The sequence below is a fragment of the Pseudoalteromonas sp. bablab_jr011 genome, assembly GCF_016464045.1.
Taxonomy (GTDB): Bacteria; Pseudomonadota; Gammaproteobacteria; order Enterobacterales; family Alteromonadaceae; genus Pseudoalteromonas; species Pseudoalteromonas lipolytica.
The window spans coordinates 1-57,671 of sequence record NZ_JACDWU010000135.1; the positions used below are offsets into that span (position 1 = coordinate 1).

At 40.7% G+C, this 57,671-nt stretch carries 46 protein-coding genes and 1 pseudogene (1 of these 47 running past the window's edge); 24 read left to right on the top strand and 23 right to left on the bottom strand.

The annotated features are described in order from the left end of the window. The 4 genes and pseudogenes from JIG41_RS06150 to JIG41_RS06165 all read left to right on the top strand — a co-directional run. Positions 1-105, top strand: a pseudogene (locus JIG41_RS06150) (IS30 family transposase); the annotation flags it as partial. 598 nt (positions 106-703) lie between these two features. Further along, the gene (locus JIG41_RS06155; protein WP_075593790.1) at positions 704-3,427 is read left to right on the top strand and encodes a TrlF family AAA-like ATPase; all 2,724 of its coding nucleotides are present in this window, start codon (positions 704-706) and stop codon (positions 3,425-3,427) included. An 855-nt stretch (positions 3,428-4,282) separates the two neighbouring features. Beyond that, complete coding sequence (gene arsB, locus JIG41_RS06160) at positions 4,283-5,305, top strand: ACR3 family arsenite efflux transporter (protein WP_199524432.1); 1,023 nt, start codon at positions 4,283-4,285, stop codon at positions 5,303-5,305. A gap of 378 nt (positions 5,306-5,683) precedes the next feature. Further along, on the top strand, positions 5,684-7,273 hold the full coding sequence (locus JIG41_RS06165; RefSeq protein WP_036966685.1) for a Na/Pi cotransporter family protein: 1,590 nt from the start codon (positions 5,684-5,686) through the stop codon (positions 7,271-7,273). A 148-nt stretch (positions 7,274-7,421) separates the two neighbouring features. Here JIG41_RS06165 and JIG41_RS06170 read toward each other — a convergent pair whose 3' ends face one another. Next, positions 7,422-8,111, bottom strand: a complete 690-nt coding sequence (locus JIG41_RS06170) for an alpha/beta fold hydrolase (RefSeq protein WP_036966687.1) — start codon at positions 8,109-8,111, stop codon at positions 7,422-7,424. 354 nt (positions 8,112-8,465) lie between these two features. On the opposite strand from JIG41_RS06170, the gene JIG41_RS06175 reads away from it, so the two are divergent. From JIG41_RS06175 to JIG41_RS06195, 5 genes are all read left to right on the top strand, one after another. After that, a complete protein-coding gene (locus JIG41_RS06175; RefSeq protein WP_036966690.1) occupies positions 8,466-9,332 on the top strand; it encodes a hypothetical protein in 867 nt (288 codons plus the stop codon). A gap of 10 nt (positions 9,333-9,342) precedes the next feature. Continuing rightward, positions 9,343-10,428, top strand: coding sequence for a DUF4785 domain-containing protein (locus JIG41_RS06180; RefSeq protein ID WP_199524433.1), 1,086 nt, complete (start codon positions 9,343-9,345; stop codon positions 10,426-10,428). A gap of 272 nt (positions 10,429-10,700) precedes the next feature. Then, entirely contained in the window at positions 10,701-11,447 is a 747-nt protein-coding gene (locus JIG41_RS06185; RefSeq protein WP_065978630.1) for a type II CAAX prenyl endopeptidase Rce1 family protein, read from the top strand. A gap of 231 nt (positions 11,448-11,678) precedes the next feature. Continuing rightward, on the top strand, positions 11,679-12,266 hold the full coding sequence (locus JIG41_RS06190) for an ACP phosphodiesterase (protein WP_074989023.1): 588 nt from the start codon (positions 11,679-11,681) through the stop codon (positions 12,264-12,266). A gap of 366 nt (positions 12,267-12,632) precedes the next feature. After that, positions 12,633-14,741, top strand: coding sequence for a TonB-dependent siderophore receptor (locus JIG41_RS06195; RefSeq protein ID WP_199524434.1), 2,109 nt, complete (start codon positions 12,633-12,635; stop codon positions 14,739-14,741). 147 nt (positions 14,742-14,888) lie between these two features. Here the strand turns inward: JIG41_RS06195 and JIG41_RS06200 are convergent, their stop codons facing one another. Beyond that, positions 14,889-15,197, bottom strand: a complete 309-nt coding sequence (locus JIG41_RS06200) for a hypothetical protein (protein WP_036966705.1) — start codon at positions 15,195-15,197, stop codon at positions 14,889-14,891. 313 nt (positions 15,198-15,510) lie between these two features. Here JIG41_RS06200 and JIG41_RS06205 point away from each other — a divergent pair, with 313 nt between their 5' ends. Beyond that, on the top strand, positions 15,511-16,512 hold the full coding sequence (locus tag JIG41_RS06205) for a family 43 glycosylhydrolase (RefSeq protein ID WP_074989021.1): 1,002 nt from the start codon (positions 15,511-15,513) through the stop codon (positions 16,510-16,512). Between the two features lie 55 nt (positions 16,513-16,567). Here the strand turns inward: JIG41_RS06205 and JIG41_RS06210 are convergent, their stop codons facing one another. After that, the gene (locus JIG41_RS06210; RefSeq protein WP_199524435.1) at positions 16,568-17,380 is read right to left on the bottom strand and encodes a DUF2306 domain-containing protein; all 813 of its coding nucleotides are present in this window, start codon (positions 17,378-17,380) and stop codon (positions 16,568-16,570) included. A 230-nt stretch (positions 17,381-17,610) separates the two neighbouring features. Between JIG41_RS06210 and JIG41_RS06215 the strand changes: the two genes are divergently transcribed. The 3 genes from JIG41_RS06215 (at position 17,611) to JIG41_RS06225 (ending at position 22,609) form a co-directional block, all read left to right on the top strand. Beyond that, positions 17,611-18,741, top strand: coding sequence for an AraC family transcriptional regulator (locus JIG41_RS06215; RefSeq protein ID WP_249406619.1), 1,131 nt, complete (start codon positions 17,611-17,613; stop codon positions 18,739-18,741). Positions 18,742-19,204: 463 nt separating this feature from the next. Next, positions 19,205-20,812 (top strand): diguanylate cyclase domain-containing protein, encoded by a 1,608-nt coding sequence (locus JIG41_RS06220; RefSeq protein ID WP_199524436.1) that lies wholly within the window; start codon positions 19,205-19,207, stop codon positions 20,810-20,812. Positions 20,813-20,995: 183 nt separating this feature from the next. Next, on the top strand, positions 20,996-22,609 hold the full coding sequence (locus tag JIG41_RS06225; protein ID WP_199524437.1) for an RICIN domain-containing protein: 1,614 nt from the start codon (positions 20,996-20,998) through the stop codon (positions 22,607-22,609). A 56-nt stretch (positions 22,610-22,665) separates the two neighbouring features. Here JIG41_RS06225 and JIG41_RS06230 read toward each other — a convergent pair whose 3' ends face one another. The 3 genes from JIG41_RS06230 to JIG41_RS06240 form a co-directional block, all read right to left on the bottom strand. Next, on the bottom strand, positions 22,666-23,814 hold the full coding sequence (locus JIG41_RS06230) for a hypothetical protein (protein ID WP_180311020.1): 1,149 nt from the start codon (positions 23,812-23,814) through the stop codon (positions 22,666-22,668). A gap of 126 nt (positions 23,815-23,940) precedes the next feature. Then, positions 23,941-24,711, bottom strand: coding sequence for an AraC family transcriptional regulator (locus tag JIG41_RS06235; protein ID WP_199524438.1), 771 nt, complete (start codon positions 24,709-24,711; stop codon positions 23,941-23,943). Beyond that, entirely contained in the window at positions 24,704-25,150 is a 447-nt protein-coding gene (locus JIG41_RS06240; RefSeq protein ID WP_036966718.1) for a carboxymuconolactone decarboxylase family protein, read from the bottom strand. Before JIG41_RS06240 ends, JIG41_RS06235 begins: the two co-directional genes overlap by 8 nt. Positions 25,151-25,309: 159 nt before the next feature. Between JIG41_RS06240 and JIG41_RS06245 the strand changes: the two genes are divergently transcribed. Then, positions 25,310-25,558 carry a hypothetical protein gene (locus JIG41_RS06245; protein WP_036966721.1) on the top strand — a complete coding sequence of 83 codons (249 nt, stop codon included), beginning with the start codon at positions 25,310-25,312 and terminating at the stop codon, positions 25,556-25,558. Between the two features lie 94 nt (positions 25,559-25,652). After that, positions 25,653-25,883, top strand: coding sequence for a hypothetical protein (locus JIG41_RS06250; RefSeq protein ID WP_036966724.1), 231 nt, complete (start codon positions 25,653-25,655; stop codon positions 25,881-25,883). Between the two features lie 66 nt (positions 25,884-25,949). Here JIG41_RS06250 and JIG41_RS06255 read toward each other — a convergent pair whose 3' ends face one another. Then, positions 25,950-28,220, bottom strand: a complete 2,271-nt coding sequence (locus JIG41_RS06255) for a TonB-dependent receptor (protein WP_083202732.1) — start codon at positions 28,218-28,220, stop codon at positions 25,950-25,952. A gap of 395 nt (positions 28,221-28,615) precedes the next feature. Between JIG41_RS06255 and JIG41_RS06260 the strand changes: the two genes are divergently transcribed. Both JIG41_RS06260 and corA read left to right on the top strand, forming a co-directional pair. After that, entirely contained in the window at positions 28,616-29,002 is a 387-nt protein-coding gene (locus JIG41_RS06260) for a hypothetical protein (protein ID WP_051501730.1), read from the top strand. Between the two features lie 303 nt (positions 29,003-29,305). Next, the gene (corA, locus tag JIG41_RS06265; RefSeq protein ID WP_065978620.1) at positions 29,306-30,262 is read left to right on the top strand and encodes a magnesium/cobalt transporter CorA; all 957 of its coding nucleotides are present in this window, start codon (positions 29,306-29,308) and stop codon (positions 30,260-30,262) included. Between the two features lie 67 nt (positions 30,263-30,329). On the opposite strand, the gene dps is transcribed toward corA, so the two are convergent. After that, on the bottom strand, positions 30,330-30,848 hold the full coding sequence (dps, locus tag JIG41_RS06270; protein ID WP_036966733.1) for a DNA starvation/stationary phase protection protein Dps: 519 nt from the start codon (positions 30,846-30,848) through the stop codon (positions 30,330-30,332). Positions 30,849-31,095: 247 nt separating this feature from the next. Then, entirely contained in the window at positions 31,096-31,515 is a 420-nt protein-coding gene (locus JIG41_RS06275) for an HPP family protein (RefSeq protein ID WP_036966736.1), read from the bottom strand. Positions 31,516-31,733: 218 nt separating this feature from the next. On the opposite strand from JIG41_RS06275, the gene JIG41_RS06280 reads away from it, so the two are divergent. Together JIG41_RS06280 and JIG41_RS06285 are read left to right on the top strand one after the other, a co-directional pair. Continuing rightward, positions 31,734-32,549: a LytTR family DNA-binding domain-containing protein gene (locus JIG41_RS06280; RefSeq protein WP_180311017.1), complete on the top strand. Its 816-nt coding sequence runs from the start codon at positions 31,734-31,736 to the stop codon at positions 32,547-32,549. An 84-nt stretch (positions 32,550-32,633) separates the two neighbouring features. Beyond that, positions 32,634-33,155 (top strand): cytochrome b, encoded by a 522-nt coding sequence (locus JIG41_RS06285; RefSeq protein WP_065978618.1) that lies wholly within the window; start codon positions 32,634-32,636, stop codon positions 33,153-33,155. Here JIG41_RS06285 and JIG41_RS06290 read toward each other — a convergent pair. The 4 genes from JIG41_RS06290 to JIG41_RS06305 all read right to left on the bottom strand — a co-directional run bounded on the left by JIG41_RS06290 (position 33,152) and on the right by JIG41_RS06305 (position 36,042). Further along, a complete protein-coding gene (locus JIG41_RS06290) occupies positions 33,152-34,291 on the bottom strand; it encodes a GGDEF domain-containing protein (protein WP_051501731.1) in 1,140 nt (379 codons plus the stop codon). The genes JIG41_RS06285 and JIG41_RS06290 overlap by 4 nt on opposite strands. Positions 34,292-34,367: 76 nt before the next feature. Then, entirely contained in the window at positions 34,368-34,844 is a 477-nt protein-coding gene (locus tag JIG41_RS06295) for a CC0125/CC1285 family lipoprotein (protein WP_180311016.1), read from the bottom strand. 11 nt (positions 34,845-34,855) lie between these two features. Beyond that, positions 34,856-35,551, bottom strand: a complete 696-nt coding sequence (locus tag JIG41_RS06300) for a hypothetical protein (RefSeq protein WP_036966746.1) — start codon at positions 35,549-35,551, stop codon at positions 34,856-34,858. Continuing rightward, a complete protein-coding gene (locus JIG41_RS06305; protein ID WP_036966749.1) occupies positions 35,551-36,042 on the bottom strand; it encodes an RNA polymerase sigma factor in 492 nt (163 codons plus the stop codon). Before JIG41_RS06305 ends, JIG41_RS06300 begins: the two co-directional genes overlap by 1 nt. Positions 36,043-36,216: 174 nt before the next feature. Here JIG41_RS06305 and JIG41_RS06310 point away from each other — a divergent pair, with 174 nt between their 5' ends. After that, positions 36,217-37,506: a S8 family serine peptidase gene (locus JIG41_RS06310; protein ID WP_199524439.1), complete on the top strand. Its 1,290-nt coding sequence runs from the start codon at positions 36,217-36,219 to the stop codon at positions 37,504-37,506. A gap of 3 nt (positions 37,507-37,509) precedes the next feature. On the opposite strand, the gene JIG41_RS06315 is transcribed toward JIG41_RS06310, so the two are convergent. The 7 genes from JIG41_RS06315 to JIG41_RS06345 all read right to left on the bottom strand — a co-directional run bounded on the left by JIG41_RS06315 (position 37,510) and on the right by JIG41_RS06345 (position 46,612). After that, the gene (locus JIG41_RS06315; protein WP_036966753.1) at positions 37,510-38,424 is read right to left on the bottom strand and encodes a hypothetical protein; all 915 of its coding nucleotides are present in this window, start codon (positions 38,422-38,424) and stop codon (positions 37,510-37,512) included. A 49-nt stretch (positions 38,425-38,473) separates the two neighbouring features. Then, complete coding sequence (locus JIG41_RS06320) at positions 38,474-39,235, bottom strand: hypothetical protein (protein WP_036966755.1); 762 nt, start codon at positions 39,233-39,235, stop codon at positions 38,474-38,476. Between the two features lie 236 nt (positions 39,236-39,471). After that, on the bottom strand, positions 39,472-42,048 hold the full coding sequence (locus JIG41_RS06325) for a TonB-dependent receptor (RefSeq protein ID WP_199524440.1): 2,577 nt from the start codon (positions 42,046-42,048) through the stop codon (positions 39,472-39,474). Between the two features lie 109 nt (positions 42,049-42,157). Beyond that, positions 42,158-43,756, bottom strand: a complete 1,599-nt coding sequence (locus tag JIG41_RS06330) for a glycoside hydrolase family 3 protein (protein ID WP_199524441.1) — start codon at positions 43,754-43,756, stop codon at positions 42,158-42,160. Between the two features lie 12 nt (positions 43,757-43,768). Further along, positions 43,769-44,542 carry an ATP-binding cassette domain-containing protein gene (locus tag JIG41_RS06335; protein ID WP_199524442.1) on the bottom strand — a complete coding sequence of 258 codons (774 nt, stop codon included), beginning with the start codon at positions 44,540-44,542 and terminating at the stop codon, positions 43,769-43,771. Beyond that, the gene (locus JIG41_RS06340; protein ID WP_199524443.1) at positions 44,535-45,503 is read right to left on the bottom strand and encodes an ABC transporter permease; all 969 of its coding nucleotides are present in this window, start codon (positions 45,501-45,503) and stop codon (positions 44,535-44,537) included. The genes JIG41_RS06335 and JIG41_RS06340 overlap by 8 nt, the downstream gene beginning before the upstream one ends. Positions 45,504-45,511: 8 nt before the next feature. After that, complete coding sequence (locus JIG41_RS06345) at positions 45,512-46,612, bottom strand: substrate-binding domain-containing protein (protein ID WP_199524444.1); 1,101 nt, start codon at positions 46,610-46,612, stop codon at positions 45,512-45,514. Between the two features lie 269 nt (positions 46,613-46,881). Here JIG41_RS06345 and JIG41_RS06350 point away from each other — a divergent pair, with 269 nt between their 5' ends. The 3 genes from JIG41_RS06350 to JIG41_RS06360 all read left to right on the top strand — a co-directional run bounded on the left by JIG41_RS06350 (position 46,882) and on the right by JIG41_RS06360 (position 51,410). Further along, on the top strand, positions 46,882-48,072 hold the full coding sequence (locus tag JIG41_RS06350; RefSeq protein WP_074989007.1) for an ROK family transcriptional regulator: 1,191 nt from the start codon (positions 46,882-46,884) through the stop codon (positions 48,070-48,072). A gap of 478 nt (positions 48,073-48,550) precedes the next feature. After that, positions 48,551-49,717 carry a GGDEF domain-containing protein gene (locus tag JIG41_RS06355; protein ID WP_199524445.1) on the top strand — a complete coding sequence of 389 codons (1,167 nt, stop codon included), beginning with the start codon at positions 48,551-48,553 and terminating at the stop codon, positions 49,715-49,717. A gap of 325 nt (positions 49,718-50,042) precedes the next feature. Beyond that, on the top strand, positions 50,043-51,410 hold the full coding sequence (locus tag JIG41_RS06360) for an alkaline phosphatase PhoX (protein WP_199524446.1): 1,368 nt from the start codon (positions 50,043-50,045) through the stop codon (positions 51,408-51,410). 48 nt (positions 51,411-51,458) lie between these two features. Here the strand turns inward: JIG41_RS06360 and JIG41_RS06365 are convergent, their stop codons facing one another. From JIG41_RS06365 to JIG41_RS06375, 3 genes are all read right to left on the bottom strand, one after another. Next, positions 51,459-52,367 (bottom strand): alpha/beta fold hydrolase, encoded by a 909-nt coding sequence (locus tag JIG41_RS06365; protein ID WP_199524447.1) that lies wholly within the window; start codon positions 52,365-52,367, stop codon positions 51,459-51,461. Positions 52,368-52,498: 131 nt separating this feature from the next. After that, the gene (locus tag JIG41_RS06370) at positions 52,499-54,868 is read right to left on the bottom strand and encodes a TonB-dependent receptor domain-containing protein (protein ID WP_036966763.1); all 2,370 of its coding nucleotides are present in this window, start codon (positions 54,866-54,868) and stop codon (positions 52,499-52,501) included. Positions 54,869-55,329: 461 nt separating this feature from the next. After that, a complete protein-coding gene (locus tag JIG41_RS06375; protein WP_118844496.1) occupies positions 55,330-56,154 on the bottom strand; it encodes an alpha/beta hydrolase in 825 nt (274 codons plus the stop codon). 223 nt (positions 56,155-56,377) lie between these two features. Between JIG41_RS06375 and JIG41_RS06380 the strand changes: the two genes are divergently transcribed. Then, positions 56,378-57,671, top strand: partial view of an ImpA family metalloprotease gene (locus tag JIG41_RS06380; RefSeq protein WP_199524448.1) — the 5' end (the start) only. Its footprint extends 2,267 nt past the window's final position; only the first 1,294 of its 3,561 coding nucleotides appear in the window; the start codon lies at positions 56,378-56,380; its stop codon lies off the right edge, out of view.

Genomic DNA, 57,671 nt, shown 5'->3' on the forward strand with positions numbered 1-57,671 from the left:
AAGCAGGTGGCCGATATAGAACGTGCGCTAAACGCCAGACCTAGAAAGTGCCTAGGTTACAAACAGCCTGTCGTTGTGTTTAACGAATTACGCAATGCGGCCTAATTTAGCGAGTGGTGCACTTCGGGGTTGAATTCGCGTTGTTAATATTTAAAGTAAATTTTAATAATAGAAATTCCCAATCTATAAATTTAAGTTTGGTAAAGGAAAATGAGCATTTTGAGGCTGCATTTTCCCAAACTTAAATAACTCTGATCATGATTTGATAACTGGTAATGAAGATTGTGACAGTTTTAATGAAGTCTGTGACAGGTAATTAAGATTGTGACAATCTAGCCAGTAGAACACTAAAAAGGCGAACCAAATGGTTCGCCTTTTTGTTAACTCGTTTTTACCAAAAATGAGTTAACGTAAATGCTCTAATGGCGGTTTTGAGCGATGAAAAGACGCTTGTAGAGAGTTATGGTGATCAGCTCAACTTTATGTTGCAGACATTCAGCCAGCTCATTTCAGTATGAAATTTGTTAGTTATTCTCTCGCTATATTTACATCATCTGCAAAACACTAATCAGATTAGTTTTCTGAAAAATACATATCTAATTATTTAGTTGCAAAACCAGAGTCCGATCACTTAATGTATAAAACACAATGAAGATAATATATTTATTTTTAAAATTAGTTCTATCCAATTTAAGGAAGGAAAATGATTGGCTCAATATGGAATAAATGGGATTTACACGTTCATTCGCCATTCACGCATCAGAACAATCAATATAATGGCACAACTATCGAAAATTATGTTGATGCTTTAATTACTAATGATATTGCCCTTGTTGGTGTGACTAATTACTTTTATTTTGCAGATAATGAGCTTGAAGTCATTCGTGAAGAGATAGCCAAAAAAGGCGCTGATATTACTGTTTTAGGTAATGTTGAGTTTAGATTAACCCAACCTAATAAAGACGGAGAGTGGATAAATGTTCATTGTATTTTCGCAGAACATATTACCAGTGCTCAAATAAATGAAGCCTTATCTAAATTTCAAATTGCTAATACAGGAGGTTTTCAACAAGCAATTTATTGCTGCCAAAATTCATTTACTCAAAACGGAATTAAACCTTCCGATGTTACGGTTAATTTTGAAAGTTTAATTGAACACATGAAAATAAGTTTTCGATTTGGTGTCGATTATCTCATTGCTGTATGTCCAAATGGTTATGGTGGTTTTAGACCAAAGAGAGAAGGTCGTTCTATTGCAATGGCGATAGAAATAGAGAAAAAAGGTCAGCTATTACTTGGTACTAAAGATGATCGGGAATTTTTCTTAAACTGTCTGGATAGGTATGAAGGTGCTGTACCTAAACCTGTTTTTTGCTGCTCTGATGCACATGGTTTTATAAGCGATCCCAAAAATGGCAGGTTTTCTGTTGGTGAAAACTATACGTGGGTAAAAGCAAAGCCAACGTTTGAAGGGCTAAGGCAGGCATTAATTGAACCAGAAATTAGAGTTCAACAATCAGATGATTTTATTGAAAAAACGTTTATAAAACCTAAATTCACTTCAATTCAGTTAAATGGTGAAATTTTTACTGGTCAAGCAATTAAATTCCTACCGCAAACTATTCCGTTAAACCCTAATATGGTGGCAATTATTGGGGGGCGTGGTACAGGGAAAAGCTTGTTTCTAGACTCAATGCATTCAATGTTTAATCATCAAGCAGTATTTACTAATGCTCGTAGGGTTGAGGTTAATAGTTTGAAGATTACTTTTGACCAAGGTGATGGTACTGAGCTGGTGTTTAACTCATTAGATGATACATATTCATATCTGCACGTATCTCAGGGGGATATTCAAAACTTCAGCCAAGAGCCGAGCCAATTGAGTGACGAAATAAAACGAATGCTAGGTATTCATGGAGCAACTTTCGATTCAGTGACATCAAATGCAATTACTGAAAATATAGGCAAATATAGGAGTTTTGTTCAATATTGGGAGTTATCTGATGACGTTGGCAACAGGCTCAATACTCCTACGTATCAAAACGCCATTAAAGAGAAATTTATTAAATTAATGGCAACTATAACTAACCCTCAAAATAAGCAACATATTGAACAATATCAAATTAACCTGAAGTCGATAAACGAAAAACAGTTATTTATTAATGAACTAAGAGAGGTTCAAGCAGCAATAACTAGGTCTATAAATGATATTAATAATAGTTTAGGTAGTGTTAATCTCAAGCTATTGAAACCAAACCAAATCCCCTTACTTAACACTACTGCTACAAATGACAAAATCACCTCCAATATTTTGCAATTTGAAAGTGAAATTGAACAGTTAAGTACTGGTAACTCAGCGATTGTTGTAGCTTTTCAACAACAAGGGATAAATCAGGACATATCATCGTTATTGGATAAGATTTCTGAGTACCAATTGGCTATTGATACAGCAGATTCCAAACTTCAGGAAATACAAACTAAGACAGAACAATATCATGACTATGTTAAATCAAGAGCAGAATTAGCTTCATCGTACCGTAACTACTTAATTGAAGAAAAATTGAAAGTAGATGACAAATTTCAATCGCTAAAATTAGAAAAAAAACATTGGAATGATGAGCAAAATGAATTGGTTGCTTCTATGTTGGATGAAATCAATATCAATGGCAGCATTATTTTTGATAGTAAAAAGTTTTATGAAGGGCTTGAAAGATGTCTAAACCGAGGAAAATTTAGGGCTACACAATCCAAAACAACAGCAAAACGTTTAGAAGAGATGTTTGCTATACGGCAATCCACTGCAATTGATGACTTTTTTAATTTGATAAAAGGGAATAAACAAATTGCTTGTGAAGGTGATGTGGATGAGCATGGGCAACAAGTACTAATTTCGATTGAAGATTTTTTTTGGAGATCAGAGTTTTTCAATCAAGGTGGAAGATTCGAGCTACTTAACTATTTGTTCTCACCTGAAAGCATGAAAACATTCCTTTATGTTAATGCTGAATTTGAATATAAAGGTAAAACAGTAGATAAACTGAGTGTGGGTCAAAGAGGTACATTCTATGTCTGTCTTAAATTAGCGACAGATCCATTTGGCAGCCCTTTTGTATTTGATCAACCTGAAGATGACTTGGACAATGATTTTATCATGAGCCAGTTAGTGCCATTATTCAGGAAAATTAAGAAATATCGTCAGGTCATTATAGTTACACATAATGCAAACTTAGTTGTTAATACTGATGCAGAACAGATAATTGTAGCTAACAACGAGAGCGAAGTTATCAGTTATAATTCCGGTGCATTAGAAGATGGGACGATTGCAGATGGAGTAGGCACTAAAGCGAGTATTTGTAATATACTCGAAGGGGGTAGCTATGCTTTTGAAAAACGTGAGCGTAAATATGGAATTCAAGCATTAGTTTGAATACTGCATCACCATTTTCACTCATGATTTTTTGAAGTGATTGATTATTTGAAATTTGAGTTTAATGGCCACTTTTGTGAGGTGCAGCTTTAAATTCAATTTTCTGAGATTCATATGTCACAAACTTAATTTTAGATAATTGATAATTCAAAAACCATAGTGTAAAGTCAGTCACAATCTTCATTAGTTAAATTAGTTAACTATTTTATAGAAAAATTTGATTTTTAGTCACAAACTTCATTTCTAGTCATCATGATTAAATTCAAATGCCAAAAAGCCGTTGCAGCAATGTAACGGCTTTTTTGTTGGAGAAAGTTAGCGAGTTGCGAGGGGAAAGTTACGAGGAACGAGTTTCGAGATGTGAGTTGTAGGAGGCGTTTTAACGCCGAAAAAAGAGTTATTAGATATCAGTCGTCAGAAGTCAGATTAAGAATACAAGTTAGCGAGGGAGCGAGTTAGCAAGGGGAAAACGTATATAAGCTAGTTTGTGCCTGCACATAGCTTAGGCTAAACACGATACCGTAGGCGTGAAATTTATTTCGCGAGTAAATTAGAGTAAAGTCAAAAAGCAAGACCTGACCCCATTTCTTTCCCCAGAGTAAAGCGCAACACAGCTGGCTATTCAGTATTTTGTTTTAAGTTATAAAAACGATTAAATATCAAAATACTAGGTAGACAAATGAGGATAGGTGTCTAACATCAATTTAAAGTGAAGATAGGGAAGTTCTAAAACACACTGTTTTTATGCGGTAGTGAATAAACCGACCTTCAATGAACATGAGTTAGCTTTATAAAATATGCTGCGTAAAATGCCATAACTCGAATGGCGAGCTACTGTAACTAGGGAGTGCAAGTATGGGAATCTTTGAGCGCTATTTATCTGTGTGGGTCGCGATATCTATTGCCGCTGGGGTTGCGTTAGGCATTGTTTATCCGCCTTTGTTTGAAGCGATTGCAAAGCTCGAAGTTGCGCACGTCAACGTGGTTGTTGCTGTTTTTATTTGGGTGATGATTTACCCAATGATGGTGCAGGTCGACTTTTCAACCATTAAAGAGGTCGGTAAAAACCCGCAAGGCCTAGTATTAACCTTGGTGATTAATTGGCTTATTAAGCCGTTCTCTATGGCTGCATTAGGGTGGCTGTTTTTCGAAGGATTGTTTGCCGATTTTGTTTCACCAGAAACGGCTCAAGAATATATTGCGGGTATGATTTTACTGGGGGTAGCCCCTTGTACTGCGATGGTGTTTGTGTGGTCGCAATTAACAAAGGGCGATGCTAATTACACCTTAGTGCAAGTGTCGGTAAACGATATCATCATGATTTTTGCTTTTGCTCCTATTGCTGGTTTATTGCTCGGTGTGACAGATATTCATGTACCGTGGGGCACCTTGTTTATATCTGTCGTGTTGTACGTGTTATTGCCTTTAATCGCGGGTGTACTTACACGAAAAAGTATTAATCGTTCAGGGCGAGACGAAGCGTCTATTGCTGGCTTATTGGATAAGTTAAAGCCGTTTTCTGTTATTGGCTTGTTGGCAACCGTGGTACTTTTATTTGGTTTTCAGGCGAATACAATTATTGAGCAACCATTAAATATTGTATTAATTGCCATCCCATTAATTCTTCAAACTTACGGTATTTTCATTATTGCTTACTTTATTGCGGTAAAACTTAAGCTTAAGCACAGCATTGCAGCACCCGCTTGTTTAATTGGCACCTCAAATTTCTTTGAGTTGGCGGTAGCCGTAGCAATTTCTCTTTTTGGCTTACATTCTGGTGCGGCATTAGCAACGGTGGTTGGCGTGCTTGTTGAAGTACCCGTTATGCTTTCGCTTGTAGCTATTGTGAATAAAACTAAACATTGGTTTACCGAATAATAGAGATTTAGCACCTAAACTAGACTGTAAACGTGAAATTTATTTTGAGCGGAGGAGCTTTCTATATGATTATCAGGTCCTTCTTTTTGCCAAACCCCTTTACCAATCTATAACCTACACTATGCACCGTAGGCGTGAAATTTATTTCGCGCGATGTCTACTTTATCGGGGTCAGATCATTCATCTGACTTCTAACGACTGATATCTAATATCTCCTTTTTTGTTCGGCGTTAAAACGCCTCCTACGACTCGAATCTCGTTCCTTGCAACTCGCCCCTAAAACCAGTTAGTTTGTTTTCGATCATTGCGCTATAAGGTACTCAAATCTATACTTTTTTGTATCGATGTTGATTAATAATATCAGTACTTTATAAGCGAATGGAAAATCTTACTATAGCCATGGCTGGGCTTACCGCCATTATTCTTTTTATTTTTGGTCTCGAGAACTTTTCTCGGGAGATCGAGAATATATCTGGCGAGCACTTTCGTAAGTCGTTAAGTCGCGCAACGAATATTCCCATTTTAGGGGTGTTAATTGGTGCGGTGGTGACGGCTTTTATTCAATCGAGCTCTGCAACCTCGGTGATCACTATTAGCCTGGTAAATGCCGGGGTGTTAACGTTTAAAAACAGTGTTGGTATTATCTTCGGTTCGAACGTGGGCACCACCATCACAGCTCAGCTGGTGGCTTTTAAGCTAACTGTGTTTGCCCCTGTGATCATTATTATTGGCTTTTTTCTGTCGCTGACTCGTAACCGTTTTTCAATATTTGGAAAGGCTATTTTCTATTTCGGCTTTGTGTTTTTTAGCCTTAACCTGATTTCTTCGTCACTTGCGCCGCTGCAAAATAACCCCGCATTAATTGAAATTTTAACGCAGCCGCAAAATCCGCTTATCGCGATTTTAGTGGGCTGTGTATTTACTGCTATGGTGCAGTCGAGCTCGGTAACAACGGGGTTGGCAATCGTATTTACACAACAAGGTATTTTGGGGCTTGAGAATGCCGTGCCACTTATTATGGGCGCGAACATTGGCACCACGGCTACAGCCATGATTGCGGTGTTTGGCATGGATATCGCCGCGAAAAAAGCCGCGCTTAGTCACTTTTTGTTTAATGTGGGTGGGGTGCTGTTGTTTCTGCCTTTCATTTTACTGTTTGGTAATAAGTTAAGTGAAATCAAGATGGAGCCAGCAATTGCGTTGGCGAATATTCATTTTATTTTTAATGTGGTTGCCAGCTTGGTTTTTATTCTTTTTCTTAATCCTTTTACGCGATTTGTGGATTTTCTGCTTGGCGAAGGCAAAATGGATTTTGAACGTCTTGAGTTACCTACCTACCAAGAAGATGAAGAGTTTCAGCACGTTGTTGATAAACTGGAGTCGGGGAACCAACAACTGCTTAACTTTTTGAAAGAGAATTACAACCAAGTCACGCTTAGCCTAGAAACAAACTTTAAGGGTATTCAAGACACCGCGCAAAAGCGCTTGGAATATGCCAGTTTTGTTGAAAAGGAATACATTACTTATTTCACGACTATTGTTAGTAAAATCAATGATGAAGAGCAGTCACGAGAATTAATGCTGCAAATTAATCGCTTTGATTATTTGTTTCAAATTCACGACTCCATCATCGATCTGTTTGAAAGCAAACGCATTATGAATGAGCAATTTATTGAGCTAAAAAGCGATATATTGATTTTGATCCGCGAACTTTCGAGCGATACGCTTACCCTGTTTACCCATACGAGTGAGCACCTTGAACAACCTAAAAATGATGAAATAGAAAAAGCAGCGAAGTCACTGCAATTGCACCTTAATCAAGCGCAGCGAAAGTTGTTAATGCTGCTTGCCGATACCAATAGAAAAGACGCTGGCGCGCTGACAAATTTTGTGACTTACTCGCAACGACTTAAAGATAAACTATTGAACTTACATAAAATGTATTCACATAAAAATGCCGAATTATAGTGTAAACATGACTCAAGCTGTGTTGAGTGAATTGATAAATGACATATGTTTGGGTATGTATTAATTGCTTTAGGTGTTTTGATCAGTAAGCTGACAGTGCGGGTATTCAAGCGTACGGAGCGCATATTCTGTACGCTTGAATCTGGCTTTATTGAATTAAGCTTACTTGTTTTACATAGGTGTCGGTTTGCAAACCAAAATGCCCTAAAACATAAGTGTAAGTGGCGTTTTCATTCCATAAACGGCTGCTGTGTATACCGTACACATAACATGTGCCCGTTGAGCATACGATTTGATCAGAGTAACTCTTTATAGAATACACTTTGTCGCCCAATGCCTCGCCATAAATACTGTTGAGTAAGGGGCTACCCACCGACAAACCATAGTAACCACATGTACTATTCCACACGTTGTACGGGTAAACGCCGCAGCTTAATAAGCCGCGAGCTGCACCGGCTACACCAACGAAGGTATCAACGTATGCTGCCATGCCTAATTTATAAATTTGTTGTGCGGCCAGTGTGACCCCCATTGAATGACCAATAATATCAATTTGACCTGTGCATGATTGGTTAATAGCCGTAAGAATGGCGTTGCGTACTGGTGTTTCTTCACTGCCATTGTGATCATTGCAACTAGCGCAAGATTTTGAGCCCCAATCTGGGGTGAAAATTTCACTACTAGCATACCCTTTTCGTTTTAATTCATTGATGGTGTTGTTCCAGCTAGAGGGGGATGCAGTGTTGCCATGCACCAGTACCACATTATCTCTACATGCTGCAAAAGCAGTTGTACACATACCCAAGCAGAGGGTAAATAAAGTGAGTAGGCGTTTCATTGAGTGTTCTCCTGTTTAACAATTATTTTACAACGTATGAAATTTAAACAGGGCTGGATATAGTACTTTCGTGCAGCAGCACTATTTCGTAATATGCAATGCATGATTTTTTATTTTGCTAACCGCTAACCGCTAACCGCTAATCGCTAACCGCTAATCGCTAACCGCTAATCGCTAACCGCTAATCGCTAACCGCTAACCTCTCTCCCAAAACCTAATAATTTGTACTTAAAAACAACACTAAAGTTAAATAATTGTAAATATTTTCTTGCAATCGTACCTGTTTAGTCTATTTTCTGATCGGAGGTCACTCCTCCAACCTGATAGATATAATTACAATCAACAGGAACACACATGAAAATAAAAACACTCTCACTAGTGCCGGCATTAGTACTGGCCGCGGGTATGAGCCACAGCGCGTTTGCGGCGCAAGGGGTTGCATTTGTTCACGGCACAGGCCAGCAAACAGATGCATATAACGACTATTGGACAGGCAGTTTTGTTAATACGGTACGCCAAGGTTTACCAAACACCAGTAACTACACGGTGATCAATTGTGACTTTGAGCAGTATATGTGGGCCGATGGGGCCGCGGGCTGTTTAGCTGGGCAGCTAACCACATTTATAAATAATAAAAATATTACTGACTTAACACTGATCACTCATTCTAACGGTGGCAATGTGGTGCGTTGGATTTTATCGAACCCGACATGGGACAGCCGTTTTCCAAATATTATTAATAAAGTAACGCGCACCATTGCACTGGCTCCATCAAGTGGTGGCACGCCGTTGGCTGATGCGGTTGTTGCGGGCAACTCGTTTGAGCAAAGCTTAGGGTGGTTACTGGGCTATGGCAACGATGCAGTAAAACAACAACAAGTATCGTGGATGGCATCGTATAACGCTCAGTGGTTGTACGGCACACCAAACCGCCCAAGTTTACCATCTCGTTTTGAAACGGTTGTCGGCAGTGATGTTGATTCGGCTGTGTGGGATAGCGATAGTTATTGCGGCGGATACCAAAATCAAGTGGCACTTGAAGTGACACAAAATTGGTTAGACAGCTGTTCAGATGGTTTTTTAAATTGTAGCTCTCAGTCGCTAGCGGGGGTGGTGTGGTTTACAGATAAATCACGCACGAAAGGCAGTGAGCCTTTAAGCCACCAGCAAAGTCGTCGCAATTGTTTTGGCTTGCCAGACATGATTAAAAATCGAATTTAGGAGCCAGACAATGATCAATAATTTAAGCAAAATATGTGCTGCAATACTGCTTGTGAGCTCTGCGGCAAATGCAAATGAGCAAACCGTTTATCAATTTCCTGAGGTTCAATCGGCGTCTGTAGCGCAGTTACAAATGCTTGAAAAAGACAGCGTAGAGTATTGGCAACGCGTGTCAGGCAAAGAGCTAAAGCGCGGTGTACCGGTGTTTGTGAACCAAGCGGAACATTTTATTCGTATCGCCCCTAAAGCGCGTTTTGAGAGCGGTGAAGTGTTTAAACCTCGCGGCTTGCAGCTCGATAAGTTTTCAGTGAGTGATGCCAATGCGCAACAGCTGCCAATGCACGCTATTGCAGCGCGTGAGCAAATGCAAAATGCCGGTTTTACTGATGGCAGTGTTGGCCTTAAGCTTGGCCAAGTTAACGCTAAGGCAATGTTAAAAACAAGCCAAGCGCTTAACGACAACGACACCTACTTAGTACATGTTATTGAAAAAGGCTCGCGTAACGCCTTACATGCCAAAACGCAATTTAAAGTAAACGACCAGCAGCAGCGCGTAGGCATGCAGTTGAGTATGGGGCAAAAGCGCGTTAAAGATAACGAGGTGCAACTTAGCTTATACAGCCCTGAAGGCGAGCAACTTGATGTACGCTATGAAAATGGTGAGGCAGTTTTCACATACCCGCTTGAAACCCTCGGTGCAGCAAATGGCTATTATGAGCTTGAGGCGAATGTCGAAACAAAAGTAAATGGGCAAACTGTAAAACGCTCTATAAAAATGCCGTTTGTGAACAGTTCGCAAACCATTACTATGGATAATGCTAAAGTTACGGCACTTGGCAACAACCAGTACCAAGCATGGGTGCCTGTGCAAGTTACTGACTCTGGGCGTTACGCTATTCGTGCCACTTTAACCGGTAAAGGCGATAAGGGCGAACGCGTAAAACTAGCAACAGTAGAAGTGGCTAAGCAAATAGACAACTATGATCAATTTATGATGCCATTTTCTGTTTCAAAAGCTGCTAAAGCCCCGTTTGAGCTGGTGGATATTGAACTTACCGACCAAACGCGAATGTTAAAGTTTGCACAGGGGCAATAAACACAACTAACCAATTTGTAAGCCGGTGCATAAACCGGCTTTTTTGTGCCTTAAGGCTGAGCTATAAAGCAAATGACCCCCCTAAGTAAGTTGATTACACCACTTAATCACTAAAGCCATTTCAGCTGTATCAAAGTATTTTAAGTTACTTGAAGTCGTGAAATTTATTTCGCACTAAAGGGCTAAATATCTGTTTAATAATGCGCCTTTTATGTTTAAGATAAAATTTGGACATAAAAATGTGGGACTGACAATTTTACTAAGGAAAGGGAATGCCAGGTATTTATTTAGCAGTATTGGCCAATATTGGCTTTATAGCTTTCATTGTTTTGCTCTTAACGTTACTTAAAAAAGTGACCATTAGCCCTCGTTGGTTATGCATATCATTAGTCATTTTTATTTGTTATTGCTTCGCCTTATTTAATGGTAAAGCGATTATTCCACTCGACGTATTGTTCTCAGATCTTAGGTGGAATTGGTCAGGAAAAATAGCCGCCATTATACTCTGGGGGTGTGTATTACTTGCTTTAATTCGCTTTAAAAAAGACTTTAAAATTAAAGAGGCTGGTTTTACCTTTAAGCAAAATGAAGGCTCTATTGAACCTGCGTTTATGATGATGGGTTTGTTTATCATTTTGCAGGTAGTTATCACCCTGATTTTAGGAAGCGATCCTAACTATGATCTTGAAACATTACTGTATCAAGCAGTCATCCCCGGATTTGATGAAGAGCCTATGTTTAGAGGGGTATTATTGTTTTGTTTTTCTTTAGCAGTTATATCTACGCGTTTTAACTTGCTGGGTGCGCCAATAAATGTTGCTGGTTTACTGTTGGTTTTACTATTTGGTTTAGCGCATGGGGTCATGTATAGCGAGGGAGAATGGTTTTTTTCTACCTTTAGAATCGCATTAACGAGCACCTATGGTTTTATTTTACTGTGGTTAAGAGAGCGTACAGGCAGCCTTGTATTTCCTATTTTGGCGCATAATTCGGTGAACTTAGTTGGGCAGTTAGTGTAGCCGCAACGAGATTACTGTGTTTATAGGCGCTGGGCGCGTTACTTTAACCATTCACGGTTAAGCCTCTTTTAGGGTTAACCGTGATTTGGGATGCTTTTTGTAGCCGTGAAATTTATTTAGCGCCAAAGAGTCTTAATCCGCATTTTGTGGCTTTAACGTTTAGCCTTCACCCTAGATTCTACAGCCTGTTATCTTTTAAACTGTCATAAACACATTATCTTAGAGAATACGTTGAATTACTTGGCTCATCTTTATTTAGCAAAACCAACGGCTGATTCGCATTTTGGCAATCTGTTGGGAGATTTTGGTGGGCGTAGGCATTTGGCACAGTTACCTAAGCCCGTTAAGTTTGGCCTTGAAAATCACTACCTCGTTGATAAATTTACTGATACGCATCCACTCGTTAAAGAGGCCAAACAGTACTTTTCACCTGCACGTAAACGCTTTGCCAGTGTTGCAATTGATGTGGCGTTTGATCATTTTTTAATTCAACATTGGTCGCGTTTTAATAGCCAACCATTGCATGACTTTAAACACATGAGTTATTCGCTTTTAAATGCGCGACGCGCCATGATGCCTTTGCGTATGCAGCATGTTGTAAAAAGCATGACTGAAAACGACTGGTTTAAAGAGTACGAAACTCTCGATGGAGTAGGTCTTGCGCTCGATAACATTGCACGACGCATTCGCTTTGCTAATAACTTTGCGGGCGCAGCTGAAGACATTGCCCGTCATTACCATGATTTAGACGCCGTGTTTTTAGCTTTCTTCCCTGAATTGGTTGAACATGTGAAACAGCAGGCGATTGAAAAGCTGTAAGCAACTATAAATACCGAATTAAAACCCCCACGACGAAAGCCAGTTATGCCAAGATTACAATGGCCTGTTGCTTAATCGTTGCTGTAAAATTGCGATGTGCGAAAGGTTTTTAAAAATTCACTCGTTAGTCCTCACAACCCCCTTAATTTAGTCATTCAATACTTTTGTAATATTTATATGGAAGGGGGTGGCGCTTTTTATTATGTTTAGTTATTATCTAAATGATAATGGTTGTTGTTTTCATGTTCATAAACATACCTTTGCCTGTAAGTTTACCCTCACTCAACGCAGTATCTTATGGGTTCTATTGACACTATTTGAGTAAGAACCTAACCGATTAAGCTGTATTTATACCCAAGAGATAGAATGACTATAATTAACCGATACCACTTGTCAGCCCTTTCAGTTGCTATTAGCACTCTTTTAACTCCTACTGTTTATGCAACAACAGCGTCACCGAATATAGAGAAAATATCTGTATCGGGTGTTAGGCAAGCGTTCCGTGGGGACATTCCTCTGAACGAACAACCACAAAGTGTTGAATTTATTTCTACTGAAAGTCTTGATGATGCGGGTGTGAACACGCTCACCGATATCTTTGATTTAACCCCAAGTATTGCTGAGCAAAATGATTTTGGCGGTTTATGGGAAAGCTTTGCTATTCGTGGATTAGTCGGTGATGAGAGTATTCCGTCAGGCTTTTTAATTAATGGTTATTCATCTGGGAGAAGCTTCAGCGGTACGCGTGATACGAGTAATATTGATTACGTAGAAGTAATGAAAGGACCGGGTTCTGCGCTTTATGGTCGTTCTGAGCCTGGCGGTACAATTAATATTATTACTAAAAAGCCACAGTTTGCACAGCAGGGTTATGTAAAAGTAACGGGGGGAAGCTGGCAAAATTACCGTGCAGAAGCCGACTATACTAACGCGCTTTCAGAGCACGTTGCTTTTAGAATAAACGGGGCTGTCGAAGATGGTGAAAGTTTCCGAGACTACCATGAGTCAAGTAAAAGGGTGGTTACTCCTTCAATATTATGGTTAATTTCAGACACATCAAAGTTAAATTATGAACTTGAGTATGTCGATCAAAGCACAACCTTTGACCGCGGTATTGTTGCCATTGATGGAAAAATTGATTCATTACCCATTGAGACTTTTTTAGGTGAACCCAGTGACAAGCCAACAGAGGTCGATGCTATTTCTCATCAACTTACTTTTGAACACCAAATTGGACAATGGTCTCTTTTGAATGGCTTTAGTTACAGTGATTCGAAATTTTTAAGTGAATCAAGTGATGCCGAACTGGCACCCAGTAGACAAGTTTATTTTAAAGATGGCGAAACATTAAGTCGGCAACATAATCAACGCGACTTTCAAACAGCGTATCTTTCTGCGCGAACAGAGCTTAGCGGGAGTGTTGAGCTCGCTGGTTTTACACACCATTTATTAATTGGCGCAGATGCCAGCAAGTTCGACTTTGATAAACTGTGGTATCGATACCGTCCTACACTGGAAGATACCCGTTATGCCATTAACATGTACAACCCTGTGTATGGAAAAACAGCGCCAGAAGGGTCACTTTTATATAACAGCACTGAAGTACAGCATAGCTATGGGGTTTATATTCAAGATCAAATAGATGTCAGTGAGCAATGGAAAGTACAAGTAGGTGGTCGTTTTGATTGGTTTGATCAGCAAATAGATAATCATATTAATCTAAAGCAGTCTAAAAGTGATCAAAGTACATTTAGCCCGCGTGTGGGTTTAGTGTATGCCCACTCAGACAACCTGCAGTACTACACGAGTTATTCTGAAGGCTTCAGACCCAACAGTGGTTACGATAGTAACGGCGATGCATTTGAGCCTGAAGAAACCGCTTCTTTCGAGGCCGGTATCAAGTTTAATACCGACAGTGTCAGTGGTAGTTTTACAGTATTTAGTGCTGAAAAAAGCAATATGTTAACAACAGACTTGCAAGCAGGTGTATCAACGGCGTTAGGTGAAGTGACAAGTGATGGCATTGAGCTTGATTTACATGGTGACATGACAGACAGTATGTCATTCGATTTTGCCTATACCTACACAGATGCCAAAACAGCAAACGACACTGTTAATCCTGACTGGTGGGTAAAACTGCCAAAGGGGAGTCCGTTACTTAATATTCCTAAACACAGTGCTAATGCTCAAATAAAAAGAGATTTAAACGACTTAGTCGATTTAAATGCAACGGTTGGACTCGCTGTACAATATGTTGGTGAAAGGCTAGGTGAAACCATTGATCCTACTTATTATTTACCTTCTTACACTTTAGTAAATATGTTTGCCAAATATCATGTGAACAATGATGTAAGCATACAATTTAATGTAAATAACTTATTGGATAAAAAATATTACGCCAACTCTTATTCTGCTATTTGGACTCAGCCAGGCGAGCCAATAAATTATAAATTAAGCTTAAAATATACCTTTTAACGAGGTTGGCGCTAAGCTAAGCCCTTTATGGCTACAGTCATGCCTACGATTATTGCAACACGTTGCTATTTAATCGTAGGCGTGAATTTACTCTGCTTACAAGGACTAATAGGCTAGCCCCTTGTAACCGGTATTATATTTTAACGATTAATCATCAGGCCCTTTTAAGGTAAATACTAAGTGCCTGCGCATGTCTTTTAAAATCACGCCTTTTTTTAGCATTGCGCCACTTAGGCGCTTTTGCCACGTTAATAATTCTGGGGTTGCAGCATCGAGTGTTTGTTGGTTTTCGAACTGAAAACAAAGCAATAATGAGCCTGGAAATAAGTGATATTCAACATCAAACCAGCATTGCACCATACCTTCAAGCTCTGCGCGGCCTTGAATTTCAAGGGCATCGGCAACGTTTAATACAAGCGCTTGTTGTTTTTGTTGTACTTTAGAAAGCTTTTTCATTTAAAAACCAAAATTCAGTCGAAAAAGAGATTATACCTAAGCTTTAACGAGGCCAACAATATTTTGCAGGATTAATTCGTTTTCAGAATAAATGCGACTAATGGTTTGTTGCTTATTCAGCAAAGAAGTTACTATGCTATTTATGTAGTTTAAGGTGTGCGCAGAGTCGAGAGTCGGTCATGCTTGTATCATTTATGAGGTCGGTCGCTTATCGACAATTCTTTTCACTGTTTGTTAAAAATGATGTTATATTTGTTTTCTTACTTAAAAGTAATAAAATAATACAAATTAAATTTAACGATCAGGTTTCAAGATGACATTAAAAACAAATAGCCCGTTAGTCGAGCAGCGTGCCGACCCGTTTGTACATAAGCACAATGATGGTTTTTATTATTTTACTGGCTCTGTACCAACCTACGACCGTATTGAACTTAGAAAATCACAGACTCTTGAAGGGTTAAAAGACGCAGAAACGTTTGATATTTGGTTCAAGCACGACAGCGGCCCTATGAGCCGTCATATTTGGGCACCTGAAATCCATTATCTTGATGGTAAATGGTATATCTATTTTGCAGCCAGCCAAGAAGACGATATTTGGGCATTACGTCCTTATGTTCTTGAATGTAAAGGCCAAGATCCATTAAATGATGAATGGGTTGAGCTAGGTATGATGCAAGCAGCCGATGGCGACGATAAGTCATTTACCGATTTTTCATTAGATGCCACAATTTTTGAAAACAACGGCAAGCGTTACTGCTGTTGGGCAGAAAAAACGGGTGGTCAATTTGCTGCATCAAACTTGTATTTAGCGGAAATGGAATCGCCAATAAAACTAAAAACAACACAGTTTATGCTGACCACGCCTGACTATGATTGGGAGCGTGTTGATTTTTGGGTTAACGAAGGTCCTGCCGTACTTAAGAATAACGGTAAAATCTTCATTGCTTTTTCTGCAAGTGCAACAGGTGCATGCTACTGCATGGGTTACATGGAAGCCGATGAAAACAGCGATCTGTTAGACCGCAATTCATGGACAAAAACGCGTATGCCGGTGTTTGAGACAAGTGTTGAAAAGAAAATATTTGGTCCGGGTCATAACTGTTTTACGGTGGCCGAAGACGATAAAACACCTCTGTGTATTTACCATGCTCGTGACTACGAACACGCAGTGGGTGAACCAAGTGTTGTGCCAAAAACCGACACGCGTCCGCTTGAAGAGATTGTTAAAGATCCACTCTATGATCCAAATCGACATGCTCGTGTTATGGAAGTTAACTATGACGAAAATGGCAGACCGTTATTTGCGTTGTATTAATGAGCATTACGCTAAATTCAAAGCCACCTAATTAGGTGGCTTTGTTGTATTTATATTAAGCAACGATAGCGGGATACCAGCTTGCAAGGACTACGCCGAATAAACCGGTCAAAAATATCGCAGATATCAGTAACATTAAGCAGGCACAAGTGAGTGTTATTAATCTATGTGAGGTTTTTTTAGCTGCATATCTCACTAACTCGGCAATTAAAATAGGGAACACGTAGGAGCATAAACTAATAAAGATGACCGTCGGTCCGGTGAAAGTGGCGGTATCTATTCCCAGTGAACCAAATACGATAAACCATGCAAAAATCATCAGCCTAAAAAATAACACGCCGTTAGCAGCAAGGTATAAACGAATAGCCCATATTTGATGAGCATGGATATTACGCGCTCTAGCCGATTTTACTGCAAATATGCTCGATACAATGACCAATAAGCCTCCAAACATGGTGAGCGCATGCATCAGTGTATTACCAACAGTTCCCCTTACTATAATTAAGTACAATCCTGCGAGTGAAATACAACACGCCAATATAACAAACACATAGCCATTATAGCGGTGAAATGTTTTATATTTTGCTCTTAATGTGGGGATTAATTGCAAACTCCCGCCGATGATCATAATAACAGCCAGTAAAACATGAGCAGCGTACATGACGTTACCGGTCATATCATTTGCTATGTACGCTGTATTATTCAGGCGAGTCCACTGTGATAAACCATGAGTAATACCTGTTACTGCATAACCGAGGATGAGGTAAGTCACAAAGCAGGTTTGCGCAAGGAGTAAGCAAATAAACCAGAGCTTTTTACTTGTTTCGAGTAGGTTAATAGGGGGGGGTGTTGTTGTATGGGGAGCCATGTCTCTTTCCATTTCACTTTTATAATGCCTCAAATATAAAGGGCTGCAGCTTAATTTCTTCTCAAATTCGAAATTTGAGCAATGAAATCGTGTTAATTTTTGCCTGTGTGTTGAATTAATTAGACACATTCACTAACAAAGTCTTTTTGCTAAGATGAAAGTTAGTTTGTAAGATACGTGTAACGCTCGATAATTGAATAAGCACACTCTTTTTAAAGGCATAAATGGCTATGCAAAATAATTCCTCCTATTACTTCCTTGTGATTGTTTGTATGGTGCTCATGCTGGTTAATGCATTAAAAAACGATAAGCAGCTTATTCATTATTTATTTGCGATATTTTGCGGCTCGCTGTGTATGGTGGGGGTGCAAAAGCTCAGCGCTCCTACGATTGGCGTCTATCACTATTTAATTGGATTATTTACGTGTGCAACGTGTAATGTTTCTTGGCTAGTATCACGAACATTATTTCGTAAAAGTAAGCCTATATCAGGTGTTCATATTGCAGTTGCAGTGTCTATTGCAGGGCTGATTATGTTCAACCAAACGTGGCATTACTTAGTCAGTATCGACGCTCAACCTTTCCCCGATAGCCAGCAAATGTGGCGTTTAAAGCAAGGCATGAATGAAATAACAGTTTTACTGTCATCCAGTATTCTTGTGCTGTCATTTTGGGAAGCATTGAGGGGCTATAAACAAAAAAATGAAAGCCAAAAATTACAGGCAATTATTTTTGCTAGTAGTTACGCTTTTGCGGTTTTTAATGCCAGCATTCTGCCTAAATTCCTGTTTAGTGAAGCCGATATCCAAGCATACGAGCCGTTTATCATTACTTCTTCTGCCTTATTAATTGTGTTAGCAATGCAGGTTGTCATGGTTTTACAAAGTAGAGATAAAACGCATTGCAGTAATCAAATTGAAAGCGAAACAAGCGATGAAGTGAATCGTGCTAAAGTTGATGAGCCATTTGAGCAAATGGATATATCACCAAAGCTCATTAAAGGGATAAACCAATTGATTAATGAGCAGCAATTATACCTACAAAGTAACTTAAAAATTTCAGATCTTGCGCAAGCCCTTTCAGTGCCAGAGTACAAAATAAGTCGCGCAATTCGACATTATTACAAAGTAGCTAACTTTAATTTATTTATTAATCAGTATCGGGTTAAGCATGCTCAGGCCTTATTACTGAAAGATGAAGCACGGCACTGGAGCATTTTGAGTATTGCATTGGAAAGTGGTTTTTCTTCTTTGGCTACGTTTAATCGTGTGTTCAAAAGTATCGTGGGCGTGATCCCAAACGAGTTTAGAAAACAAAATGATAAGGTGCAAAATTCAAGTTTACCTGAGCTTGCTGAGTAGATGAGTGAGTTTTTCCTCCTTTTATTTTTGTTGATTTTTTTTGCAATTATTTAATGCAAACGTGTGTATCCATTTAAAAAATACCCCCCAAGAGTTCACCCAAATGGCACTCATACAAGGCACTCATACAAGTTACTCATACAAGTTACTCATACAAGGTACTCATACAAGGTACTCATACAGGGCTTTTTAGTGTATTTAACGACGCCTTTTTCAGTGCATTTAACTACGTCTATTGCCGTGTATTAACAGCTTTTCGACGATTGTTTTTGTATGTTTAAGGCCAAAAAACTCCACGATTGATTACCTAGTTTCAATTGTTACGTTCCCTTTTTAAGGTCAAACCTTGATGGTTTGAACGCGTTTAATTTACTGATTTATTGCAACTTGATAAGCAAACACACGAAACAGCGTTATAATTTTTAATACTAATTTCGTTTTTTACAATTTGGCATACTATTTTATGGTGATAGGCACAAAACTCAGAAAGCAATTATTACTGGCTTTTACAGCAGCCTGCATCGCTATTCTTAGTGCGCAAACGATTATTCGGCATTTTTGGATATTGCCTACCTTTGAAATGATGGCTAAACAAAATGATCGGATAGACATCCAGCGAGTTGAATCTCAGCTTCAACAGCAAATAGATGCGTTATCGAAAATGGTATTCGATAGTGCAGCATGGGATAGCATGTACGATGCAGCCAAAAACCGCCGTACAGCGTGGTTCAACAATGATTATGTAATAGCGGATGCACTTGAGCGTTTAGACGTTAATGGCTGGTATCTTTACGACACCAACGCGACGATCATTGGCGGAGGAAGCTTTGATAATAATTATCAACCTTACTCACCAGACATACTCGAAGTACCCCAGCACCTTTTAGACAATGATTTGATTATTTTACCTGAAGAGATCATCGCAGAGTCAAAAGCCATGACCTCTAAAATTCACTTTTTAAAAATTAATGAATTACCTGCGGTGACGGTTGCTTATAACGTGACTAAATCAGATGGAACAGGTTCTCCTGTTGGAACGCTATTATTGTGGAGCTTTATTGATAAAGAATTTATTGAAAACCTCACCCCTGGCTTAGCTGACGATATTACGTATTACCAAGGTGAAAAAGCACAGGCTTTAAATGCGTACATCACGTCGTTTTTTGGCCATGAAAATACCGTTAATACGCCGATAGAGCATGACAAAAAGCTTTATATAGGAGTGCAAGATAAACACGCTAACTTGCTATTTGTTTTGTCTATTCCAATGCGTGAACGCACCTATGATAGAAGTTTATTTGACAGTTCTTTGATCACGGGGCTGCTTATATCGGGCTCGGTATTTATGTTGTTTTATTTATATATTAATCAGCAGTTACTGCGGCCATTGTCAGAAATGTTTGTGTCGGTGAGCAGTGCGCTTAATCATAAAGATTTCACTGTGCGCGCAGAATATAAAGGCGACAATGAGCTTCATCAGTTAGGTCGGGGGATGAATGAGCTATTTATGCTAATTGAAACTCAGCGAGCAGAAATTATAGAGCGACACGAAAAGTTAAGGCATATAAGCAACACCGATGCGATGACAAGCTTGGCAAATCGTCGTGCGCTGGATACTCACTTAGAAACGCTTGCGAATGACCCTGAGAATATAAACGAAAACGTGTCGTTGATCGTTGCTGATATCGATCACTTTAAACTTTATAATGATTATTACGGCCATGACCAAGGTGATAAAGCGCTTTGTAAAGTGGCTCAAGTTCTAAAAGCATTTACAAAACGAGGAACTGACTTTGTTGCACGTTATGGCGGCGAAGAGTTTGTTATTGTGCTTAGTAACACTGATGCGCAAGCAGCACTCGCTGTCGCTGAAACACTTCGTAAAGCAGTAGAGTCTGCTGCCATTGTGCATGAGGGGCGAAAGGACGTTAAATGTGTAACATTATCGATTGGCATTGCTAGTAAACCTGTATCACAGCAGTTTGACTCAAATACACTGTTTAAGCAGGCTGATGAAGCGCTATACCAGGCAAAAGCCCAAGGCCGAAATTGTTGTGTGTTAAGTCGCTAATTCTATAATCTTTATTGCTTTAATATAATTATAAAAACACGCCTTTTTGTAGCGGTAGGCTCTCCCTATTTATACATCTGTTTACAAAACTTATACATTTTAGTTTTTAATTTTTTACATGTGAATTAATCTTAATGCTCAAATATGTAATTTAATAATACTATTAGAGAAGGGATTTGTTTTATGTATAAAGTGACACAAAAATCTAAAAAAACTTCACTACTGCAGTGGGGGTTTGCTTTGTTAGGAGCGCTATCCTGTTATTCAGTGCAGGCTGAAGATTGCAATGCTATGCCTGAATCAGGTCAATTGTATTCTGTTATTAACCGAGGCTCTGGCTTAGCGTTAGATATTAATACGACTGATTCGGGAGCTGCACCTAATGTCATAACGTATGACTATTGGGGGGGCAATAATCAAAAGTTTCAATTTATTAAAGAGAGTGATGGCTATTGGGTTATCCGCTCTAAGTATAATGGTAAAGTGTTAGATGTGCTTGATTCGTCTCAGTCTAATGGAGCAAACGTTATTGTTTATGATGATTGGCAGGGCGCAAATCAACGCTGGCAACTTAAAGCATCGTCATCAGGCGGATTTAATATTACGAATAAGCTAACTAATAAGTCATTGACTGTGGCAGGGTCAAACAATGCGGCTAATGTTTATCAAAATGATGACGCAGGTATGAGTTCTCAAAGATGGTTCATAAACCCTGTTGATGCGACATGTGGCAGCAGCAGTGGCGGCGGCAGCCAACCAACGCCAAGTAATTTAGTGGGATTTGCTGCACAACCAGGCCAAGATGGTTTATCAACAACGACGGGTGGCGGTAATGCAACACCTATTACGGTAACAAGCTGTAACGCGTTAAATACGGCGTTAAGCTCGGCATCTCCTGCGGTGATCCACATACCTGATAACACGACGATTAACTGCCAGACCAGTAACAGAACGGTACAGGCATGTCCCTTAGACTGTGGTCAATGGAACGATTACGGTAAAACATGGTACCGAGTGCCTGTTGGGAATCAAAGCTGTAGTGAATTGGGCAGCTCTTCAAATTCACCGGTAAACGTGACGCGTAATGAACGCCGTATTATTGTTCAGTCTAATAAAACGTTACAAGGTTTAGGTAAAAACTCAAAAATAGTGGGTGCTAGCCTCGTTATAAGCAAGCAACGAAATATTATTATTAAAAACGTCATGCTCGAAAACATTAATCCTGCACTTGTAGAAGCGGGCGATGGTATTTCAATTGATGATAGTAGCCATGTTAGGATTGATCATATGGCCTTTAACAAAATAAGTGATGGCTATATCGATATTGATAATAGTCAGAATATTACCCTGAGTTGGAATCGCTTCTATGGTTATAACACCCAAGTTTGCGCTAATCAGCATTGGTACACTCATTTATTCAGAAACTCTCAGGTGACTGCTCATCACAACTTTTGGGATACAGCAGCAGGGCGAAACCCTAAAATAGATGGCTATAATTCACGCGTTCATATGTTTAATAATTACTGGAAAAACATTACTTATTTTGCAATTAGTGCGAGTGATGGTGCTGAAGTACTTGTTGAGAACAATTATTTTGAAAACTCAGCAAAGCCTCATTGGAATCAAGGCTCTGGATATTTTAGTGCCTCAGGAAACATTTACACAGGACGTTCAGCAACAGATCAATATCGTGATAGTGGTGCAACGGTCTTTAGTGATGTGCAGCTTTACCCATATCGATTAGACAGTGCAAATACTTTGGGTAGCCAAGTAGATGGAGGAACGGGCCCTCAATAGATTAAGAGCCCGTTTTATTGCTCAGCGAATGTTTTCACAGGCGCTGAGCAAGTTTATTATAGTGCGACTAAGCTCTGTTCAAGCATGGCTTTTATTTGTGCAACGATTTTGGCTTCTGTTTCGGGCTCAAATTGTGCGATACGTGGCGTATGAATATGACCCGTTGGAATGTCTGAATTAAGCTCATCGCGTAGGCGAATACTCCGGTACGAAATTTCGTTTGATAGGTAGCCACCACCGCCACCTTTAACCGCAATTGCACCTTCAAGCTCTTTCAGTGATTGTGGTTCAAATGCTTTTTCAAGAGTGACCACTTTATGATTGTCGTTGATTGTGAATGGGCCTTTCGCTTTTTGCATATGCTCTACAGGTAGGCTGAAAGTCACAAATTCATTACCCGGCAATGGGCGGTCGTGAAGGTGTGATATTTTTGGTGCAGTTGCAGTACCGCCATACACTATATTCGCATTGTCTGGCGCAGTGACGCTACGGCGTTTACCCGGAAAGCGTTCAAGATCAAAATCTTTACTGCCCATGCTGATCGTAGCAATCATATCAACATTATTCAGCGCATAATACGGTGCAAGTAATGATTCAATAATACCTTGATCAAAGTCTTCATAGCGTACCGGCACCATTACCGTGTTTATTTCGGCACTAATACCTTGATAGCTAATCACTTGACCATCTAACAAAAGCGCTGCCACGCCCGATGGGTTACTTTGGTTAATGTTTTTATCAAGTAAAAAGGGATCAAAGCCGGTAATTAAGATCTTTTTGTCGGTTTTTTTGCTGTAATCAAGATCGGTGCGACCACGGCTGCCATTTTCAAGCATGATTAATAATGCGGTTTGTTCGCTGTCTGTGATGGCAAACTGTGGTTTGCTGGTACGCATCACTTTGCTTGAAAGGAGGCGTGCCCAATATAGTTCGCGGTCATCAAAGCTATTTGTTTTGCTGATACGTGCTTTTGCATTGCGCCAAAGTTGTTTTGAATAATCATCGATAAGATCACTTGCTTGCTGGTAGCTCGACACCGCCTGCCAGTCTTTTTCAAATTGCGAGACCTCTTTCGAAAAAGCAGCTAACACTGTTGGCATGGCTTTTGTCGCTTTTTCGATACGAACCTCTTCAACAGTTAGCTCTGCTGCAAACGCAGTAAATGATGAGGCAATAAGGCTGGTAGCAAGTAAAACGTTTTTCATAGTTATCCTGTTAAGTTACAGCAAGTTTTTAGACTAAGTTAACTATCCTATGGATAAAAGCCCAGCGCAAATAAAATCGTTCAGTGCCGCTATTGCCTACATTCAGACAAAAAAGCGTGCGTGCAACTATCTTAGGATCAGTTTTGTTTGTTTACTCTGTGAGTCTGAAAGCAGCTTTCGGTACTTGGCAGGTGTAATGTGCATAATCGCTTTGAACTCTTTAATAAAATGCGGCTGATCGGTAAAGCCACACGCTTGCGCTATATCGGCAAAACTCATAGAAGGGTGATCTTTTATGGCTTGTTTGGCCATTTTTACGCGATAAATGCGTTCAAAATACTTAGGTGTTACTCCGCACTGGTTTTTAACTTGTCGTTCAAGTTGTCTTTGACTGAGTGGTGCTCGCTGATAGGCGGTTTCGAGTGGGGTTAAATTAATTAGCTTAAGAATTAAGTGCTTAGAGTGCTCAGTTCCGCGATTAATCACTTTGGGTAGGGTTAAGTACTCGCTTAAAAGAGCCACAAAAGCACTAAGGCTTGGGTCTTTTTTAAGGCCTGTTGCTATTGTATTGAGTGACTCAACGTTAACTAACGAATGTGTTGTGGCGTGCAGCTGCGGCAGTACTGTGGGATTAAAACGTATGCCGCAAAATCGTGCCTCTTTTGAAAAACTCAATTTTGATGCATGTGTCGATGTTTGCTGAAAAGCATAGGGTGGGGCGACTGGCTGATCATCAAGAAAAAGCTCACCAGCCACAGGAAAAATAACCCCAGTTGCCCCATCGCACGCGAGCCATTGGTCACCCTCTGAATGCGCCGAAGCACACCAGATAGCTTGAATAATTTCGGCTATGTCACCTTGTGGCGTCATGAGCTCAAGTGTTAAATGATTATTCATTAAACTCGACATCAGGTTTAAATGTTTTCACTATACGATTCCAGCTATTAATTGCATTAATGGCAACCGTTAATGCAACAAGCCCTTGCGCTGAAAATGCGTCAGTCAGTGTTTGATAGAAAGTATCATCAATTGGTTGTGCTTGTGTCAATTTTTCGCACAGTTTTAACGCAAGGCGCTCATGCTCAGTATAAAGCGGCATGTCTTGCCAAGCACTTAAACCAATAATGCGATTAGGTAATTCGCCATACTCGCGTGCTTGTTTAGTATGCATTGCAATACAAAAAGCACATTGATTAAGCTGCGATACCCTCAGTTTTATTAGCTCCCATATTGTTAAGCCGAAAGTCGCTTCGGCAGCATTTTTAATTAATGATTCTTGGTTAATAAGGTGCTTTATAAGCACGGGGCATGAAGAAAGATAATTAGCACGTTTCATAACGGTTCCTTAAATAACAATTTAGGGCCAGTTTAGAAAACGCATAGATTTAAATATTGCAAAAAAACGACATGTTTGAATGTTATTTATCTACAGTCATTCGCACCCGATTTTTAATCCTGTTATGCTAGCTTTATTAGCAATCACTGAGTGTTTAAGATGATTAATGATAATGATGTAATCGAAACATTAGATGAATTAGAGACATTTTTACGTCTTGTCGAAAATGGTGGCTTAGGCCTTGAAAATGTAGCAGGGGTCGCCTTGGCTACAAATAACAGTGATGGTCGCCCATTTGTCGCTGTTCTTGATGATAATCATCAACTATTACTGGGTCGGTATGTTAGTCATGACGTATACGAGAATGGTAAAGATATGGTGCGATATGGCGTGAAAAAACCGCATTAAAACGGGTTTTGTACCTATAATGTTGTACTTTTATGCCTGTAGTATAATAATATGTTCTTATCGAGCGCTAAATTAATTAAAAAAAGGGAAGTATATGAAGTTTTTAAGTGTTGCTCTTTTAGCCGTGTTAATGACCGGTTGTGCGAGTTCAAGTGATGAACAAGCAAGTAATGATGGTTTAATTTGTAAAATGGAAAAGCCAACGGGTAGCAATATACCTAAGCGTGTTTGTCGTACTCCAGAACAAATTGCAGCAATGGAAAAAGAAGGCCGAGATGGCATTCGTGATATTCAACGAAATAGCACAAATACAGTGAGACTATAATCGCTGAATAGATTGTTTCTGAATCGAATTTATAAGGGCCACGTGTAAATACGTGGCCCTTTTTTGTTATAGTGCGGTGCGTATACCGAGGGCAATACTGCGACCTGGCTGCGGGGCTAAATATCGTAAATAGCTTTGATGTGGGCGTATTTCTTGGTTTGTTAGGTTGTCTATAGTTATAAACAGCTCATTATCAAATCCCAAAAGTGAATTTGCGTAACGCATGTTCATGCCCATACTGTAGTAGCTTGGTGATGCGTGTTCAAACTTTGCAAGCTGCTCTTGCGCTTTGCTGTGTTGGTAATCAATCGTGGTTTTTATATTTTCAAATTGCCAATGAATTGCTGCGCCATAGCTGTCGGCAGGCGTGCGAGGAATGCTATCTCCTTCGAGTCGACGGCGAAAATACTCTGCCTCTTGGGCTTCATCAGGGTTAAAAAAAGCCTCTGGTGTAAAAGGGTCATAGCTTCCGTCAAATTGATATACCGGTGTGTTTTTTGTTTCGTCAGCATACGCAGTAAAGGTGAAATCGCCTAAATTTTGCGTGTTGAGTGTATAGTTGAGCTCAACTTCGAAGCCTTTATTTAAGGTATCTGCTTGACGCCATTCTTTAACATACACACCTCCTCTGTATACTCCTGTGCTGCCTAGGTAAATATAATTATCGTAGTTATTTTTGTACCAACTCGCAGTCAGGCTTAGGTTGTCGAAGTGAAAACCTGTGCCAATTTCGTGCGCTTTATTCACTTCTTTTTCGAGGCTTGAATTACCTTGCTCTTCAATTAACAGTGCATAATGTGGGTTACTTGCATACAGTTCATTGATACCGGGGGCGCGCTCGGCATGGGTCGTACTTGCATCGACATACCAAAACGAAGAAATATCCCAATTTGCAGACAATGAATGATTAAACAGCTCAAACTCATTATCTTTTATGGCTGCTCCTTGACCTCGTCCGGGCTGATAGTGGTCGTTAATAGTTGGCGTGTAATTGACTTTTTCGTAACGTGCTCCAATTTGCAACGAAACAGGCCCAAGTGCTGCATCTTGCAGTATGTATGCACCTTGGCGTTTAGCGTTAATGTCGGGTAGGTAATTGTTTTTGCCACTGCCTTGTTTTTCACTCCTATCGACAACGAGTCCGAATGCACCAGCGAATTGTTCTGTAAATTGATAATTTAACGTTGGACTAAGTTGCCAGTTTTTTAAAACGAATGTGTTCACGCTGCTCTCGTCGAGATTTTCGTCGTCTAGCTGTTTTGAGTACACCGCTTTTATATTGAACTCATTTAAGTATGGATTAGCTGAAAAATGTTTTTGGTAAAGTGCATCAATACGATATTGAGATGAGTAAATACGAATATTTCCCGACTGTTCAGTCTGTTGTGCATCGTGTGAATGCACTGCTGGACGGGCTATGTGAACAAACCCCGGTATTGCCCTATTTGCGGAGTTGTAATTCACAGACATGCCAAATAACTGCTCATCGTCAAATCGCTGACTGCCACCAAAAGTTAAGTTTGTTTGGTAATAACTTGAATTGACTACTTTATTTTTAGAGTTAGCGAGTTGATGAGTAATTATTTGCTGCTCAATAGGGGTGACATCAACAAACTGAGTGCCATCATGCTCCCATGTCGGTCTTGCCAAAGAAACTTGGCATTGGCTTACCTGTTGGCTATTTAAAACCAACGAGTCCCAATTTGAGCAGTCTGCTGCTTTGCTAGTATGAGGAACTTTATAATCACTCTGCTCGCGATAAAGAAGGTTAACGTTATACGCAAAGTCGTGTTCTTGACCGCTTGCGGTGCCAAGCACAGAGGACGGGGCATTGTAGCCCGTTTGAATTTCAAGTTTGTCTTCTTTTTCAATACCTTGTTGTAAGGGAATACGGCCATCATTTATATCAACAATCCCTGCCATGGCTTCACCACCAAAAGGAATTGTTGCACGAGCGCCTTTAAGTACCGTGATCGATTCTGCAAAAAAAGGCTCAATAGGTATGAGTTGATCGTCGCTCACCGCTGACATATCACGAATAGGCATGCCATTACTGGTGATCAGTACTCGTTGGCCTCCTTGCCCACGAATTTGTGGCCGACTTGCCGAAGAGCCGAAAAAACTGGCACTAACACTGGGTATTTGTGAAAGCGTATCACCCAATGTTGTTGCTTTTTGTTGCTCTAAAAGATCACCAGACAATACAGACTTACCTACAGCAACCTGGTTTATGGGGGAATAGTCTTTTATGTCGCTTTTTATCTCTATGTGTTCGATTTCATTTGCGTGCATAGATGAAGAGATACCTAAGCATAAAAGGGAGATTTTAAATTTCATTACTTTCTCTTTGTTATGTTACATCATAACAATTGTATTCTGTATCTAAATACGGTTCAAACAATTACGTTCATTATTAACTTAATTTTTAAGGGGCTTAAGTATAAGTGGGCTTAAGTAGGGGCGGTTAGAGTGCTCCACTTACTAGGGAGCACTGCGACGCTGAAAAACCTTGCTAAGCAACTGTTGATGGATATTTTCTACGAGCTTTTTTCAAGGCACGATTGATTCGCCAATGCTTCTAAGTAAAGCACAGAGAATCAGATAAATGGTACAAAACACACCACGTCGCTATTAATTTAAGTCGACTTTTGCTTGCTTAAAATATCGTCATTACTATAAATTAAAGTGCCTATTAGTTTTACTATAAGTTGTCTTAAAATAAGGATAATCATATGACAGATAATTACACACCACCTGAAGCAAGCCTTGAAATTCCCACAGAGAATAACTCAGGACAAGGTAAGGTGGGCGAGTTACCAGAAGGCGTAAAGGGGTTTAGTTGGGGAGCGTTCTTTTTAAGCTGGATTTGGGCAATTGGCAACAGTACGTGGATAGGCCTATTAGCTTTAGTTCCTTATATTGGTTTTATTGTGTCTATTTACTTGGGCTTTAAAGGCCGAGAGATGGCGTGGCAAAACAAACGATGGGACAGTGTTGAGCATTTTCAGCGAGTGCAAAAACAATGGTCATTTTGGGGAGTACTGATTGTTGGTGGCCTATTTATACTGGGTATCGTGGCAGCTATTTTACTTCCTGCGATGCAATCAAGTAGCTATTAAGCTTTATACTGACAAGTTTTGTTAATGCCAGCTTTTACTGGCTCAATATACCATCAGGATATTCGCTTTTTATAAAATAACACAGTGAACGGCGTCGATAATATTGAATAATATTGAAGACTTTGTCAGTGCAAATAAAAATGAAGTAGAACAAATGCAACAGCTCGGTGCATAGCAATACTGCCATTATAAAGTTTAAAGCCCCTTTGTTGGGGCTTTTTTTTAGCCTTAACAAATTGAGCATTGTTCATTATGACGAACAACTATAGTATTTCAGTAATTTGATTAATTAGGGCAGGGCGTATGTTACGATTTTTTTCTATTAACCAAGGTGTGATCACCGAAACTGAGCCAGCCCCCGATACACCTTTAGCAACCGCTATTAAAAATGCGCATTGGATAGACACCATTAATCCAAGTGAAGAAGAGCGCCAAGCACTTGCAAGCACATTAAATATTACGCTTCCTGCGGCGGATGATGTAGACGAAATTGAAGCATCATCGCGGTGTTTTATCGACCACGAAGGCTTGCATGTGCATGCATTGTTTATGTCGCCTAACGAAGGGCGTTTTAATACGGTGACGGTCGCATGTTTACTGCAAGATAACTGCTTACTAACGATTCGCGATGATGAATTAGCCGATTTTCGTTTATTGCGTTTACGTGCTCGCAAAGGGCAAGTTGCGTGCGATAACCCAAAGCAATTATTAGTAACGTTGTTTGATCAAAAGGTCGAAAACCATGCAGATATGCTTGAAGATATGCATCATCAACTCGAAAAACTCAGTGCGTATGTGCTCGAAGAGGATGACTCAGATCTTGAGGAAGCAGTGAGCCGAATTTCTCGCCTTGAGGACAACAACGGTAAAGTACGTTTATGTTTAATGGATACGCGACGAAACATTTCGTTTTTACTGCGTAATTTGGGAGCGCCCAGCGAAGACCGCGAGTCTCTGCGCGAAATTGTCCTCGATATCGATACCTTGATGTCTCACTGCACCTTTTTGTTTGATAAGGTGAACTTTTTAATGGATTCGACTCAGGGCTTTATTAATATTGAGCAAAACCAAATAATTAAGACTTTCTCAATCGCCTCAGTGGTGTTTTTACCTCCCACCGTGGTTGCCAGTATTTACGGTATGAACTTTAACTCTATGCCTGAGCTTAACTGGGCATGGGGATACCCGTTCGCGATTGGCGTGATGTTGTTGTCGGGTTTTGCCCCTTATTTATTTTTTAAACACAAAGGCTGGTTATAACGTTGTTTTAAAGAATAAAAAAGCCCAGCAGATGCTGGGCAAGGGGTCTTCGGATAGAAGGGAGGGTTTAACTTTTCAGTTCGCCCGTTGACGATTCGATGTGCGCACGAACAAACCACTGAAATTGCTCTAAGTCTGCTAATTGACCTGTGATCATATCTTCAGAAACAGGGTCAAGCTCGGCTAACTTTTCAATGGCTTGGCGGTGATCTTTATTCACCCCGTTATACACTTTATCAAGGGCTGACAAGTGGTCGGTTACGAGCCCTTTGCCAATTGAATAATCTTTCCAATTACGACGGTCGACAATCGATTGCGGTGTGCCAACGGGCACGCCACCCATAGTTGCAATACGCTCTGCGATAGTGTCGGTCATTTCTTGTACGGCACTTACTTGTGGATCGAGCATTTCGTGCACACCAATAAAGTTAGGGCCGACTACATTCCAATGAATGTGTTTTAAAGTGAGGTGTAAATCGATTAAAGCGACCATACGTTGGTCTAAAATAGCAATCGTGTCAGCGGCTGATTGGTTGTTAACACCGGGTGCTGTGAATTCTGCGACTTTCGATGATGTGTTACTCATTACTCCTCCGAGTTTCTTTAAAAAGTTGTTCCATGATGCTTTCTGTAATGACCAGAAAGCGAAGTTATTTAAAGAGGAGCAAGCGTTGTACCAAAATTAATGATATTTATAAGTTATTGTTTTTATTTGTTTGTTTTTATTTTGAGGTGTGCCGTGAGGTTTGTGGGTTTAGCTTATTATGAAAACTCTGCACACTGAATGTAAAAAATTCAGTGTGCAGTGGTAGAAATAATTACTCGTTTATATATCAAGATAACAATGCAGCTGCTAAACGAACAAAGTCAGACGAGGTTAAAATACCTACTAGGTTATTGTCTTCGTCGACAACGGGCATACAACCATGACGATTCTCGACAAAGAATTTAGCCACCTCATGCAGTGGCTGCTTTGCAGAAATACTGGTGAAATCGGTTGCCATGATATCGGCTACTTTGGTTTGCTTTTCTTTTCGCTCGAGTGCGCTGGCGCTAAAGTTGGCCATAATGTTCATTACTTGGGCAATCATTATTTTCTGCGTGAGCATGCCTACTAAGCCACCGTGCTCGTTAATAACGGGAATGTGGCGGATGTTTTTTTCTTTCATTAAATTGTGGGCATCATGCAAGGTGTTGTGCGCACTAATCGCAAATGGGTCTGGAGTCATTAAGTCGGCGACGAGGTGTGTCATGGTTTATTCCCTACAAAGTAATTAATAAGGTATAAGTTTAGCTTTAATTGGGCTGAATACACTTTGTTCAGATCAAAGTTTTATTGATTGATGCAATTTTTTAGATCAGCAGTGACAGCCTGCCATTGTTACTTTCATTGCTTTTTAAATATAACTAAAAGTACTTTTTAACACGGCTGTATATTTGCTACTTTCTTAGAGCTTAAAAGGAGAAAGTTATGGCAATAAATAAATTATGGCGGCATCTCACTGAGCCTTGGCAGCGCGCAGCAGGTGCGTGGTTTGCTTTTTTTCTGTTATTCAATGCCTATTGCTTTTTTTGGCGTCACTATATTGGTGGCGGTCATTACCAATTTTTTGATTCACAATTATTTTGGTTAAAAGAGTGGGGAAGCTTATGTGTGCTTAGCATAGGGGTTGTTGCATTTTTTAATTTAAAAGCGCGCGTTAAAAGTAGAATTTACTTTTATCCTACGATGTTATTGATGAGCATCTCATTGATCATTAGCTTACGTATTTTAATAGATTTTGATTTTTATGGTTATGCGCTCGCAGCCTCGGTTACTCAGCTTTTTCCAAAATACTTCATTGCGAGCACTCTAGTATTAATACTGTGGCATGTTTTCACGGTACAAGCAGAGTCAACACCTGCGACGGTCCGACCTGAACACTCTGAGCATCTTGAAAAGACTGATTATATTGAAGTGAACCATAAAGGAGTCGCTAAAAAGCTGCCGTTAGCGTCAGTGGTTTTTATAAAGTCAGCAGGTAATTACTTAGAGATACAGACCGTTGAGAGTCGTTACTTAAAGCGAGATACCATTAAACACCTATATTCTGAACTACCGTCTGACACATTTTGCCAAGTACACCGTAGTTATATTGTTAATGTTGCCCAGATTGCTGATTTTAATCTGGCGCTCAATAAGCGAAAATTGACGATGGCAGCAGGTTTTAGTGTGCCAGTGAGTAAGTCGTTTAAAGCCCGTGTATCTGATTTGCTCAGTGTCGAAGATTCATTCATCACAAAATAGGTGATTTCGTCACAGTTCTATATAAATCATAAGGTTAATCATTATTCTTGAACACATAAAAATCATTGTTTAAGGATTAATTAAATGAAAAACACCAAGCAAACTACGCATAAGTTCTTGCACTGGTTGAGTGCGCTATTGGTTTTGACTGTGATTGTAATGGGTTACTACATGACCTGGGTTACCGATTACAGCTTATACCACTGGCATAAGTCGATAGCGGTTATGATTGCGATGCTATGGGTAGCCAGAATTATCTATCGAATACGAAATCCGTTTCAATCAGCTGTGCAAAATCACCTTACCAAATGGTTGCATGTTTATCATTGGGGGCTGTTAACTTTATTAGCTATCATGCTTGTTTCTGGCGCATTTTATAGTGGGTTTGGCGGCTTTGGTATTGGCTTGTTTTCGTGGCAACTCATTGCTAGTAACTACAATGAGGCAGGCGAGGCGGTTGCCTCTATTGCTTGGTTAAGTGAGGCAGGATGGCAAGTTCACATTTTGTGTGGTTATTTATTATCAGCCGCGCTGTCGTTACATATCTTAGCGGCACTTAAGCATCACTTTATTGATAAAGATATGACTTTAAAAGCCATGCTTTAAAGGTTTATTTCAACCCGGTTTCTGCCCTTATTTTTAGCCGAGTAGAGCGCTTTATCTGCTCGGTTAATTAGGTTATCGAATGTGTCATCTTGTTGCCAACGGGTTAGCCCGAAACTGGCAGTGAGTGTGATGTTATTTTCATGAAAAACAATTTCGCTGGTTTCAACAATAGTCCGAAGCGTCTCTAGCTTTTGTTGAGCAGCATTTTCGCTGGGCTCAAAACTCAGAATGAGGAATTCCTCTCCGCCCAAACGGCAACATAAGTCTTGTTTGGCTAAATGGTGATTTAACAGTTCAGAGAATACTTCAAGTACGAGATCTCCCCCTTCATGGCCATAACTATCATTGATACGTTTAAAGTAGTCTATATCTACCACGCTGGCATACAGTTTTGAGTTGTGTTTTGAGGTTAATAAACGCTGTTGTTCAAGTATAAACTGTAACCCTCGGCGGTTGTATAAATTGGTGAGGGGATCTTTTAAAGAAAGGTCTAAGTAACGTTTTTTCTCGTCGATAAGTAACGTTGTTATGAGGCCTAGTCCTATCATCACAAACACAGTGGCATGCCCAACAACCGTTAGCGAATAAAGCACCGCAACAGTTAGGTTCCCAGAGACTACAATGGCTAATTGGCTTATTGCGATGATCAATAAAATACACAGGGCAATGGCGAGTACCCCATTGCCTATATTACTTTTTAGTATGGCGCGTTTGAAACTGACGTAAATAAGAACGGGCAGAGTTATAAATGTATAACTTAGCTGCGCGATAGCTAATTGGTTTATGGTTTTCATAAAAAATATAAACACGGCGCATACGAGACTAAAGGCTATTACTTGCAGGTTGAAGCGAGACTTTTCGTCGTAATTAAAAATAGCTAACTGAAGCAACATAATAGAGAGCACGTACATGGCGACACCTGAGCGAAAGTCAGGTGTGAGCTCAAAAATATTCTGTATCCATAACCACGAAAAGCCCGCCATTCCTAAATAGAAATACAGGTTAAATAGTGAGATTGATCGACTGTTAAACCCACTGGTCATTAATTTTGTGGCAATAACCGAGCAGGTAATAACGGTGATCATTAAGAAAATATAGAACCCGTGATAAAAATAGTTCTCGATGCTACCAGTCATGAGTCACACTGAAATGCACTGTATTAGTAAAGAGTAGCACAGAAAGTTTCCCCGCGAGAAAGAGATATATCCCTTATTATTCAGGGTGATGAATATGTGAATAAGCATCTATTGCATCAATACTGGGTTTGATCCCCTTTCCCAAAACAATGATTAACTGTGTTGTAATTTCACGCTTTGCAATGTGGGGTGGCGACTCACTAGGGTAAGGTGAAGCTTGCCTTGAACAGGTAAGTAAACCACAGCGTGTTGTATAAGTTGCAGTTTGTCTGTGCGAGTTAAGCGCTGTATTGTTGTGCGATATGTGTGTATCTTGCGTGGTGACAACGAACCAGTCGTAACCTTGTTTTAGAGTTAGTTTGGCGGCGTGATGCAAACTAGCATCAAGCACGCCTTGCTTTGATAGCCTATTACTTTTATAGCGAAGCACATATTGGTTTTCTGCGAGCGGCTTAATTGTCAGTCCAACATGATTATCAATGTCATTATGCTGATCTGTGCTGCTGCAGCCACTGAGAATAAGCGTTATTAATAGTGTGATTAAAAACTTCATGGTTATTTTACCTATTGCCACTTATTCTCGCGTGCTTGCTGTTCTAGAGTGCGGTCGAGCGGCTGCCCCTTAATTGTATTATCGATAAAGGTGTCGAGCGCTGACGTGTTACTCGCGAGGCTATATGTTTGTCGATCATAGGGCTTTTGCTCAGTAGAGACTTTAAGTTGCCAAGTACCGTGTTCTTTACAGGCAATATGAGACTGCTGTGTTTGTTGTTGGTAAAGGGTGTACTGTCGACAAAAGTCCCCCGTCGAATTAATAAAACTTAATTGTGCTGTAAGTGAGCGTGCACTATCTATATTTGTTTTGTCACCGCTTAGTTGCTGCTCTAATGCATTTGCTATGGGCTGTTCAATATTTAATTGCTGTTGTTGCGTTAAACTGGCAACGCCCACAGTAAATAGCACAGCAATACCTGCTGCGACAGCGAGTTGCTTACGGCTGGCTTGTTTTATTTTTTGCCACTTCGACAGTGAAACAACCGTGTCGTTTGTTTGCTTGCCAAGGGTTTTTTCTAGCGATTTAGACAGTGGCATTGCATCAATTTGCTCAGCATGTTGTTTCACTAGTAAATCAACTTCGCTTAATTCGGCAAGGCGTATGGCAAGGTCTTCATTTTGCGCTATGGCGCTGCGAACTCGCTCCATTTCTTGCGCTGATAATTCATTGTCTAAAAAGGCACTGAGAGTTTGGTCGTCAATCATTAGGCGTTTTCCTTAGTGAAGTCAGGCTTTATTAATTGATACAAGGCACTTCGAGCTCGCGATAACTTACTCATAACGGTTCCAACAGGAATATCTAGCGTGTGTGCAACGTCTTTATAAGCCATGCCTTGCACTGCAACTAACGAGATGATTGCACGCTGCTCATCGGGCAGGGTAGTTAAAGCGTGGTTGACGCGTTTAAGAGTTTGCGAGGTCGCCAGGTGTTCCTGCCCATCATCGCATGTGGGTTCTTGTAAATCGGTATTTTGAACCGCTTTTAACCTTACTTTTTGCGAGCGATATTCATCAATCCATACATTACGGCATACTTTAAACGCCCACTTTAGTGGCTCAATATCGTCAGGAATTCCTTTTACCAATAGCTTTTCGATGGTAATTTGCACAACGTCATCTGCATCAGCTTGGTTGCCGGTTAGCGAAAATGCAAAACGCCTAAGTGCAGGTAATAAACTGGTTAGTGTATTAGTCATGTTTTCCCTTATTTGTTAGGGCGTGTGGCCTTATAAATTAAGTGACTCATGAATGATTCAGCCTACACGCACTATCATAACGAGTAGAAACTGTTTTTATTCCCTAAATATGCAATTTATTTTTATTTCAAACGTTATACCTTTAACCTTAGTCAAAAGAGAAGTGACTGTAACATGAAAATAAAAGATGTTGCCCTTGGCACGTTATTGCTCATGTCGAGTAATTTATATGCCGCGGTTATAAAACCGATCAGCCCTATTATAGAGCAGATAGACCCAGCCATTGAACGTATTGAAGATAGGCTCGATATTCCACGTCGCGCATTGCCTAGCATTGATTCTATTCAACAACTTGCGACTGATATAAGCGCATTACCCAGCCGGTTGGCCATTTTGAATACGGTAGGAAAACCAGCATTCATAGAAATCGAAACAGAGCAGGGTTTTAGAGCCGTCGAACGGCAATGGATTTTGTTAGCCAATGAGCAGTATAGAGCGAAGCTAGAGCACATTGGTGCACAGATAGTCAGTCGTCAATCATACGATGCTTTGGGAATGGTTTTATTACGATTTGTGGTGCCTGAACAGTTTGATTCAAAAGCTCAATTACAACGTCTTTTGTCGATAGATGATGCGGCCTTATTAGGACGTAATCACATTTATCAAGCGCAGCAAGGTCCTTTGCAAGGCGTTAACACACATAAAAACCGGCCCGTTTGCGACTTGCCTGTGCGGGTAGGCATGATCGACAGCGCACTTAACTTGGCGCACCCTGGTTTTGTGGGGAGCACCATTGAGACTCGGTCATTTCTACCCAATTCCGTGGCATCACCTGACTTACATGGCACTGCGGTCGCCGGTGTTATGATTGGTAAAACGGCCAAGTTATCGCCATTATTAAACCAAGCAACGTTATACAGCGCGGCGGTTTTTTATCGTCAATCAGACTTGTCACAGGGTGCCACATTGGCTGCTATTGTTGATGCCTTAAATTGGCTGGTGGCTGCGCAAGTTCCAGTGATTAACCTGAGTTTTACTGGGCCAGATAATGCTATTTTAGCGGCAGCAATTAAGGCGACAATTGCGCAGCAAGTGACTCTTGTTGCAGCAGCCGGTAATGATGGCCCCGCTGCATTGCCGCTTTATCCCGCGGCGTATGAAAATGTTATTGCAGTGAGTGCGGTTGATAAAAATGGGCAAATATACCGTTGGTCAAATAAAGGTGACTACATTGATTTTGCAGCCTTAGGTGTCAACGTATTAACACTAAACTCGGGCGGTGGTGTAGGGGTTGAATCAGGAACTTCAATGGCGGCGCCGCAGGTGACTGCGGCTGCGGCATGTTTAGCGGCGAATCCCGATTACACACCCCATTCTATCTATAATAAGTTAGTTGAGCGTGCAGTCGATAAAGGAAAACCCGGAAAAGATAGCGTGTTTGGGCATGGCTCAATCACTTATTAAGGCTTAAAATTCAGCACGCAAAGAAATGGACGCAATGCTTTGTGTGTATGTATTTGCCTCTAACTGAGATTGATAATCCCCATACTCAGCCTCGGTAATTAAACTTAACGAATCAAGCAGCGATAGTTGCCAATGCGCGGTTAAAATATGGCGGCTTTCATCACGTGATGGGGTTGGCTCAGTGAGCATATCGTTTGGATTCTCTTGATAGTCTTTATCTTGATATCGCCAACCAATGCTCGCTTTATTTGTGTTGCCGAAAGCGGTGAACGTGTGTGAAACGCGCGTGTTTAAAGTCCAGCCAGAAAAGTCATATTGTTGCTCAGTTGCTTCTTCTTTGTCGAGACTTGCACCCAGTAGCAACATGGTATTACCTTGATTTATAAAATAAAAAAGACTGGTGTCAAGGCCAAGGCTTTGTGCGTCACGTGCAGGTTGAGTGGTAAACTGTTTTTCACCCGCTTTCAATGCTGCTCTTAAATATGTGGTGTTATTGACAAAGTGACCTATGTAAAGACTTCCTTGGTCGAGCGTTAAAAATGTTTTGTTTGCCACTTGGGCTGTTGCACCATCATAACGAAAGCCAATGTCAGTGTGTGTTAGCTTATAATTTGTGTCTAACCCGTATTGATGGAGCGATAAGTCGTATTGATCCAAGGTATGGTAATTGGTGTTTTCATAACGATAACTGGGTGTGAACTTGAGTGCATCGGTTGCTTTAAATTCTGCACTTAGACCCGCAGACAGCAAGGTGCCAGTGTCACTTTGCGATGAAATGACATCGAGCTCTTTTATTGCTAAATCTGAGTTGCTCGTTAAACCAATCTGAGCATGTGTATTAAACGTTGCATCGGCTGCGGTTGCATGAATGCTTAACGTCATTGCACTCATTACAGCAAGTGTTGTTAGTGTACGCATAGCGACCTCCTTAAAAGTGCGCCGGGTAATAACCCGGCACAACACGACTTTAAAGGCCTAAATTAAGGCTATTTTGGATACTGTTAACCACTTCTGTTGTTGTGGTCGCGGTGACTTGGTCAGCAACTTGTTGGCTGACACTATTACTCACAGTAGAAGTTACCGTTTGCTCAACACTACTTTGCACAGAGTCGATAGCGGCTTGTTGCACATTCCCTGACAGGCTTGATTGTAGGTTGTTGCTAATGGCAGATACTTGGTTCACATCAAGCAGTGGGAGCTCGGTTATGTTCGCTTGAGTTAATGAACTTGTTTGCTGATCTAGCTGGTTTTGCAAGGTCAGTGCAGTAGGGTTAATTGCATTACTTGTGGTCATTGCATTAACCATCGATACGCTGTTATCAATAGTTGCACCTGCTTGGTTTGATATCGCTGTTACACTCACTGAGTTGGCAGACTCATTAATGCTATTAAGTGAGCTTGCGGTAGTTGCAGTAGGCGTTTGTTCAGCATTTTGAGCCGTGTTTGTTGTGTTTGTTTCAGTACTGGTTTGTGCACTGTTGCTCGTAGTCGTGTTTGTTTCTGTGGCTGAGTTTTGAGTTGTCGCAGAGCCTGAAACTTGGCTATTTTGCATCAATGATGTCGTGCTTGTTTGGCTTGCATTAGCCGGTGCAAGAGATGTTTGCATATTACTTGAAGCTTGTTGGTCGGTTGATACCGATAATTGCACATCTGCTGCGTAGCTCGCCGTTGTTAAACCTGCTGAAGTTACTACACACATTGCGATTAAAGTTTGTTTAAAGTGAGTCATTGTCTCGTCCTCTTTTTTACGAATTGACATAGAGGTAACGAACAGACGAGATATTTATTCCCAATTTTTTTATAAGCAGGTGTGAAAGTAAGGCAAGCTGGGCAACTTGCCTTATGGTAGAGCATGGAGCTCTGTGTTAGCTAAAAGAGCTAGATAAGGAAAAACGTAAGCCTTACCTGTTGTGCAAGCAGCCGATGGCTGCTTACAATTATGCAAAAATATGCATAATTAGGTGTCTAGAATCGTATACTTGCACCAACAAAGTAACGGGTGCCAAATTCATCTACGCTGTGCACAATGTTGCCTGCTTTTGGTTGGCGTAAGACGAGGGCTTCGTTCAATAAGTTAGCTGCCTCAAGGGTGATATCTAGATAATCAGTCGCATGCCAAACAATCGATGCATCTAATTGATCATACGGGTCGTTCATGCTGTCTAAACTACTTCCGTTATACTGGCGAACCCAGTCATCGCGGTAGTTATAGGCTAGTCGTGCACTGAAAATTTCATTTTCATAGTAACCAGATAGGTTAAATGAGTTTTGTGATACTTCTTCAATAGGAACTTCTTCGCCCGCTGAATTTGTGCGGCTGCTGTCTGTGTAGGTGTAGTTTGCTTGAATACCAAAGCCATTATCAAAGTCTTGTTGGTATTGTAATTCAAGGCCTCGTACATCGGCTGTACCAACGTTTCTTGAACGTGTTACAAGACATTCAGGACCGCAACCAGGGTAATTTTCTTTAACGGTGGTTTGCTCAATGTAGTCGCTAATGTTCTTAATAAAGAATGTAGCACCGATAATAGATGATGGGCTGAAATACCACTCTATACCCATGTCATATTGGTCTGACTTATAGGGGTCAAGCTCGGGGCTGCCGACATTGGCTGTTTGAAAGCTTTCTGAGATGATATCTGCCACTTTCATATCGTCATAATCAGGGCGTGAAATTGCAGAACCTGCGGCGAAACGAAAAATCATCTCTTCAGATAAATCAACAGCTAAGTTAAAACTTGGTAAGTAGTTACTGTAACTTTTGTTGATTTTATCTGGCTCGCCATTAATGCTGCCGGTTGAGAGAATATCAGTGTCGACATAGCGTAAGCCGATGTTACCTCTAAAGCCTTCACCCGAAAAATTACTTTTCACGTAGGCAGCAGTGATATCTTCTTCAATCGAAAAAGCATCTTTTACGGTGATTTCAGAAGGCTTATTTTTGTGTGCGTAATCCCATATTGCGGTGCTTGCAACAGGGAATGCTGACAAACTGCCTGCACGACCTTCAGCACTGTGTAAGCCTGATACAAAGCCACCATTGAAATCGGCGAGGGTTAAGTTATCTGCTTGAGCTGCAGCGACATCTAAATCTTGGAAATCACCTTGTGATGAAAAAACTTTCTCTTGCACTTTCAAGCCTGCTTGTATCGATGTAAACAAGCCTGACTCAAGCTGGAAAGTAAAATCAGCTTGGGCGTAATCAATCGTATTATCGCGTTTGTAGTTAATAAATGTGAACTCTTGAAATAGCGCAAAGTTACTGTGATCGCTCATATAATCAGGGTTTGTTGGAATTAACTCCAAAGGTCCTGCAACGTCAAAACTAAAGCTTGAGTTTGCAGTGTCGGTAATATCACCCCACCACGTACTTGACTGTAAAGTACGGCCTTCGGCATTAGATCGACCAACTACAAAGTCTGCTGACCATGTGTCTGCATTGTAATTAACCGAAAAATTCAGTGCATCGGTTTGCATTTTGGGTGTTCGTAATACGGTATTATTGAAAAGGGGAGCAAGCCCAGGACCCGACGCAAGTGATGTTGCAGCTGTGACAATACCTTGATCATTGACAACAACAGAGTCACCTTGCATTTGCCCAAAGCCGACAATCGCAAATTGTGCTGAGTTTACATGGCTATTTTCAAGTTCAAATAAGTTGTAGTTTAAATCCATGCTTAAGGCGTCGCTAGGTGCGTATTGTAGCGTGATTTGTGAGCTGCTTCGCTCTCTGTCTTCATCAAATAAAATGGATGACATTGCACCATATGATTGGCGCTCTACACCATTTGTATCGACAAATGTGGTGTTACCAGCGGGACCAAAGTTTGATAGCGTTTCGCGGTATACTTTTGACTCTTCATTAGAGTAGGCAACTAAAACACCAAAGTTTTCATCGTCGTTTTTCCAACTTACAAGGCCTGAGTAAGCGGGTGACCATGTTTTAGCATTGGCGTGATAGCTGTTTTCAACAGAAGCGTAAACGGTGCCACTTTCTAAGTTAAGTGGTTTTCTTGTTCTGAGGTTAACTGTGCCTCCCATTGCGCCTTCGTTGATATCGGCCTCGGCTGATTTGTATAAATCCATTCCAGAAATTTGTTCTGCTGCCAGCATTTCAAAATTAAAACTTCGATTCATTCCACCTAAATCAAACCAACCGACACTGGCAACGTTTTGGCCATTCAGTAATACCATGCTTTGTTCTGGTGCTGTGCCACGTACGGTTACACCCGCTACTTCGCCAAATGTACGTACGACAGTCACACCAGGAATACGTTGCATGGCATCACCGATATTTTTGTCTGGGAATTTGCCAATATCTTCAGCTGAAATAGAATCAACAACAGAATCTGCAAAGCGCTTAGTGTTTAATGCTTCGGTCAGGCTGCGACGAATACCACGCACTTCAATGGTCTCCATTTCCTTGTTTTCTTGTGCCTGTGATTCACTTTGCTGAGCATAAGTTGACAGCGATACGCTTGATAGCGCTGTCATTATGCATAGCGTTAAATAATGGGTTTTTAAAGCAGCGGTTGTTTTCATTAGGTTATCCTTTTTTGTTATCGTTATAATTAATAAAATTGATTTACTAATTATTTATTAAATCATTTTGACTAATTGTCAAGTTTAATTTGGTTGTTTTATGAACGCTCTATAACAGCTTTGCTATAACTTCTGCACTAATCGCTCTGCTTGAGTAGGCGCAAATATACGTTTTTAACTGCGGGTGGTTTTCGAGTTCGTAGTAAGAGCGCATGGCAATAACGATAAGCTGATCGGGCCATTTATCGATTGCCTTTTTGAGTATTTTTTGTTGCTCAGAAACATCAAATGACTCGCCGGGCAAAGGGTAATCTTCGGTTACTAGCACAAGGGGGGTGTTGAGTTCGAAGTCGTCGCTGTTCAGAGCCGCTAACAGTTGCTGATAGCTAAGCAGTGTGTGGGGCGTACTGCGTTGTTGCAGCGTACTTACAATGACATGTTGAGCCGATAAAGGATCATTGGGGCCTATGCCTCTGTCGTTAGTTATTTTTTCGTAACCTTGCGGGTTTGCAGCAAATGCTAAGGTAAATGGGCGAGTGTTGAGTGGCCAAAGTCCTTGTTCATTTCTTAATACTTTTATGGCTTTCTCTGCTGCAAGTTTTGCAATGTCAGAGGCTTTATTAAGCAGACTGTTCGTTGGTGTCGGCGAATCTGCAAAGTGCCTATATTTGAACACGAGTACCTGTTGAAGCCGGTCATTAATGACTTTTTCATCCAGAACGTTATTTTTTACAGCGTCGATAACCCCTAGAATAGTCGCCGCTTGAATTTCTTTGTAGGGGGTTGTGCTGTTTTCGTAATGCTCCTCACTTAACATGACAATATGAGCACCTGCTTCAAGCGCTTTAATAGCGGCTTCGGCAGGCTCATAATTATGCCTCATTGACCACATATTCATGCTGTCGGTAATAATTAGCCCTTTAAAACCCAATTGTTTTTGTAAAATGTCCTGCAATATGATCTTCGATAGAGTTGCGGGGTTTTTAGGGTCTATTTGCGGATAGCAAATGTGGCTTGTCATAATAAGCCCTACGCCTTGCTCAATAGCGGCTTTAAACGGAACTAAATCTTGTTGCATGAGTGCGGTAAAAGATTTATCTACAATGGGGAGGGTTTGATGTGAATCACTCTGTGTATCACCATGACCAGGAAAATGTTTTGCACAACACAGGTTTCCCGACTTATTTGCTCCCTCGACTGCAGCGCTGACATGATGGGCAACTCCAACCGTTTCTTCACCAAAAGCACGTAAGCCAATAATCGGGTTATTAGGGTTTGCGTTGACATCAGCACAAGGCGAAAGCAGGGTGTTGTAACCAATTTGCTGCATTTGCTCACCATAAACTTGGTACATGTCTGCGGTAAGTGCGCGATCATTTGCTTGGCCCAGCGCCAGATTACCGGGACCTAAATCGGTATGGTGTGTGAGTATTCCCCAAGCGCCTTCTTGATCTACTGCGAGTAATAAAGGGACATCACATGCTCTTAAAGCGGCTTCCTGTTGTAGCATAGTCGCCAAATTCGTTGCCTCTTTAGGATTGGCAGCGTTGTCATCTGTGATATAAAAACCACCCACATGGTAGTATTTGACTAATGCTTTTGCGTATTCGTAATCATTACCTGCAAAAGCGAGTAAGAACAGTTGACCCACTTTTTCGGCTAAGGGCAAGGTGTCGATTAATTGGGCTACTTTTTTTTCTATGCTCATGATTATACTTCCTTATGCTGCTGTTTTAGCGCCTGTGATGAGGCTAACTAAGTCTTCTTTGCTTACCTCGGATACAGCAACATCGGCAACCGATCTACCTTGGTAAAGTACAACCGCTCTGTTGCATGTTTCTACGACATGCTGCATATTATGGCTGATCAATAATACGGCAACGCCTTGAGAGCTGATAAGGTTGATTAGCTCATTGACTTGGGCGCTTTGCTCAACACCTAAAGCGGCTGTTGGTTCGTCCATAATAACGATATCAGCTCCCCAGTTTACAGCGCGGGCAATGGCCACAGCTTGGCGCTGTCCGCCCGATAAACGGTAAATCTGTTCTTCAAAACTAGGAATACGGCTGTTAAGTCGGTTTAATGCTTTTTTGGCTTTTTTCTCCATGGCTTTTTTATCAAGCCAGCCTAGTCGACGAAGAATAGGGTTTTTGTGTTTTATTTCACGGTTCAGAAATAAATTTTCTGTAATGTTGAACTCTGGCACCATGGCGAGGTCTTGAAAAACTGTTTCGATCCCAACATTGCGTGCATCTAAAGGGGAGTCAATATTGACCGCTTGACCATTCACGATTATTTCGCCTTCGTCTGGGCTATGAATGCCTGAAACACAGCGAACTAAGGTTGATTTCCCAGCGCCATTGTCGCCGAGTAAGCCAACAACTTCGCCTTTGTTAATGGTAAAGTTAACCCCTTGAAGTGCGTGAACACCGCCAAAACTTTTTTGTATATTTCGGACTTCTAAGGCCACTTGGTCGAGTGCTGTTCTAACCATTTTTTAACTCCTTGACACCAATAGCAACGGCAATCACTAAAATTACACCGCGCGCAATCATTTGTTCATTGGTGGAAAAACCAGAAAGGATTAACCCGTTATTGATCATACCCATTAACCACGAGCCTAAAATTGCGCCAATAATGCAAGCGCGACCACCAAAAAGACTGGTTCCACCAATGGCAACAGCCGCAATCACAGTTAATAAGTCTGCTTCGCCGAGTGTGTAGCGTGCACCATGTAAACGACCGGCATACAACAAGCCTGCAAGCGCCGCTGCTAAAGAAGAAATAACTAATGCATAAAGTCTAATGCGTGTCACTTTAATGCCCATGGCGAGGGCTGCTTTTGGACTGCCTCCCACGGCGAGTAAATGACGGCCAAAAGAAAGCTTTGTTAGAACAATGTAGGCAATTGCTGCTACCACAACAGTCCAAATAAGTAAGGAAGGCACACCAAAAAGCTCGCCCGCTCCAAAAAAAGCAGTGAAAGTTTGATCGATAATTGGCACAGATTCTAAATTAGTAATTTGTCGTGCAACGCCTGTAATTACGCCCATTGTACCTAAGGTGATAAGCAATGAAGACACTTGCAAGCGCTCGATTAGTAAGCCGTTAATAAGGCCCACAATGAGTCCCACGCTCAAGGCGCCAACAACAGCAAGAGGAATGCCTACATGCTGTAGCAAAATCGCGCCGACTAACGCCGAAAGTGCAACAACGGCACCAATTGACAAGTCAATATGCCCAACGGCTAATGCAAACGTAAGTCCAATAGCCATAATAGTGACGGGCGCTGTTTGTCTTACGATATTCATGAAATTGGTGAGGCTAAAGAAGCCACTGTCATGGAGCGTAATGGTAAATAGCAGCATCACGGTCAGAAAAATATAGTAAATAAAGAACTCTCGCTTCAACGCGATCCCCTTTATTTGGTTTAGTGTTAGTTGATTTATGCTCATGTCGTTCCTTATTGTTTTAATGCTAAATCAAGTAATTTAGGCAGCGGTGCTTTAAATGCTTTTTGCCAAATAGGGGCAATATTTTCGTGGGTCACTGAGTCGAAAGGGACCAGTGTAAATTCAGGTACTTGAATACCTATTTCAGCCCCAGCTGCAATGCGAGCCATGGTTTTACCAATGTCGTAGGGTCTGTCTGAAATGGTGCCGTATACATTGCCATTCATCGCCATATCAAGCAGGTTATTTACTCCTAAATCATGGGTAATAACTTTTATATCTTTACGGCCAATCGAGCGTAGCGTTTCAATAACGCCTTCTGCTGCGGCATCCCATGATACATAAAGAGTATCTATTTCAGGGTGTTGTAAGAGCATTGCTGCAGCGATATTGCTTGTTTCATGTTCTTTTACGAAGCCTTTTTCGCTGATCACTTTAATATTGCTGTAGCGCGCTAAGGCTTTTCGAAAAGCCTGATCGCGATTATTGGTAATAAAATAGTTAGCGTCATGGAAAATAAGCCCTACTTTGCCCGCATTATTTGATGCTTGCGCGACTAATTCTGCGGCTGCTTCTCCCATACCAAACATGTCATCAGTCACAATACCGACATAGTCTTGGTTATGTTTAAATCCTGGAATCGGGTTACTTAATAAAACCAGTCTGGCGCCGACGGCAAGTATTTTTTGATAGCTTAATTTAGTGCTTATGCCATCAATGCTCAGAGATAAAACGAGGTCGGGTTCTAGAGTTGAAATATTCTCTAAATCAGCCACTTGTTTTGCAGGGTCGTATTGCGCATCGGTTTGTGCAATCACTTTGATACCAAGCTTTTTAAACTCATCTTCTGCTCCGCGGCTAACGGCATTGATCCACGGGCTTGCGCCATGCCAAGCGAGTGCTGCGGTAAGGTGTTTATTTTTTATAGTCTTTATTTGTTCTGAAGAGAGCGCTATGTCGCTGGCATTCGCTGCTTTTGACCAGTCTATTGTTTGGCTATCTTGTGCCGATAAAGCAAAGCTGTAAAAGCATAACGAGCATAATACGTGTAAAAAGTAGCGGTTTGCTGATTTGAGTATGCTTTGCTTGCTGTTTTTTTTAGTCGATGACATGTTAAACAATCCTGTTTAATGCACGTACTTTGACTTAATTATCATAGCCTACTGTAACTAATTGTAATTTATAGGTAAGCTTGTTTTGTAATGTGAAATTAAAGTAAAAGTAACGTTTCTAAGTTGTTTTATTTATAATCATATTTATGCATGAGTATAAATATGTCAAATGTTTTTACTAATTAATTTTTGTTCGGTTTCCTGTTACGATAGCTTAAACTGCGTAAGACGTTGTAAACGAAGAAAGATGTAAAAAAGGTGGGCTTACAGTGAAAGGATCTAACGCAAAGCAAAATAAAGCGATAAATTTGCGTCTTGTACTCTCGCAAATTGTTACTCAAGGCCCTGTTTCGCGTGTGGAAATTGCGCGAAATACTCAGCTTACAAAGCAAACAATCACCAATATGGTTGAAGAGCTGCTAGCGGCAAAACTAGTAGAAGAAGTCGGGATTAAAAAAGCAGAAGGTGCAGGAAAACCGTCTAAAATGCTCGTGTTAAATAAAAAAGCAGCCTATAGCATTGCGATAAGAGTGTTGAATAACGAACTAGAAGTGGGACTTTTCTACTTAAATGGTGAGCAAATAAACCGACTGCATACTTTGGTTGAACCTGATGCGCTGTTAGATAAAGCGGCGTATTTAGTCGACACGCTAGTGCAAATCGATAATATTGATAAGTCATTAATTTTAGGCGTTGGGTTATCACTTGAAGTTAGTGATGATACGGCGATTAATCGTTTTACATTTAACAAGCAATGGCAGCAACGTTTAGCCAATAAGTTGCAATTACCCGTGGCGCTTGAAACCTCAGCTTCGGCGTGTGCTGCTTTTCAAATGTTATTTGGAGAAGCACAGCAACTTCACAACTTTATTTTTGTACACTTAGGCTCAAGAGTTGAATCAGCGGTGGTGTATGATAGGCAAATTTTGCTTGGTCAAAATGGCCTAACAGGCGCGTTAGGTGATATTTTTGTAACACCAGAAACAGATGAAAGCACAGCCGAATTAGGACGATTAAACGACTTTGCATCGATAACATCCTTAAAGGCTATGCTTAATTTAAATGATTTAACGCAAGAAGAAGTCATTACCCAATCAGCTGTAAGTAAACATTTAGATAGGTGGGTAGACCAAGCCGCCGAGCCTCTGCGCATTGCTATTCATACGCTTGAATCACTTTTGAATACGCAAACAATCATCATTGGTGGTGATGTCAGTGATATTTTATTAGAGAAACTAATTAAGCAATTACGGCCTTTTATACCTTCTATCTCTCAATATGGTGACAGAGAGGTTGTTAGGTTAATTAAAACCCCTGATGTTGCCAACATCACCATTAAGGGGCTAGCCACTTTACCACTTCATGCCGCATTGAGTCGTAAGAATATGCAAACGCTTTACATGCCACTTGAGCTTCAATGCTCCCAAATTCAACATTTAGTGTATGCTTCTGAAAGCTAAAATAAACTAGATGAGCGAACATAATAGGAGAGATTAAAAAAGTGATAAATGACTCTTAAGCATTTTAATAATCATGTTAATCACTCTATGAATACAGCAGACTGCTCATACTTTTAATCAATACGTTGAGAATGTACCTGTTAAATAAGGTTACTTATAAAGTCCAGAAACCCCCTGTTTTGTTAGGCATTTTTTGGCCGATACAGCATGGCGTTACTTTCTAAACTCATTTTTTTCAACGTGTTAAATGTAAAGTTGCTGTTTTTATAGAGGCGGTTTTTATGAGAGGGCTTTTGTCTATAGGTAAAAATAACAAGTCATTTTTAAGTTATGGAAAAATATATTTAATTTTATATCTTTAGCTATAGAACAAATAATAGTCAATTCGAGGATTATATTCTAAGTTTGGCTATTGAACTTGCCTTAATTGTTGGTTTATTATCCACCCCCTAATTCTAATTAAGGGATAATAATAAGAATGGATCTCCACACATTGCTCGTTTGTACGGCACTGGTTAGCTTTATAATGATGTTAACAATGGCTGCTTTGTACATTGCGAGTCGTAACGAAAGTTATTTAATTGATTGGCTGGTGTGTGGTGCATTATTTTTCGCTTCCAATTTATCGGGTATTCTCGCGACTAATGTCGATTTTCCTTCGTTTTTCCATCCTGCTTTTGCGAATGCTTGCTATTTAGCTGGGCATGCAGCGCTTTTCAGTGGCGTATCTAAATGCTTATATAATCGTTCGATGTGGGGGGTTGTGCTGATCGTTTTTGTTGGCATTTTTGTTATGCATTTTGTGCCAGCAATGAATGAGTCAATTGAACTGCGTATTGTTGTTTTGTATCCGATGATTGCTGCACTTGATATTTCGGCGATGCTAGCACTTTGGAAGCACCGAAAAGAAGAGGCGGGCAAAGCGTATTACTTGCTCATTATTTTGTTGTTTATTTTCTCGGCGCAACAGTTATTTAGAGGCTATTTGTTACTGACAGGTATTGAAAATACGCCATGGATTGAAAAGCATCAACTTTTAAACATAGGTAGTTTAGCGGTTATCGCTTTTTACTTTTTACTGACGATAGCATTTTCTGTTGTGGTGACTTGGCGTAAAGAACTCGCGTTAAGAGAGTATTCTTTAACGGATCATTTAACAGGGTGGTATAACCGTAAAGCGCTTGAGGTATTTGCTAATAAAGAGCTAAAGCGATGTATACGCAATGACGCCCAGTTAGCCTTTATAGTGTTTGATATTGACCACTTTAAATCAGTGAACGATCAGTTTGGACATATACTTGGCGATAAAGCTATCGCACATGTAACCGCAATTGCTAAACAGCAACTCAGGGAATATGACCAATATTTTCGCTTAGGAGGCGAAGAGTTTGCTGTGTTAGTGAGCCACATAAGCGGCCAAGATGTTGAATTATTGGCACAGCGTATTCGAAAATCTGTTGCAAAAACACCGCTTATTTTAGACGATGAAACTGTGTATCTGACAGTAAGTGTCGGAGTTGCAATGTTGAACCCACAAGAAACAAGTTGGCAAACAGTACTAAAACGTGCAGATGATGCGTTGTATCGTTCAAAGCATCAAGGTCGTAATCAAGTAACGAGTTTTGGCGACTTAGCAAAAATATAAGCATCTCGAAAATAATTGCTTATTCCGAGTTTGAAACACTCCACTAGAGAGAACATTAACTTTTCACAATACTGTGATGATGACTTTTAAGCGCATTCATAAAATGGCTAGTCTGGTTATGTGAATGGTTAGTTTTGCAGTTTGGAATATCACCGTTATTTAATTTTATTGTGCCTAATCAACAACTCGTAGTGATTAAAGCGTCGTTATTAGGTGCTTTATGACATTTTCGTGAAGATTGTGATACTGTAACTTTTTATGATTTCTTTGCTTTATAATGCTCTTTTTATTTGTATGATAAAGCTGGTTTCAGCTTGGAGTTAGCATGGTTTCACGTCGAGAATTTTTGGTAGGGGCGGGTACGTTAGCCTTTTTAGGGTTATCAAAAAGTGCCATTGGCAAAGTGTCGCTTAATGATTTGCAAACAACGATCAAAGGGTTTGGTCCTTTATTGCCTGACCCTGATGCGCTATTAGATTTACCCGCAGGTTTTAGTTATCAGATTATTTCGAGCTTAGGTGAGAAAATGTCAGATGGCTTCACTGTTCCCGACAAAGCCGATGGTATGGGCTGTCTTGCCCTTGGCAATGACCGTGTTGCTTTGGTGCGTAACCACGAATTAAAACCAACAGATTTAACTAAAGCCGAAGCCAGTATCGCACAGCATAAAACACCATTCGCCTTCGATACTAACCGCGAAGGTGTCGCACTTCCTGGTGGTACTAGCCACATTATTTATAATTTAAAAACCCATCAAAAAGAGCAAGAGTATCTTTCGTTAGTGGGCACTATTCGTAACTGTTCTGGTGGTATTACGCCTTGGGGCTCGTGGCTGACTTGTGAAGAAACAACCGACACCAAAGCCGATGGATTCAATCAAGATCATGGTTATATTTTTGAGGTGCCTGCCAATAGTAAAGGCCTCATTAAACCTGAGCCATTGAAAGCCATGGGACGCTTTAATCATGAAGCGGCCGCTGTCGACCCACGCACTGGTATTGTGTATTTAACCGAAGATAAGGGTGACAGCGTTTTTTACCGTTTCATTCCTAACGAATATGGCAAGCTGCACAAAGGCGGCCAATTACAAGCAATGGTCGTTAAAGGGAAACCACAGTTCGATAGCCGTAACTGGCATAGTAAGACCATGCCACTGCATCAAGAGTTGGATGTTGAGTGGATTGACTTAGATAACCCTGAAAGCCCGAAAGATGACTTACGCTTACGTGGCTTTAAGCAAGGCGCTGCTTTATTTGCGCGAGGTGAAGGCATTCACTGGGGTGATAAAGAGCTTTATTTTTGTTGTACTAATGGCGGTAAAAAGCAACTTGGTCAGGTAATGAAATACCAGCCATCAGAATTTGAAGGCACTAATAAAGAAGCTGAGAAACCTGGCAAGATATCGTTGTTTGTTGAGAGTACCAGCAAAACACTCTATAACTTTGGCGATAACTTAACAGTGTCACCAAATGGCCATTTAATTGTTTGTGAAGATCAATACACCGATGTGGTTGATAATCACTTACGTGGCGTGACTCCTGAAGGACAGGTTTATAATTTTGCGCGTTTGGTTGCGCAAACAGAACTTGCTGGAGCCTGTTTTTCGCCCGATGGCAGTACCTTGTTTGTAAATGTTTACTCACCAGCAAAAACACTCGCCATAACAGGTCCTTGGCATCAGTTTAGTGGTTGATTAAAGCGCTGCTCATAACGTTTTTCATTCGTAATGAGTATGCGTTATTTAACGGGGCTTTTTTGATGCTCTACGGGCATGCTTTGCTATCCATTTAGTCATCTTTTTCATTAAAGCGGGTGGAAAATCATGCCCCATGCCGGGCACCACTTTTAATTTACTGCGTTTGATTATAAGTGCGGTATTAATGCCAGCTTCAAGAGGGATGACAGGGTCGGCACTGCCGTGAATAACCAAGGTCGGGGCTTTAATTTTTTTCAATAGTTTTTCGCGATAAGGGGTTGCTGCAATGGCTGCTAGTTGGCGTTTGAAACCCTGTTGATTATGAGCGGCACGCTTACTATAACGGTTTGCGTTTTCATACAAAGCGCATTCATCTTGCGGGTAAGCAGGGCTGCCAATTAATTGATTAAGGCGTACGTTGTATTTTATTTCGGCTTCTTTAGTTCGGTTTCGTGGCTGTATTTTAGCTAGTTTTATGAGTAAATTAATGTTCGAGCCTGAAAACGACCAAGGTGAACTACTCGACATAATGGTGGTTAAACTGAGTACGCGCTTTTTGTATTTTGCAGCAGCTATTTGTGCAATCATGCCCCCCATTGATGCCCCCACTAAATGCGCTTGTTTGATAGAAAGTGCATTCATCAACTCTTTTACATCACGGGCCATGTCATCTAATGAATAGGGGAGGTGGGTGCGTAGCGGTAAACGGCGGCTCAGCCAATGTTTTATAAGGCTTGGTTTGCCTAATTCATCGAGCGATGATGACAGCCCTGCATCGCGATTATCAAAGCGAATTACTCTAAACCCTTTTTCTACTAAACCACTATACAAGGCCTCTGGCCACACGGTAAATTGTGCGCCTAAGCCAATAATCAATATGATCACAGGTGCATCAAGGTCACCTTTATCTTGGTAACTAATAGATATACCGCTGGCTGTGAGAATATTTTCCATTATTTAACTAACAGGCTTACGCAGGTTAACGAAGTATAAATGGCATTGTTGGCAGTTTAGTGACAGTCGTATGACCTGCTCGAAGTAGGCAGCACAACAGTGAGTGCTGCCTATATTCAGGGAGAAAAATATTAGAAGTAAGCGGTAACGCCAATCCAGAAATTACGGCTTTTATCTTTTACGTTGTAGTCATCAGTGAAAGTGACTTCACTCACTACGCCACGACCTGTTAGGTACTCGTACTCACCATCCCCATTTAAGTCGGTATAGCTCGTACTATAAGAGGTGAAATCTTCGTCGAGTAGGTTGTTTACGCGGGCATTAATTTGCACGTACTCATTAACATAGAACTGTGCACCTAGATTAAGTAGGTTATAGTTTTTGTAATACAGCGCTTTATCGTGCACGTTATCCCAGCCACGGTAACGATCTGAGCGATACACACCTTGTAAATAAAGGTTGATTGAGTCGGTGGCTTCCCAGTTTAGCGTTAAGTTGGCCATGTGCTCAGCACTGTTAGTTAATGGTTTGCCTTGTTCTGGTCCGCTCTTTTGTTCGCTGTCAGTCCATGTGTAGTTACCATTGATTGACACCGTGTTGGTTAGTGTATATTGGCCTGCAATTTCAACACCTTGTAGATCAACTTCATCAATATTAATTTTTTGGCTGTAGCTGTCATAGCCCAGTTGATCGTATTGGCCTAAGTTAACACACGGGCGCACACCATTGGTTTGCTCACAGCTTAAAATGGTATCGCCGCGGGCTATTTTATCTTCGAACTTAGTGTTGTAATAAGTGACATTGATGTTGTGATCACCTTCAAGTGATGTCCAATAAAGCGCGATTTCTGAGTTAACACTGGTTTCTGGTTCTAAGTCTGGGTTACCAGCAAATGGGCTGGTGCCTTGACCACCAAAACCAGTAATACCGTCGTATAGGTCGGTTGTTTGTGGGGTTTTATAACCAGTGCTAACACCGCCTTTTAAAGTCCAAGTGTCGGATAAGTTATACACAGCGTACACGCGGGGTGATACTTGGCTGCCAAATACATCATGGTCGTCGTAACGGGCACCCAAAGTGAAAGTAAAGTTATCGGTTGCCATCCAGTTATCTTCGGCAAATACCGAGTACATGTTTTGTTCTTGAACTTGACCGGCTTGGTCACTTTCAAGACCAAATACACCATCTTTTAACTCACCATCAATTAACTGACCACCAATTGCTAAATTGTGGCTGCCAAAACCGCCAGTGATTGGAATATCAAAGCGTAAATCATAGGTGTACTGACTGCTTTCAAGTGGGCGAGCTGGGCGGGGTAAGAAGGTGTCTTCGGCTAAATCTTTTCGTGCTTGCTCATCCATACCTTCATATTCGCCAGTGCCATCGTACATAGCTTGCAGCTCTATACGCTCACTAACGCTTAGAGGCAAAGTGCGGCCGTTATTTTGCGTATCAACATACGATACCGACGCTTTAATGGTGGCCCATTCAAGCTCACCATCATAACTAAATGACCACCACTCACGGTCAAACTCTTGATCGGCGGCATAACCTGCACGTGGATTAACCTGACCGCGGCTGTCTTGCCAAATAGATTCAATATTATCTTTAGTGCCTAAAGGGTAAGTAATAGTGCCTGATTCAATATCGTAGCTTGGCGTGTTGTCATACACTTGGCTTGAGTTGTCATAATCAAACCGTAAATGATGAGAATCAAAAGGTGTGTAAGTTAAAGTAAAGCCGTATTGTTCGTTGGTATTATCAACAGTACGACCACCACTACCAAAGCCAAGTGAGCGAGTATGCACGACACCATTAGGATCGACCGCAGGTTCAAATGTTGGCGAGGAGGCTTGTTGCTCATAAATACTGCCGCGCACACCTAAGCTTAAAACATCTTTGATAAGCGGACCCATCACGCTAAAGTCGGTGGTTATGTCATCACCAAAGTCGTCGTTTTGCTGTAATGAACGGCTAAATGACACTGCACCGCTCCAGTTATCAGTGTGCTTTTTAGTGATGATATTAATAACACCACCAAGTGCGTCTGCTCCATAAAGTGTCGATGCAGGGCCGCGAATAACCTCAACACGTTCAATAGCGTCAACCGGCGGCACGTGATTAAAGGCGTTACCACCAAAGTTATTAGGGTATATATCACCGTGGTTGTTTTGACGTTTACCATCGATCAATAGCAGGGTGTATTCACCTGTTAAACCACGCATACTCACACTGCCTTGGCCTGTTTTGTCGCGGGTTGTACCAATGTCGATGCCTTCTAAATACTGCACTGCATCGAGCACCGAAGTAAAGGCGTGAGATTTAATATCTTCATTTGTGATAATTGAAATACTTGCAGGTGCTTCAGTTACTTTTTGCTCAAAACCAGTGGCGGTAATAACTAAATGTTCCATGTCTTGCTTAGGCTTTGCATCATCTGCTATTGCTGAAAATTGTGCGGTAATTGCCAGAGTTAATAAGCTAAGTCTTATTGATTTCATTGTTGATCCCAATTTTTTTTGTTAGTCCATATAAGATGGCGGTTATAGTATATAAAACACAAATAAGATCAAGAATAATTCGCATTTGAGTGCTTGTTTTAAAGCCAGCTTTCCACGGCGCTTATTTAAAAAGGGCTGATAGCGGGTAATTAGCTATCATTACTTTTATTGCAGAAAAGTAATGGCAGAAAAGTAATTGAAAATATGAAGTGGGGGAATAAGCTTACGAAACGCTGTTTAAACGTTTAAATTATAATGAGTTATAAATTCCTTTATAAATTGATTTATAAAAACATGAGATGCCAAAGCCTGCCAAAAACATACTGAACTCGGCATGTACTTGCGCTTACACGAACAACCGAGAGCCATATTTGCACGGTAATGCTTTTAGCCGCTTTGTTTTAAGTGGCTTAAATTATAAGTTCAAATGGTCAGGTATTATTGCTGATTATAGCGATGACTCAACGCGCGTAGTCGATGTCTTTGAAGGCATCATAAACCGCTAAATGCAATGTGTCGCCGTGCTCATGTTCGGAGAAAAACTGGAATTTCACTTGGCTTTTGTCTTTAAGTGAATGAGCAAGTTGTTTGTATAATTCTTTCGCAACTCGCTCCATTACATGGCCTTCTTTGCCAACTGCAATGTACACCGATTTAGGAGGATGATTTGGTTTAAATTGGCTTTTTAATAACGCCTCATCGTCCCACCACAAGCTTGGGCTTATGATTAGGTAATGATCGAATAACGCACTGTGATTATACAATATTTCAGTTGCAAGCAAGCCCCCTAAAGATTGACCTATTAGGGTCTCTGTGCCGTTAGTACGGTACTCTTTGGCGATTAATGGTTTTAATTCATGTTGTAAAAAATGGATAAATTGTTCAGCTCCCCCATGGCTTGGAAGTTCTTGCTGGTCAAAGTGGTTGTTACTTTTTGTGGTGAAGTCGTGCTTTCTATCAATATTACTTATCCCGACAACAATGGTGTCGGGGATCATTTTGATCCATGAAAAATTCGCAAATTGCACCAGGCCCGCTATATGAATAAAGTCTTCATTTTTAGAACCATCTAATAAGTAAATGACCGGGTAATGTTTGTCTGTATTTTTTTCATAGTTTTGCGGCAAATACACATTTATAGAGCGAACTTGATGCAACACTTCAGAGTTAAAGCTTAGGGTTGTGGCAAAGTCAAAAGGGGTGGCGTTTATAGCAATGTCAGCTTTTGTGGGATAGCTGGTTATTAAAAAGAATAAAGTGATACATATAACGCTAATAGATTTCATGGTTTTCCAAATTCAAATTGCTCGTTTATTCCTTCATTAATACTAGCCCTAGTAAGGTTATTTTAATACATGACGCACACTCAGAAAATTCAGAACTTACTTGAGTCGGCTATTTTTTGAAAATGTTTTGATAGCGTTGTCAATTTACGTCTTTCGTGCGAGTTAATAGTGTGGCTCATCCGCTTATAATGTTAAAAAAATGTATACATCGATTATGAGATTAATGAGCAAACCTTTTTCTTCATACCAGCATGCGCTTTTAAGCACAGCAATACTCGCTTTAGTAACGGCGTGTGGCGGTGGTTCAGAGCCACAAGAAACGCCCGTTACACCTCCGGTCACTGAAACACCGCAAAATCAAGCACCTCAAATCAGTGGGCAGTCACAAACGTTAAAGGTCGGCGATACGCTAAACTTTAACCCACAAGTGTCTGATCCAGATAATGATCCACTCACAATTTCGGTGAGCAACTTACCTAATTGGGTCAATTTTGATAAAGCAACGGGGGCGATAAGCGGTATACCTGAGCAGGCAGGCGTGTTTTCAAACATAGAGTTTAGTGTATCGGATGGGCAGTTATCAGCACAGCTGTTGATTGATATTAAGGTGGAGAAAGCGCGGGAAGAAAACACATCGCCAACGCTTACTTCAACGCCAGCTAATGCGAATGAAGGCCAAGCCTACGCTTATCAGCTCACATTTAGCGATGCACAAAACGATACGATTATAGTGAGTGACGTTGCACAGCCTGATTGGTTAATTTTTGATAATAACACTCAGCGCTTTTCGGGGACTCCTGCATTTACTGACCGTGGCGAGCAGCTCATTCGTTTTCGTTATTCAGATGGTGAAGTATCGCAGCTTGCTGAGCAAATATTTACTGTGACCCCTCGCGCTAATTCATTGCCTAACATTAGCCCACTCGCTGCAGAGGCGCGTGCAGAAAACGCATTTAGTTTAACGCTTACCCATAATGACACTGACAATGATGAGGTAAGCCTAACGGTGGCAGGTTTACCGGCATGGCTTAGCTTTAATGCGCAAACAAATACCTTATCGGGCACGCCTAGCGATGAGGATGTAGGTGAACTTCGGTTCACTATCACAGCCAGTGACTCACGTGAACACGCGAACTATGAATTTGTGTTAAACATAGTGCAAAGTTATGTGGCACAAGCTCTTGCATCGGGAAACGCCCTTGATGTGCCAAACAGTGATTTATTACTTGATGCGGCACTGAATGAAATTGACACTCACAAAGCGCGCTTTCAAACGATTAAAAATCGTTTATTTGGTTTAGACACACAGTCACCCTTGGATGCACTAAGCTGGTATCCAACATGGGATGCAACGCTGTTAAGGGCCACTTATCCATTTAATGAGCCCGTACTGTTAACCAATAATAGTTGGCAAGAAGGTTATGAAGCAAAAGTAAGAAACCTCGCCGTGGTGGGTAGCAGTGATGCACAGCGCGGCCGCTACCTCGTATTCGGCAGTAACCCGTATCGCAACACGA

What these genes read in the sequence shown, in the direction of transcription:
- JIG41_RS06245 (WP_036966721.1), top strand. Translation starts at nt 25,310, where the DNA reads ATGATTAATGATAATGATGTAATCGAAACATTAGATGAATTAGAGACA.
- corA (WP_065978620.1), top strand. Translation starts at nt 29,306, where the DNA reads ATGTTACGATTTTTTTCTATTAACCAAGGTGTGATCACCGAAACTGAG.
- JIG41_RS06170 (WP_036966687.1), bottom strand. Translation starts at nt 8,111, where the DNA reads ATGAAACGCCTACTCACTTTATTTACCCTCTGCTTGGGTATGTGTACA.
- JIG41_RS06220 (WP_199524436.1), top strand. Translation starts at nt 19,205, where the DNA reads ATGGTGATAGGCACAAAACTCAGAAAGCAATTATTACTGGCTTTTACA.
- JIG41_RS06175 (WP_036966690.1), top strand. Translation starts at nt 8,466, where the DNA reads ATGAAAATAAAAACACTCTCACTAGTGCCGGCATTAGTACTGGCCGCG.
- JIG41_RS06180 (WP_199524433.1), top strand. Translation starts at nt 9,343, where the DNA reads ATGATCAATAATTTAAGCAAAATATGTGCTGCAATACTGCTTGTGAGC.
- JIG41_RS06325 (WP_199524440.1), bottom strand. Translation starts at nt 42,048, where the DNA reads ATGAAAACAACCGCTGCTTTAAAAACCCATTATTTAACGCTATGCATA.
- JIG41_RS06210 (WP_199524435.1), bottom strand. Translation starts at nt 17,380, where the DNA reads ATGGCTCCCCATACAACAACACCCCCCCCTATTAACCTACTCGAAACA.
- JIG41_RS06305 (WP_036966749.1), bottom strand. Translation starts at nt 36,042, where the DNA reads ATGACTAATACACTAACCAGTTTATTACCTGCACTTAGGCGTTTTGCA.
- JIG41_RS06280 (WP_180311017.1), top strand. Translation starts at nt 31,734, where the DNA reads ATGGCAATAAATAAATTATGGCGGCATCTCACTGAGCCTTGGCAGCGC.
- dps (WP_036966733.1), bottom strand. Translation starts at nt 30,848, where the DNA reads ATGAGTAACACATCATCGAAAGTCGCAGAATTCACAGCACCCGGTGTT.
- JIG41_RS06330 (WP_199524441.1), bottom strand. Translation starts at nt 43,756, where the DNA reads ATGAGCATAGAAAAAAAAGTAGCCCAATTAATCGACACCTTGCCCTTA.
- JIG41_RS06365 (WP_199524447.1), bottom strand. Translation starts at nt 52,367, where the DNA reads ATGGAAAATATTCTCACAGCCAGCGGTATATCTATTAGTTACCAAGAT.
- JIG41_RS06285 (WP_065978618.1), top strand. Translation starts at nt 32,634, where the DNA reads ATGAAAAACACCAAGCAAACTACGCATAAGTTCTTGCACTGGTTGAGT.
- JIG41_RS06360 (WP_199524446.1), top strand. Translation starts at nt 50,043, where the DNA reads ATGGTTTCACGTCGAGAATTTTTGGTAGGGGCGGGTACGTTAGCCTTT.
- JIG41_RS06340 (WP_199524443.1), bottom strand. Translation starts at nt 45,503, where the DNA reads ATGAGCATAAATCAACTAACACTAAACCAAATAAAGGGGATCGCGTTG.
- JIG41_RS06195 (WP_199524434.1), top strand. Translation starts at nt 12,633, where the DNA reads ATGACTATAATTAACCGATACCACTTGTCAGCCCTTTCAGTTGCTATT.
- JIG41_RS06355 (WP_199524445.1), top strand. Translation starts at nt 48,551, where the DNA reads ATGGATCTCCACACATTGCTCGTTTGTACGGCACTGGTTAGCTTTATA.
- JIG41_RS06275 (WP_036966736.1), bottom strand. Translation starts at nt 31,515, where the DNA reads ATGACACACCTCGTCGCCGACTTAATGACTCCAGACCCATTTGCGATT.
- JIG41_RS06315 (WP_036966753.1), bottom strand. Translation starts at nt 38,424, where the DNA reads ATGCGTACACTAACAACACTTGCTGTAATGAGTGCAATGACGTTAAGC.
- JIG41_RS06345 (WP_199524444.1), bottom strand. Translation starts at nt 46,612, where the DNA reads ATGTCATCGACTAAAAAAAACAGCAAGCAAAGCATACTCAAATCAGCA.
- arsB (WP_199524432.1), top strand. Translation starts at nt 4,283, where the DNA reads ATGGGAATCTTTGAGCGCTATTTATCTGTGTGGGTCGCGATATCTATT.
- JIG41_RS06240 (WP_036966718.1), bottom strand. Translation starts at nt 25,150, where the DNA reads ATGAAACGTGCTAATTATCTTTCTTCATGCCCCGTGCTTATAAAGCAC.
- JIG41_RS06295 (WP_180311016.1), bottom strand. Translation starts at nt 34,844, where the DNA reads ATGAAGTTTTTAATCACACTATTAATAACGCTTATTCTCAGTGGCTGC.
- JIG41_RS06310 (WP_199524439.1), top strand. Translation starts at nt 36,217, where the DNA reads ATGAAAATAAAAGATGTTGCCCTTGGCACGTTATTGCTCATGTCGAGT.
- JIG41_RS06165 (WP_036966685.1), top strand. Translation starts at nt 5,684, where the DNA reads ATGGAAAATCTTACTATAGCCATGGCTGGGCTTACCGCCATTATTCTT.
- JIG41_RS06185 (WP_065978630.1), top strand. Translation starts at nt 10,701, where the DNA reads ATGCCAGGTATTTATTTAGCAGTATTGGCCAATATTGGCTTTATAGCT.
- JIG41_RS06255 (WP_083202732.1), bottom strand. Translation starts at nt 28,220, where the DNA reads ATGAAATTTAAAATCTCCCTTTTATGCTTAGGTATCTCTTCATCTATG.
- JIG41_RS06230 (WP_180311020.1), bottom strand. Translation starts at nt 23,814, where the DNA reads ATGAAAAACGTTTTACTTGCTACCAGCCTTATTGCCTCATCATTTACT.
- JIG41_RS06200 (WP_036966705.1), bottom strand. Translation starts at nt 15,197, where the DNA reads ATGAAAAAGCTTTCTAAAGTACAACAAAAACAACAAGCGCTTGTATTA.
- JIG41_RS06260 (WP_051501730.1), top strand. Translation starts at nt 28,616, where the DNA reads ATGACAGATAATTACACACCACCTGAAGCAAGCCTTGAAATTCCCACA.
- JIG41_RS06235 (WP_199524438.1), bottom strand. Translation starts at nt 24,711, where the DNA reads ATGAATAATCATTTAACACTTGAGCTCATGACGCCACAAGGTGACATA.
- JIG41_RS06250 (WP_036966724.1), top strand. Translation starts at nt 25,653, where the DNA reads ATGAAGTTTTTAAGTGTTGCTCTTTTAGCCGTGTTAATGACCGGTTGT.
- JIG41_RS06205 (WP_074989021.1), top strand. Translation starts at nt 15,511, where the DNA reads ATGACATTAAAAACAAATAGCCCGTTAGTCGAGCAGCGTGCCGACCCG.
- JIG41_RS06155 (WP_075593790.1), top strand. Translation starts at nt 704, where the DNA reads ATGATTGGCTCAATATGGAATAAATGGGATTTACACGTTCATTCGCCA.
- JIG41_RS06215 (WP_249406619.1), top strand. Translation starts at nt 17,611, where the DNA reads ATGCAAAATAATTCCTCCTATTACTTCCTTGTGATTGTTTGTATGGTG.
- JIG41_RS06370 (WP_036966763.1), bottom strand. Translation starts at nt 54,868, where the DNA reads ATGAAATCAATAAGACTTAGCTTATTAACTCTGGCAATTACCGCACAA.
- JIG41_RS06225 (WP_199524437.1), top strand. Translation starts at nt 20,996, where the DNA reads ATGTATAAAGTGACACAAAAATCTAAAAAAACTTCACTACTGCAGTGG.
- JIG41_RS06290 (WP_051501731.1), bottom strand. Translation starts at nt 34,291, where the DNA reads ATGACTGGTAGCATCGAGAACTATTTTTATCACGGGTTCTATATTTTC.
- JIG41_RS06320 (WP_036966755.1), bottom strand. Translation starts at nt 39,235, where the DNA reads ATGACTCACTTTAAACAAACTTTAATCGCAATGTGTGTAGTAACTTCA.
- JIG41_RS06375 (WP_118844496.1), bottom strand. Translation starts at nt 56,154, where the DNA reads ATGAAATCTATTAGCGTTATATGTATCACTTTATTCTTTTTAATAACC.
- JIG41_RS06300 (WP_036966746.1), bottom strand. Translation starts at nt 35,551, where the DNA reads ATGATTGACGACCAAACTCTCAGTGCCTTTTTAGACAATGAATTATCA.
- JIG41_RS06335 (WP_199524442.1), bottom strand. Translation starts at nt 44,542, where the DNA reads ATGGTTAGAACAGCACTCGACCAAGTGGCCTTAGAAGTCCGAAATATA.